This is a genomic window from Limnohabitans sp. 2KL-51, from assembly GCF_003063645.1.
GTDB lineage: Bacteria > Pseudomonadota > Gammaproteobacteria > Burkholderiales > Burkholderiaceae_C > Limnohabitans_A.
In genome coordinates, this window is sequence record NZ_NESJ01000021.1 from 1 (window position 1) to 57671 (window position 57671).

The following is a 57671-nucleotide window of genomic DNA, read 5'->3' on the forward strand; positions in this document are numbered from 1 at the left end:
TCGGCCGACTTTGTGCTGGACAACCTGGTGTTTGCCGAAGCTGCGCCACCGAACACGCTTGGCACCGCCGGTCCCACCGCCAACCCCGACACGCTGAGCTACACCGCAGGCGCTCTGGACGCGCTGGACAGCAACGACACCATCACCACCACCAGCACCGGCCTGCAAGCCACACTGGCCGCAGGCGGCATGGTCGACGGTGGCGCGGGTGTGGACACGCTCAAGCTGGCCGCAGGCACCACGCTCAATCTGGACGCGCTGAACGGCAACCAGACCGTCAGGCCTATCCAGGAAGTGGAAATCTTCCAGATGCAAGGCACGTCGAGCCTGACCTTGTCGGCCAACGATGTCTTGTCCTTGGGCGGCAGCAACGCCAGCACCATGGCGGGTTACACCTTCACCAGCACCACCGGCGGCACGGCTTCGGCCAGCAGCACCGGCAAGGTGCAGATGGTCATCACCGGCACGGCCAGCGACACGCTGGTACTGGACCCGTTGATGAAAGACGGCGTGACCACCAACAGTGTGGAAGGCAACACGGCCTTGGCGGGCAGTTGGGCCGATATGGGCACCACCGTCATTGGCGGCGTGACCTACAAGGTCTACAACCACAGCACCACGCAAGCGCAGGTGCTGACCACGATCAGCGCCACAGTGCACAGCAACGACATCGCTTTCAGCAGCATGACCAAGGACAGCGGCGTCACGGCCGATGCCAGCATCAACAGCAACTGGATCACCAACGACACCTCGGCCGGGCGTTTGATCTCGGGCACGGTGGCCACACCACTGGCCGCAGGTGATGTGGTCAAGGTCTACGCCAACGGCACCTTGATTGGCAACGCCACGGTCAACGCCGCAGGCACGGCCTGGGAGATCACCGACACCGCAGGCTACAACGCCAGCTGGGTGTACAGCGCCAACATCGTCTCGGCCTCGGGCACAAGTTCCACGGCCTACCAGCCGGTCAACGCCGACCTGAGCGAAGCCGCCCCGGTGATCACCGGTGTGTTCGACACCGCCAGCAGCACGGTAGCGATTGCCAACAACGGCACGACCACCAAAGCACTGAGCTCTGTGAAGGGCACGGGTGTGGCGGGGGACACCATCTACCTGTACGACAACACTTACACCACACTGGTCGGCTCTGCGGTGGTGGACGGCTCGGGCAACTGGTCGGTCACGTCGCTCACGGGCACATTCAATGGCAGCAACACCTTTGCCGCCAGGCAGATGGACGCACAGGGCAATCAGAGTGCTTTGTCCAACCAGTGGACCGTGAATGCGCCTACGGCCAATACATTCAATGGCAGTTTTGATGCGGGTAACACCGGCTTCACAACTGAAGTGCCGATGTACACCAGCTCGGGTTCAACCAACACCCAGATGATCAACCTGATCGCTCAGGGTAACCGTCAGAACGTGGTCGACGATCCTGGCAACTTCAACCGCTCCGGTGTCGCCAACCCCACACCGGGGGCACTGTCGGGCTTGACGGCCGCACAGGCTTGGACCAACGGCACATGGCGACAAAACATCTACAGCGCCGCAGACGTTAACCAGCAGGAATACCAAGCTGTCAGAACATTCACTGACCTTGCCAGCGGCAAGATGCTGGTGGGCAGTGTCGAGGCCGTGGCCGGTAGCAGTGCCACCAACACCGTCGATCTCTGGGTCGCCAATGTCGACGTGGTACAAGGCAAGTCCTACACCTTCAGCTTTGACTACTGGAATAGTTATGCCCAGACTAATACGGCGAATGCTTACGGTGCCAACTTCATGGATGTCAAGATCGATGGATTGACTGCGGCCAGCACCAAGGCCTCTAGTGCGGGTCAAATCTTCGTGACCTATGTGGCGACACGAACAGGCTCGGTCAAATTGAGTTTGGAAAGCTGGAACACGACCAACGGTGGCGATTACATGCTGGACAACATGGCCTTTGGTGAAGCGGCACCCGCCAACACCCTCGGCACAGCAGGCCCCACCGCCAACCCAGACAACCTGACCTACACCGCAGGTGTGCTCGACGCGCTGGGCAGCAACGACACCATCACCACCACCAGCACCGGCCTGCAAGCCACACTGGCCGCAGGCGGCATGGTTGACGGCGGCGCGGGTGTGGACACGCTCAAGCTGGCACCAGGCACCACGCTGAATCTGGACGCGCTGAACGGCAACCAGACCGTCAGGCCTATCCAGGAAGTGGAAATCTTCCAGATGCAAGGCACGTCGAGCCTGACCTTGTCGGCCAACGATGTCTTGTCTTTGGGCGGCAGCAACGCCAGCACCATGGCGGGTTACACCTTCACCAGCACCACCGGCGGCACGGCTTCGGCCAGCAGCACGGGCAAGGTGCAGATGGTCATCACCGGCACAGCCAGCGACACGCTGGTACTGGACCCGTTGATGAAAGATGGCGTGACCACCAACGGCCTTCAGGGCAACACCGGCCTGGATGGACAGTGGGATGACATGGGCACCACCGTCATTGGCGGCGTGACGTACAAGGTCTACAACCACAGCACCACACAAGCGCAGGTGCTGACGACCATCGCCCCGACGGTGCGCAGCAACGACATTGCTTTCAGCAGCATGACCAAGGACAGCGGCGTCACGGCCGATGCCACCATCAACAGCAACTGGATCACCAACGACACCTCGGCCGGGCGTTTGATCTCGGGCACCGTGGCCACGCCACTGGCCGCAGGTGATGTGGTCAAGGTCTACGCCAACGGCACCTTGATTGGCAACGCCACAGTCAACGCCGCAGGCACGGCCTGGGAGATCACCGACACCGCAGGCTACAACGCCAGCTGGGTGTACAGCGCCAACATCGTCTCGGCCTCGGGCACCAGCACCACGGCTTACCAGCCGGTCAATGCAGACCTGACAGAAGCAGCGCCGGTGATCACCGGGGTGTTCGACACCGCCAGCAGCACCACCATTGCCAACAACGGCACCACCACCAACGCCCTGAGCACCGTCAAGGGCACGGGCGTGGCCGGGGACACCATCTATCTGTACGACAACAGCATCAACACCTTGGTGGGTTCAGCTGTGGTGGATGGCAGTGGCAATTGGGCCGTGCCGATCACCCAGCCTCTGACCTACAGCAGCAACACCTTCAGTGCCAAGCAAGTCGACGCGCAAGGCAACCAGAGTGTGCTGTCCAATCTCTGGACTGTGACTGCGCCTGCAGCCAACGTGTTAGACAACGGTGATTTCTCGAATGGCAATACAGGCTTCACGTCGACGGCCAGCTACAACACAAGTTTGACGTTTGCCAATTCCAATGTAGCCGAGAACCGTTACAACATCACAAGCAACACCTCTCCGTTGGAAGTGCAAGCAACGAACATCACGCAAACCGGAACAACATCCGGCATCGCTTGGTCCAGAAAATACACCAATTCAACAACGTCAACCAACCCAGATGGCGCCTTCACCGGCAACACCATGATTTTCCAGTTGGACGGCGGCGGTGTTCAAACACTGTGGTCCGAAAACGTCAACGTGGTAGCCGGGCAGGACTACACCTTTAAATTCGATTACTACCATGGTGTCTTGAACCAACAGTCCCTGGTGGCCATGATCGACGGCACATCGATTGCGTTCACACCCGGCGGTTCGCTGGATGCGGGCCATTTCACGGCCACTTTCCGCGCCACCACAACCAAGAGCATCAATTTGGCTTTGACGGCGGGCAGCAACGCCGTCACCACAGCAGGGCCGGTGGGCTTGGATAACTTTGTCTTCAGCAACGCCACGGCTGCGGTGACCGATGGCTCCTTGGTTGCAGGTGGCACTGGATTGGCCACCCCGTCGCCCGACAGCCTGAGCTATATGAGCGGAAACTTGGATACCCTGGCAGGTAACGACACCATTACCGCCACCAGCACCGGTCTGCAAGCCACGCTGGCTGCGGGCGGTATGGTCAACGGCGGTGCGGGTGTGGACACGTTCAAGCTGCTGGCAGGCACCACGCTGGACTTGACGGCCATCACCGACACGCAAACCGTCAAGCCGATCGAGCAGATCGAAGTGTTTGAGCTGCTGGGCAGCTCCTCAATGATCATGTCGGCCAACGACGTGCTGTCTTTGGGTGGTGCCAACGCGTCGACCATGTCGGCCTACAGCTTCGCGTCCACCACGCAAACGGCCACCGCCAGCGGCGTGCAGGCCACCGGCTCGACCAGCAGCACCGGCAAGGTGCAATTTGTGGTGAACGGCACCACCACAGATGCGGTGGCTTTGGACGGTCTGAACCTGGATGGTGTGACAACCAACGGCACCGTGGGCAATACGGGTCTGGCTGGGCAGTGGGACTACAAAGGCACCACCGACATCACCGTGGGCAGCGTGACCACTACCTACCGTGTGTACAACCACAGCACCACGGCAGCCCAGGTTTTGATCGACAGCGATGTGAGCTCGGGCACCAGCGGCAATGCGGTGGCCGTCACCAACGTGAAGGCCACGGGAACCACCACCAAGGTTCTGATGGAGACTTTTGACAACCTGCCTTACAACAGCACCGACTCGATGTGGGACTTCACGACGGCCAACGGCATTCAGTTCCAATCACAGGTTGGCGGCACGGTCTTGCCCAATTTCACACAGTTGAATGGTCAACTTGTCATCAACAACGCCATCTTGCCTACCAATTCAACAAGTCAGTGGGCGGTCATGCCATTGAATGGCACGATCACCAACGCAACGTTTGACTACAACGGCATCAACAATGCCACGACCAGCGGTACGGCGGTGGTGCGCCTTCTCAACAATTCTGCGGTTGCTGCGGGGCCATTCAACTTGGCCAACAACGCATTGGCAAGCGCTCCTGGCGTCTTTAATCAAACCGGAACGTTTGACGAGATCAGCTTCCAAAACATGCCCAAGGACCAATATGCCATCGACAACCTGAAGTTGACGATGACCGGTGTTGCCGAAACCGTGGACCTGGCCAATGGCAGCGGCACTCGTCACACAACAGGCGTGGTCTCCGGCACTTTGGCGAAGGCCCTGTCGTCCGGCCAGTATGTCGAGGTGTTCAGCAACGGTGTCAGCTTGGGGCAGGCCACGGTCAAAGGCACCACCTGGTCCTATGCCGACACGATTGCCACCGCTGGCGAGAACTACACCGCCAAGATCATGAGCAGCAGCGCGACCGAAGTGGCCGCATCGGTGGGCTATGCCATCAACCAGGCTTCTGGCGCTGTGCCACGCCTGACCATCACCAATGATGCCTCCGAAGCAGTGTCTGCAGGCAAGACGGTGAACTACACCTTCCGCTTTGACCAAGCGGTGACGGGCTTTACAGCCAGCGACGTGACCGTGACCAATGGCGGCTCGGTGAGCGGATTGACCCAACTCGATGCACAAACTTGGGTGATGTCGGTCAACACGCCCAGCACGGGTGCTGGCACCACCACGGTGGCTGTGGCCGATGGCAGCTACAACGCCACAGCCAACAACGCAGCGGGCCTTGGCGCTACCGATTCGCAGCCTTTTGATGCCAGCTTGATTCCGTTCAGGTTTGATGGCTACAAGGGCACCAACAAAGGCACTGCCGCGATTGACCCCTTGGTCACTGGCCCCGGTGACGATTGGGTGACTGCTGTGGGCATCCAGAACACGGGTATTGAGAACATCAACACGGGTGCGGGTGCCGACACGATCCAGATCATGGGCAACAACGTGACCAAGTTGGCCTTGGCCTCTGGCTTTGCCACCTTTGATGGTGGTGACGGCATCGACAGGCTGGGCTTTTACAACGGCGGTGCTGCGGCAGCCAACATCACGTTGGATTTGACCAACGTCAATGTGGCAGCCCACTTGCACAGCTTTGAGACGGTCGACATGACTCAAAACGGTGCTGGTGGCGCAGGCACGCTCAAGATCGATCGCAACGCGATCATCAATCTGTCGGACATCCTGGACAACCCCGCCACCAGCGGGGTGGATGAAAGCCAGATGCTGGTGGTGAACGGCAAGGCGGGCGACACCGTTCAATTGGTTGGCGGTATCAACTGGACGACGGTGACCACTGGTATTTCAGGCGCAACCCTGGCCGCCACCTACGGCGCAGGCTACGCCTTCGCAGCCGCCGACACCTACAGAGAAATGTCCTACAACGGCGCCACCCTCTTCATCGACGAGGCCATGACACGGACCAACATGTAATTGTCATCCCGGGCTTGACCCGGGATCCATGTCTTCAAGTGCGCTGCGCGTGGCATGAGAGTGGACCCTGGTTCGAGGGCCGGGGTGATAGTCATTTGTCAATCTCGGGCTTGACCTTTGGGGCCGTGACGGATGGCTGTGCATCCCTGAATCTCATAGAATCATTAAATGCATCCTGCCATCGCACAGCACACGTCTGAAATTTCAAGCATCTGTCGGCGCTTTCACATCAAGCGTCTGGAGGTGTTTGGTTCAGCTGCGCGTGCCAGTGATTTCAATCCTGAAACCAGCGATGCAGATTTTCTGGTGGAGTTCACGACCGATGCCGACCATGGCCTGCAGACGTTCTTTGGTGCCAAGGCGGCCCTTGAGAGCGTGTTGGGGCGCGGTGTCGATCTGATCGAATCTGGCGCCGTTAAAAACCCTTTCGTGCTGGCATCGATCAATGCGCACAAAGAGCCTGTCTATGCAGCGTGACCCGCGCGCTTTTTTGTGGGATGTGCGCGAGTCAGCCTTGGCTATTCAGGCATTCACTTCCTGAATGGATGCTGGGCAATACATACAAGATGCATTGTTCCAGGCGGCGGTAGAGCGTAAATTCGAAATCATTGGCGAAGCACTTAACCAACTGGCGAAGACAGCCCCAGTGATGGCGGCAAGAATTCCAGAGTTGCCGCAGATCGTCGCCTTCAGAAATCAATTGATCCATGGCTATGCAACGGTGAACGCTTCAACGGTCTGGTCAGTGATTCAAATCTCTTTGCAACCCTTGCTGAGCACAGCAAATCTCCTGCTGGCTGAACTCGACCCCGCCTGAGTCCACACCACCGTCACCTAAAGTGCGCTGCGCGTGTCATTAGAGGAATGGCCCCCGGCTCGGGGGCCGGGGTGACAAGTGGTGTTTTGTCATCCCGGCCCCTCTTCATGTCACCCCGGCCTCTTTTCATGTCACCCCGGCCTCCGAGCCGGGGTCCATCTTCAATCCCCGTCTCCACACCTACCGCGCAACACGCTCAGCTATGAGGCTTTGTTGTATAGTGCATGAGCATTGTTTGCATCACTTCGGAGGCCCTCATGAGCCGGTACAGCTTGAAAGACAGAATGGTTCGTTCCATTGCTTTGCGCAAAGGAGAAGTGGTCATGCGTGTCGATTTTGAGCGCATGGGCAGCCCCAGTCAGATCAGCCGCGTGCTCAAGCAGCTGGTGGCCGATGGGAAGATTGTGCGTTTGGGTTATGGCACTTATGCCAAGGCTCGGCCTAGCAGGCTATCGGGCAAGCCTGTGCCGCGTGTGACGTTGGCCGAATTGGCTCAAGAAACGCTCCAAAAATTGGAAGTACCTGCGACTTTGGGTCGCGCCCAACGCGCGTATGCTGAAGGTCGGACCACGCAAATTCCGGTGCGCACCACATTTGATACGGGGGATCGCCGCATCACACGCAAGATCACAGTCGGTATCAGCACGGTGCGTTATGAAAACAATTACAGCGCAAGAGCATAAGCAAATTGAGGATGTTATTGGCGAGGGCTTGACGCCGCTTGCCGAGGCGATTCTCGAAAAAGACCTGCTACTGACCCAGGCGCTTCGCCATATCGCCAGCACGGACACGGATGGCGTGGGCTTGGTGTTTTGTGGCGGGACATGCCTTTCCAAAGCACACAGATTGATAGAGCGGATGTCTGAAGATGTCGATTTCAAGCTGGTGGTGCCCGAGGGGCTGTCCCGAACGGACCCTCTGTATGTCATCCCGGCCTCCGAGCCGGGATCCACGTCTTCATCTGCGCTTCGCGAAGGCTAAAGCATGGACCCCGCATCCAGTGCGGGGTGACATAAAGAGAGTGCGGGGTGACAAGTGCGCTTCGCGTGTCATGAGAGTGGACCCCGGCTCGGGGGCCGGGGTGACAGTGGTGGTTTGCCCTCCCGGCCTCTCTGAAATGTCATCCCGGCCTCTCACTTGTCATCCCGGCCCCCCAAATGTCACCCCGGACTCGATCCGGGGTCCATCCCCATCCCCAACCCCGGCAAAGCCCACACCTCACAAGGGTGTGGGTTTTTTTGTTGTAGCCTGTCCCCAGGCGTTTTGTTAAACTTGAAATATATGTATTGAATATGCATAATCATGACGAGCAGTTTGAATTTGATCCGGTCAAAGCCAAGCTCAATCAAAAAAAGCATGGCGTCAGCTTTGCGCATGCTGAACAAGCTTTACGCGATGAATTTGGTTTGACAATGGATGATCCGGATGCTCAAGGTGAGCAAAGATTTTTGACTTTGGGTATGGATGCATTAGGCCGTGTGCTGGTGGTGTGCCACACCCAACGTGAGGACCGCAGACGTTTGATTTCTGCGCGAAAAGCAAGTCCCAATGAGGCAAGGAACTACCATGCGTAAAGAATATGATTTCAAAGCGGCAAAACGGGGCGCAGTGTTGCCTTCACCCGGTAAGACGCGGATCACGATCATGCTGGACGATGACGTGTTGGAGGCATTTCGAGCGAAGGCTGAAGCCTCCGGTCATGGTTATCAGACACTGATCAACGATGCCCTCAGAAACGCCATCGATCCCGAAGCTGCACCGGTGTCTCTTCGTGCTTTGCGCAGCTTGCTTGACGAGCGTTTTGCCTTGGCTGCATAAGGTTTGCTGTAGTAGCCCACTCTGTGGGCAAGTCTTTTCCCGTCATCGCGCGCCCCCTCTCTCGTCATTGCGAGCGAAGTGCGGCAATCCATGTCTTCGGTAGGGCGCAAGCCCCTTATCAACTTGTCGATTTAAGGAGTAAACATGGAACAGCGTTTGAAGAATGGTGGCAAAGCCGGTTCGGTCACGGTTTCGACTGCCTTACTCAATCAGAAGCTCGCTACCTTGCGCGTTCCGAGAATGCTGACGCCATCAGAGATCGAGTTGCTGCAGAAGAGCAAGCGTGAAATCGCGGAGCGGTTCCGCGCTGCCCATGCCTGATATCCTGATTGCCCATTCAAGAGCCGCTGTCATGCGGCTTTTTTATTTGGCGCGCCTGGCATGGGCGCACTCTTTGAGGTGCAACTTCAGCTCGTTTGCCGGGGTGACAGTGGTGGTTTGTCATCACGAGCTTTTTAGATGAGATCCGTGCCCTCTGAAATGTCATCCCGGGTGTTTTTATCGTCCCGGGCTCGACCCGGGATCCATGTCTTCAAGTGCGCTGCGCGTGTCATGAGAGTGGACCCCGGCTCGGGGGCCGGGGTGACAGTGGTGGTATGTCATCCCGGGCTCTTTAAATGTCATCCTGGGCTTGACCCGAGATACATACCTCAAGACACCGTTTGGTAGTACAGGTTTTGCGGATGGCGGGCCTGGGCGAAGAAGACCCAGCGCTCGGCCAAGAGGCCGACAAACTGCAGCAGCACGGCGCCCAGCCAGACCAGCGCCGACTGCGTGCTGAGCAGGGTCAACAACAACAAGGGCAGCGCAAACGCCAGCAGCTGAAACACCCAGGGCATGCGGCGCACGGTGCGGGCTGTGGCACCGTGAAAAAACTCGCGGGTGTTGAAAGACCCGGCCGACATGCCCATGGATTTTTGCACCAGTTGCGGCTGGTGGATGCCGGTGGCCGATTGCAGGCTTGACAGGGGGGACAGGCGGGCGTTGCGGCGCAAAGCCTGACGGCGCAGAAACCAGGCCAGCAAGGTGCTGCCCAGCACCCAGGGCTGCAGCCAGGCCAACAGCTCGGTTTGCCCCGTGGCACTGGCCAGGGCGCACAGCAGCACGCTGCCCGAACTCATGCCCAGCAGGGTGAAGTTGATCACCGTGAGCGGGTGCGCCCACTCTTGCAAAAAGCGCAGGCAAGCGTAGATCATGGCGGTGCACACCCACAGCGCCAGCGTGACCACCACCACCGCCGCAGACAGTGCCTGCAAGGCAAGGGGGGATGCGCCCAAGTACAAACCCAGCCACCACAGGGCCACCAACCCCATGAGCAAGGGCAGCACGATGACTTCGCGCGACATCCACGAGGTGCGCCACATGGCCGCCGCCCGCCAGGCACGGGTTTTTTGACCCAAATGAAAGAACGAGGCCAACAGACCACCGACCAGCAGCACTTCGGCCACGCCGATGGCCATGAGGGCAAAGCCCGTGTCCAGGGGCATCAGCCAGCTGGCCACGGCCAGCGCCAGCAGCAGGCCCTGGGCCGTGCCGGACAGGGTGGTGAACAAAAGAATGGACCAGGCAGGACGCATGAAGACCTCAATGTGGTGAAGTTTTGCCCGCAGGGCTTGGCAGGGGCGTCACCGCTGCCGGGGTGACGCGGCGCGGCAGGTACTGGTTGGCCGGGCGGGTGTTCCATTCGGGCATCAGGGCATAACCACCCCGCTCGCGGATGGCCTGACTGACTTCGCTGTTCGGGTCTTTCACGTCGCCAAACAGGCGGGCGTTGGTCGGGCAGGCTTGGACGCAGGCGGGCTTGCGGTCGGCTTCGGGCAGCAGAGGGTTGTGGATGCGGTCCACGCACAGGGTGCACTTGGTCATGACGCCGCTGGCTTCGTCAAATTCACGCGCACCATAGGGGCAGGCCCAGGCGCAGTATTTGCAGCCGATGCATTTGTCGGCATCGACCAACACAATGCCATCCGCCTCACGCTTGTAGCTCGCGCCCGTGGGGCAGACCGGCACGCAGGGCGGGTCTTCGCAGTGCAGGCAGCTTTTGGGAAAGTGCACCGTGTCGGTGTTCGGAAAGCTGCCCGCTTCGTAGGTCTGCACCCGGTTGAAAAAGGTGCCGGTGGGCTCGGCCGCATAGGGGTTGACGTCGCTCAGCGGCCCGGCCATGCCCGAGGTGTTCCACTGTTTGCAGGCCGTCACGCAGGCGTGGCAGCCCACGCACACGTTGAGGTCAATCACCAGCGCCAGCTGGCGCGCCAGTGTGGGGGTCTCGGTGTCCACGGCTTGCGCCGCGCCACCGCCACCGGGCTCCATCAGATGGGGACTGACAGGGGAAGGTGCATGGCCTTGCACAAGGTCTTTGAGCCACTGGATCATGGTTTGGATTTCCCTGCAAAAAATCGCATCACTTGGGCAACACCACCGCGCACACCCGGCACGGGCCGCATGGTCTCCACCTGCGGAAAACTCTGGGCCGCCTCTTCAGGCTCGGCCGGTCGAATGCGCACCCGCACGTCGTACCAGCCCGCCTGGCCGGTGATGGGGTCGGAGTTGCTGACCTTCGCACCGGCTGGCGCGCCCGTGCCTTGGGGAAGCGGCAATTCTTCCGAGATCAGGTGGTTGAGCAAAAAGCCTTTGCGCGCTTCGTCCGAGCCGGGTGCCAGATGCCAAGCGCCATCGCCTTTGCCAATCGCGTTCCAGGTCCAGACGGTGCCCGGCTCCACGGCTTCGCTGTAGCGCAGCATGCAGCGCACCTGGCCCCAATGGCTCTCCACCCAGGCCCAGCCGCCGTCGGCCACGCCCGCCGCCTGCGCGGTGCTGGGGTGCACATGCAGGTAGTTGTGGCTGTGGATTTGCCGCAGCCAGGCGTTTTGCGAGTCCCACGAGTGGTACATGGCCATGGGCCGCTGCGTGATGGCGTTGAGCGGGAAGGCCTTCAGGTCAATGGCCGCGTCTTCGAGCGGGGCATACCAAAACGGCAAGGGGTCGAAATAGGTGTTGATGCGCGCGCGCAGATGCTCGGGCGGCTGACGCCCTTTTGTTTTGCCTTGCGCGGCCAGGCGAAAGGACTGCAGGGTGTCGGAATAAATCGCCAGTTGCACCGGGTCGTTGCGCTGACGCCAGCCTTTGTCTTTGGCAAAGTCCAGGTAGTCGCGGTTCCAGTTGCGCATGAAGTGCATGTTCTCGGGCAGGGTGTACTGAAACACGCAGTTGTTTTGTGCATAGGCCTCCCACTGTTTGGGGTTGGGCGCACCGCGCAGGTGCTGGTCGCCGTTTTCGCCGCGCCAGCCCATCAAAAAGCCAATGCCCGGCTGGGCTTCGAAGTTCACGATGAAGTCGGTATAGCCCTTGAACTTGCGCCCGCCTTCGGGTGTGGTGAAGGCCGGAAATTTCAGGCGCGAAGCCAGCTCCACCAGCACCTCCTGAAAGGGCTTGCATTCGCCCAGGGGCTGCAGCACCGGCACGCGCACCGAGTCCACCGGGCCGTCGAACTCCGAAATCGGCCGGTCCAGCATGCTCATGGTGTCGTGCCGCTCCAGGTAAGTGGTGTCGGGCAGCACCAAGTCGGCAAAGGCCACGGTCTCGCTTTGGAATGCGTCACACACCACCAAAAACGGGATCATGTACTCGCCCTGCGCGTCCTTGCGGTTGAGCGATTCGCGCACGGCCATGGTGTTCATGCTGCTGTTCCACGCCATGTTGGCCATGAACAGCATCAAAGTGTCAATGCGGTAGGGGTCGCCCTTGACCGCGTTGGTGATGACGTTGTGCATCATGCCGTGGGCCGACAGCGGGTGTTCCCAAGAAAACGCATGGTCAATGCGCATCGGCGTGCCGTCTGCGTGGATGGCCAACTCTTCGGGGCTGGCCGGAAAGCCCAGCGGCGCGGCGTTCAGCGGCGTGTTGGGTTTGACCATGTCCGGGTCGTTGAAGACCCGGTAGTTGGGCACGATGTGGCGCGGGTAAGGCGCTTTGTGCCGAAAGCCTCCGGGCGCGTCGATGGTGCCCAACAGACTCATGAGCACCGCCAGCGAACGCACCGTTTGAAAGCCATTGGAGTGCGCCGCCAAACCGCGCATGGCGTGAAAGGCCAGCGGACGCCCCTGGGTGGTGGGGTGTTTTTTGCCCCAGGCATCGGTCCAGGGAATGGGCAGCTCAAAGGCCTGCGTGAGGGCGGCGTGGCCCAACTCTTGCGCCAGCAGGCGAATGCGATCTGCCGCTATGCCGGTGATGGCCTGCGCCCATTCAGGCGTGCAGCTGAGCACGCGCTGGCGCAGCAAGGCAAAGGCGGGCACCACCCGCGTGCCGTCGGCCAGGGTGTAGTGGCCTTCGGGCGGTGCGTCCAGCGCCGGGTCGCAGCCCTCGGCAATGCCCTCGGGGTAGGCATTCAGGATGCGGCCGCTGGTGCGGTCAAACACCAGTTTGTTGTGCGGGTTGCGGCCGTCACCGGGCGGGCCTTTGGCCGGGTCGGGGTCAAAGGCAAAAAGACCTTCGCGCTCGCCCTCGTCCAGCACCACCAGTTGGGGCGCGTTGGTGAAGCGCTTCAGAAATGCATGGTCCAGCGTGTCGGTGCGAACCAGCTCGTGCAGCAAGGCCATGAGCAGCGCGCCGTCAGTGCCGGGCTTGATGGGAATCCACTCATCGGCGATGGCCGAGTAACCCGTGCGCACTGGGTTGATGGAGATGAAGCGACCGCCTGCGCGCTTGAACTTGGACAGCGCGGTTTTCATGGGGTTGCTGTGGTGGTCTTCGGCCGTACCCAGCATCACAAACAGTTTGGAGCGCTCCAGGTCCGGTCCGCCAAACTCCCAAAAGCTGCCGCCCACGCTGTAGATCATGCCGGCCGCCATGTTGACCGAGCAAAAGCCGCCATGCGCGGCGTAGTTGGGCGTGCCGAACTGGCGGGCAAACAGCCCGGTGAGCGCCTGCATCTGGTCGCGCCCGGTGAACAGCGCAAACTTCTTGGGGTCGGTGTTTCGGATGTGCGCCAGACGTTCGCTCAGGATGTCAAAGGCGCGTTCCCAGGATATGGGCTCAAACTCGCCCGCACCACGTTCGCTGCCCGGTTTGCGCAGCAGCGGCTGCGTCAGGCGTGCGGGCGAGTACTGCTTCATGATGCCCGCCGAGCCCTTGGCGCAGATCACCCCCTGGTTGAGTGGGTGGTCCGGGTTGCCGTCGATGTAGCGCACCTCGGGGCCTTTGTCGCCCTCGACCAAATGCACCCGAATGCCGCAGCGGCAGGCGCACATGTAGCAGGTGGTGCATTTGACGGTGGTTTGCGCCGTGGGGTTGGGCTCGGCCAAAGGGTCTTGCAAGGGCAACCCGGAAGACTCAGAAAACAAGGACTTGAACACAGGGTTTCCTTCGGTTCAGTGTGTACGTCTGGCCAAGGTGGCCAACGCAACAGAAGCAATACGAGCCAACAACGAGTCAGCACGCGAGGTCAGCACAATGGGCACTTTCGCCCCCAGCACCAACCCAGCGCATTCGCCACCACCCACATAAACAAAACTTTTATAGAGCATGTTGCCGGCATTGAGGTCGGGCATCAGCATCAAGTCTGCGTCGCCAGCAATTTGGCTATTCATGCCTTTGATGGCGGCGGCTTTGGAAGAAAACGCATTGTCAAATCCAAAAGGACCCTCAACCTGCGCCCCAGGCCACAAACCGGCCCGAGACAAGGCCACCAGTTCCTGCGCATCCAGCGTGGCAGGAATGGCCGGGTTGACGGACTCCACAGCAGACACAATCGCCACCTTCGGTTCGGCAATCTCCAGGGCTTGCAGCAAAGCCACTGCATTTCCCAACACATCGCGTTTGGTTTTCAGGTCAGGGGAGATATTGACAACGCAATCGGCCAAGGCCAACAGTTTGTGATAGCGCGGCAAATCAAATAAAAAAGCATGACTGATGCGGGCCTCTGTGCGCAAGCCATGATCTCTGCTCACCACCGCCGACATCAGTTCATCGGTATGCAAAGCGCCTTTCATCAGCGCTGTCAGGCGACCCTCGTGCACCCCTTGCACCGCAAGCGCTGCAGCAGCTGCAGGCTCTGGCGCATGGGTGTAGACACATTCAAAGGCCGACATATCGACCCCCGCAAGCTCGGCCGCGCGCTCCATGTCCTTGCGCGGGCCAATCAGCACGGGGCGTGCCACACGCTGCCGTGCGATCGCATCAGCCGCTTGCATGGCCAAGGCGTCGCAGGGGTAGACCAAGCCCAGCGGGGGTAAAGCTGCTGCCGCACGTGCTTGGGCCCGTTCAATCAAACCCCACAAACGTGGGTACAGGGCTGAGGGTGCCCCGAGGTTCATGGACGGACTCAACATGCCAAGCTCAGCAAGGTTTAGACGTAGTCCTTGTACTTGTCCAAAAAGCGGATCGGCTTGGCCAGTGCATCGCGGCGGAAGGGGTCGCCCAACTCACGGTTGCACATGATCTCGATCACGCAGGTCTTGCGCTGGTTCATCTGCAGATCGATGGCTTTCTTGAGCGCAGGGCCCACGTCTTCGAGGCGGTCCACCACGATGCCTTCGGCCCCCATGGCCTGGGCGATGCCCGCAAAGCTCTCGCTTTCGAGTTCACCCGCCACAAAGCGGCGGTTGTAGAAGTCCACCTGGTTTTTCTTTTCTGCGCCCCACTGGCGGTTGTGAAAGACCACCGCTGTGACCGGAATGTCGTGGCGCACGGCCGTCATGACCTCGACCATGCTCATGCCCCAAGCGCCGTCACCGGCATAGGCCACGGCGGGACGGTCGGGCGCGGCGCACTTGGCACCGATCATGGTAGGCAGCGAGTAGCCGCAGTTGCCAAAGCTCATGGGCGCAAAAAAGCTGCGGGGTTCGTCAAAACGCAGGTAGCTGTTGGCCACGGCGTTGATGTTGCCGATGTCGGTGGACACCATGACGCGTGGCGGCATGGCCTTTTCCAGTTCGCGCAGCACCTGGCGTGGCGACAGGTACGTGCCGCCCGTGGGGGTGCGCTCGCCTTTGGCCTCTTCCACCATGTCCAGGCTGAAGGGGTCTTTTTCGTGGGTCCAGGCGTCGAGTTCCTTTTCCCAGGCGTCTTTTTCGGCCTGGATTTTGGCGGCGCGCTCGGCCTTGTTGGCGTCACAGGCCAAGGTGCGGGCCGACAGGCGCTTGAGCAGTTCAATGGCCACCGCCTTGGCGTCGCCGTGGATGCCCACGGTGATTTTTTTGACCAGTCCCAGATTGGTGTGGTCGGCTTCGACCTGGATGATCTTGGCGTCTTTGGGCCAGTAGTCCATGCCGTGCTGGGGCAAGGTGCCAAATGGCCCCATGCGCGAGCCCAGCGCCACCACCACGTCGGCCTGGGCGATCAACTTCATGGCCGCCTTGGAGCCTTGGTAGCCCAATGGGCCTGCCCACAGCGGGTGGCTGGCCGGGAAAGAGTCGTTGCGCAAATAGCCGTTGGCCACGGGGGAGCCCAGGCGCTCGGCCAGGGCCACGCATTCCTTGACCGCGTCACCCATGACCACACCGCCACCCGACAAAATGACCGGGAACTTGGCGTTGGCCAACAGCTCCACGGCGGCGTTCAGGCTGTTTTCGCCGCCCGCGCCACGTTCCACGCGCATGGGCTGGGGAATTTCGCAGTTGATTTCGCCGTAGAAATAGTCGCGCGGAATGTTCAGCTGGGTGGGGCCCATTTCCGAGATGGCGCGGTCAAAGCAGCGCGCGGTGAACTCGGCCATGCGTTTGGGGTTGTTCACATGGCCTTGGTATTTGGTGAATTCCTGAAACATGGGCAGCTGCTGCGCCTCTTGAAAGCCACCCAAGCCCATGCCCATGGTGCCGGTTTCGGGGGTGATCATGACCACCGGGCTGTGCGCCCAATAGGCCGCCGCAATGGCGGTGACGCAGTTGCTGATGCCCGGGCCGTTTTGGCCAATGACCACGCCATGGCGGCCGCTCACACGGGAATAACCATCGGCCATGTGCGCCCCGCCCTGCTCGTGCACCACCGGAATCAATCGGATGCCTGCGGGGGCAAAAATGTCCATGGCGTCCATGAAGGCCGAGCCCATGATGCCGAACATGTCGGTCACGCCGTTGGCGACCATGGTTTCCACAAAAGCCTCGGAGGGCGTCATTTTCTGCACGCCACTGGCCACGGTGCGTTTGTCGGTTTTGGGGGTGCTCATGGACTGCTCCTGAAAAAATGGGGGGATAACAAAGATTCGAAACCTGAGGGTCCAAAATCCGAAACTGAATGTGACTATAGACAGCCGCCCCCCACAAATCAATCGAAATTTCACTTATCGATGTGATTTGTTCCATTTTTCGGGTTTTCCACTATGATGCAGCGATGCCACTTGCCTCCGTCCCCCTGCCCGCATCGGCCCCCACTGAGATCAATGGGGACACGCCCACCTTGCGCCTGTTTGCCTTGCTGGAGGTGATCGCCAGCAAAAGCAGCTATTTTTCGCTGCAAAACCTGGCCGACGAAACCGGCCTGCCCAAAGCCACCTTGCACCGCATGCTGCAGCAACTCGAAAGCGCGCATTTGCTGGAGCGCACCGCCGACGCCCGTCTTTACGGCACAGGCAACCGGCTGCGCAAACTGGCAGAAAACCTGCTCATCAACGACACCGCGCACGGCGCACGCCACGCCGTGCTGCGCCATCTGGTCAACGAAGTGGGCGAGAGTTGCAACCTGACGGCCCTGAGCGGCAGCGAGGTGATTTACCTGGACCGGGTGGAGACCTCGGCCCCCTTGCGCTTTTACCTGCACCCGGGCTCGAGGGTGCCCGTGCATTGCTCGGCCAGCGGCAAGGTGTTTTTGTCGCAAATGAGCCCCGCCCAGCGCCTGCGCCTGCTGGCCCATGCGCCGCTGGACGCCTACACACCCAAAACCCTGACCGACATGGCTGCGCTGGAGCAAGAGGTCAAGCAGGTCAAGCGCCAGGGCTTTGCGCTGGACAACGAAGAATTTTTGCCCGGCCTGATGTGCGTGGCGGTGCTGGTGCCCTCGGCGCAGGGCGCATCCAACCTGTGTGTGGCGGTGCAGGCCCCGGTGCTGCGCCTGACGCCCGAGCGCTGCCTGCAACTCTTGCCCGCCCTGCAGCGCGCAGCCCAAGCCATCAGCGCCATTGAAACCGAGGCCATGCCATGAACATCCCTCCTGATATGCACCACGAGCAGCACCGCCTGGACGTGCGCAACGTCTTTGGCATCGACAGCCCTCTCAAAGTCAGCGCCTTTCGCGAACGCTCCGAGCATGTGCCCGACATCGACCCGGATTACCGCTTCAACCGCGAAGTCACGCTGGCCCTGCTGGCCGGTTTTGAACACAACCGCCGGGTCATGCTGCAAGGCCTGCACGGCACGGGCAAGTCCACCCACATTGAACAAGTGGCCGCCCGGCTGAACTGGCCCTGCGTGCGCATCAACCTGGACGGGCACCTGAGCCGCCTCGATTTGGTGGGGCGCGATGCGGTGGTCTTGCGCGACGGCCAGCAGGTGACCGAGTTCCAGCCGGGCATCGTGCCCTGGGCGCTGCAACGGCCGGTGGCGCTGATTTTTGACGAGTACGACGCAGGGCGTCCCGAGATCATGTTCGTGATCCAGCGCCTGCTGGAGCGAGACGGGCAATTCACCCTGCTCGACCAGAACCAGGTGCTCAAACCGCACCCGCAGTTTCGCCTGTTTGCCACCAGCAACACCGTGGGTCTGGGCAACCTCAATGGTCTGTACCACGGCGCACAGCAGCTCAACCAGGCGCAGATGGACCGCTGGAACATTGTGGCCACGCTGAACCACCTGCCGCCCGAGCAAGAGATGGCCATCGTGCGCGCCCGCGTGCCCAGCATGCGCGACGAGGCCCGCCAGGCACAGCTGCAAGCCATGGTGCAGTTTGCCAACCTCACGCGTCAGGGCTTCAAGGTGGGCGATCTGTCCACCCTCATGTCGCCGCGCAGCCTGATCAGCTGGGCCGAAAACCTGGACATTTTTGGTGACCTGCAAGTGGCGCTGCACCTGAGCTTCATCAACAAGGGCGACGAGTCCGAGCGCCCGGTGCTGGGGGAATACTTTCAGCGCTGCTTTGACCAGGAACTGGGCACGCCATGAGCGAGCCGGGTTTGGCGGCTGTGCTTGGCGCGGGCGCGGGCGCGGGTGCAGACCATGTCGGCCCGAGCGAACAAGCCCTGCTGCGCCAGCAACACGCGCTAGACGATTTGTGTGCGGCCAGCGCCCGCGCCCTGAGCGCGGAGCCCCAGCTGCACTACCGCCAACGCCGCCTGTACCGCAACAATCTGCGCCTGCCCGACTTTGCTCCCCACCTGCACCCGGTGCATGGCCAGGACGACTGGCGCTCGTTTCGCGCCGCCAGCGATGGCGCGGCGCTGCGTCTGCGCCATTCCGATGCAGCGCTTCACAGAGCGCTGTGCGAGCGCCAAACATTGATGCCACTGGAGCGCTTGATCGTGGAAATGCTGGAGCAAATCCGCGTCGAGTCGCAGGCCAGCGCACTGGGCCTGCCCGGTGCAGCGCACAACTTGCGCCACCGTTTCGAGGTCTGGGCCGTGGCGCTGGGCCAGTCGGACCTGGCCGAAACCGTGCAAGGCCTCACGCTGCTGACGGTGGCCCTGATCTGCCGCGCAAGGGTGATGGGCGAGGCCGTGCCCGAGGCACTGATGGACCTGATCGAGTCCACCCGCTTTGCCTTGTCCGAAGTCATTGGCCACGATGTGCGCGGCCTGCGCCTGACGCGCCACGACCAGGCCCTTTATGGCGAGCACGCCCTGAACATTGCCCGCAACGTCGCCCAGCACACGGTGGCAGGCCAGGCGCAGCCCCCGGCCACCCGCATCAACCCGTTACAACCCAGCCGCGAGCGGCTGTCGCTGTGGATCGACTTTGAAGGCGGCGAGGACAAGGACGAGGCCATCGCAGCACCAGGCCGCAGCCTGAGCCCGGACGAGGTGTTGCGCGGTTACACCGTCTTCACCACCGCCTATGACCGCACGGTGCAGGCGGCGGATTTGGTGCGTGCGGCCGAGCGGCAAGCCCTGCGCCTGCAGCTGGACGAACGCATTGCCCAGCAAGGCGTGGCCTTGCAGCCGCTGGTGCGCCAGCTCAAGGCGCTGCTGAGCCCGCCGCGCTGGCAGGACCTGGAGAACGGCCAAGACGAAGGTCGCATCGACGGCAGCCGCCTGTCGCAGCTGGTGGCCAACCCTTTGCAGCGGCAGCTGTTTGTGCGCGAACGCCAACGCCCAGTGCCCGATGCGGCGGTGTGCTTTTTGATCGACTGCTCGGGCAGCATGAAGTCGCAGCGCGAGCCGATTGCCTTGCTGGTGGACGTGATGAGCCGGGCGCTGGACCTGGCGGGCGTGCCCTGCGAGGTGTTGGGTTTTACCACCGGTGCCTGGAGCGGTGGCCGCGCCCTGCGCGACTGGCGTCGCGCCGGTCAGCCGCCCGCACCGGGCCGCCTGAACGAGCGCTGCCACATCATTTTTAAGCCCGCCGAAAAAGCCTGGCGCTTGGCCCGGCGCGACATCGCGGCCCTGCTCAAACCCGATCTGTACCGCGAATGCCTGGACGGCGAAGCCCTACTGTGGGCCGAGCAACGTTTGCTGGCGCAAAGCGCCTCTCGCCGCATCTTGCTGGTCATCTCGGACGGCTGCCCCAGCGACAGTGCCTCGGCTCAAACCAACGACCCCTTGTATCTGGAGCAACACCTGCTGGCCGTGACCGAACGCATCGAACGCAGCGGCCGCGTTGAGTTGACCGCTCTAGGCGTGGGTCTGGACATGAGCGGCTTTTACCGCCACAGCGACATGCTGGACCTGGCCGACCTGCAAGGCCAGCGGGTGTTCACTCAAATTCTGGGGGCATTGCGCCCACGACGAAGATGAACATGGGGTCCCTATTCTCGTTGCCAGAAAACGCCAACGCCATCAGCCTGCTGCTGAGCAGCGGGGTGGTGCTGTTTGCCGGTTTTGTGCGGGGGCTGACAGGCTTTGGCTTTTCGGCCCTGTGCGTGAGCTGCCTGTCGGTGTTCTTGCCGCCTGCACAGGTGGTGCCCGCGCTGTTTGTGCTCGAAATTCTGGCCAGCCTCAGCCTGCTCAAAACCTGCTGGCCCGATGTGCATTGGTCCTGGCTGCGCGCGCTGATTCTGGGCAATGTGGTGTTCATTCCGCTGGGTGTGCTAACCCAGCAAAGCCTGCCCGCCGACACCCTGCGCCTGCTGATTGCGGGGATCATCGGGGTGATCGCCCTGGCGCAGCTGCAGGGCCTGCGGCCCCAAGGCCCGCCCGGCAAAGCCCTGCAATGGGGCACCAGCATGGTCAGTGGCTGGCTCAATGGGCTGGCGGCCATTGGCGGCATTGCGGTGGCCATGGTGTTCAACCAGACCCGCCTGGCCCCGGCGGTGATGCGCGCCAGCCTGGTGGTGTTGTTCCTGTTCACCGATCTGTTCGCCCTGCTGTGTCTGTTCGGCATGAGCAGCCTTGGCATCGTGCCTGCGAGCATGCAGGACATCACCGGCCCCACCGCGTTTTGGTCCGCCGCCTGGCTGCCCGCCATGCTGCTGGGCATCTGGCTGGGGCATAGGCAAAGTGACAGGATATCGCCCGAACGTTTTCGGCGGGGGGTGCAAATTCTGTTGGTGCTGATCGCCTTGCTGATGGGCCTGCGGGTGGTGACTGCCTGATCCACCGGCGTGCGGTGCACGCCCATCGCACCCGCCATGGCGGTGTTCAGCGCTCACCTCAAGATTCAATGCTTGCAGCTTGTGGCATTTGCTGAGCCACAAATGAACGGAATACCGACATCACCGGCAACTCGGTGCGCCCGGCCAATGTGATCAGTGCCAGACGCGCACCCCCCAGAAACGGCGGGTCCATGTCCAAAGCGACCAGCGACCCATCGGCCAAGCCCTGGCGCGCCGCACCCACGATCCCCAGATAAATCGCATCGGTTTGACTGACCACGTCCATCAAACTGGCGATCTCCTCGCACTGCAAGGTGGTCAGCTGCGCCGGGTTCGCCCGGGGGCCATAGTGGTTCACCAGCAAGCGGGCCACCTCTTGCGACAAAGGTGTGGAGGCCAAGGGGTAATCCAGCAGCGCTTCAAACGGCACCGGCCCGGGGTGACGCTGCAAGATCGGGTGGCCTTGGCGGCACACAAAACCGGCGGGCATCTCGACCACATGCGTCATGTTCAGGTCGGGCGCAACCGCCACCCGGCGCACATCGACCACCAGCGCATCCAGTTCGCGCTCACGCAACTGCACCAGTTGCAGTTCGGTCGGGCCGCGCGACACGCTCACCTGCACCGTTGGATGGTGTTCGGCCATGTAACGCAGCCAAGGGGTCATCAGCATGGCACCGGGGCCCGAGCCCAGACCCACCCGCAAACTGCCCAAGCCGCCTTGCTGCAGCAAGGCAGCGCCTTGTTTGAGCTCTTGGGCCTCGTGCACGATGCGCCGCGCCCGCTCCAACACGGAGCGGCCCAGGGGTGTGAGCTCGTTTTTTTTGCCCACACGGTCGACCAAGAGACCACCCAGGTCTTCCTCCAGCGCCTGAATGCTTCGGCTCAGAGCGGACTGGGTGATGTGCAGTTTTTCTGCCGCACGGCTGAAGGAGCCGGTATCGGCCAGCGCCAGCCAGTGTTCAAGGTGTCTGAGGTTCATGCATTCATTTTACGAATGATTATCAGGAAAATAAGTCATTGGACACATTGATCTGTCATTTCTACGATTTGGACATGGTCATTTCAACCATGCATCAACCCAAGCTTCAGGAGACACCATGAACTTCAAAACCCTCATCACCAGCCTGGCCGTGGCCGCCAGCGCTTTCGGCCCTGCCCTGGCGCAAACCTATCCCGCCAAAACCATCAACCTGATCGTGCCCTACCCGGCCGGCGGCCCTTCCGACTTTTTTGCGCGCAAAGTGCAACCCGATGCCGCAGCCAAACTGGGCCAGACCATGATCATCGACAACATCGGTGGTGCCGGTGGTGCGATCGGCATGGCCAAGCTGGTCAACGCACCGGCCGACGGCTACACCTTGAGCCTGGGCAGCCCCATGGAGCTTGTGCTGGCCCCCATGGCGATTCAGGGCGTCAAGTACAAATCTGAAGATTTCAAACTGGTCGCGCAATTTGCCACCACCACGACCATCTTGGCCGTGCGCAACTCGCTCAACGTGAAGACCGTGGACGATCTGCTGGCACTGGCCCACAAGAACACCAACAAGCCCCTGAGCTATGGCAGTGTGGGTCCGGGCTCGTTGTACCACCTGGTGGGCGAGAAGTTCTCGCAGTTGACCAAGGTGGAGATGCTGCATGTGCCCTACAAAGGCATTGCGCCCCTGCTCACCGACTTGATGGGTGGCCAGATCGACATGGCCTTCCTGCCCATGGCCGGCTCCATTCCGCAGACCCTCATCGACGGCAAAATTCAGGGCTTGGCCGTGACCGCCAAGACCCCGCACGCGCTGTTCAAGCAATTCCCGGCCATGGCCGCCATGAAAGGGCTGGAACCCATGGAATTTGACATCTGGGCCGGTGTGCAGGTGCACAAAAACACCCCGGACGCCGTGGTCAACACGCTGAACAAGGCCTTCTATGCGGCCGTTGAAGTGCCTGAAACACGCAAAGCCCTGGAAGCCAGCGGCAACGTGGTCCTGCCTTCGCGCACGCCCGCCGAGCTGGCCCGCATTTACCTTGGCGACATCGAGCGCTACCGCTCCATTGCCAAATCGATTAATCTGCAGGCTCAATAAGCCACTTTCCAAATGAGGTCCTGCCATGAACGCCCCCAGCGAAGCTTTTCTGCACGACAAACTGCACGCCCTTGATGCCCTAGCGGATGAATTCATTGCGGTGCGCCGCGACATTCACAAGCACCCCGAGATGGGCTACAAGGAGTACCGCACCAGCGACCTGGTGGCCGAGCAATTGAGCGCCTGGGGCTACCAAGTGACACGCGGTCTGGGCGGCACCGGTCTGGTCGGTCAAATCAAAAAGGGCTCGGGCAACCGCGCCATTGGTATTCGCGCCGACATGGACGCCCTGCCGATTGACGAGGCCACCGGCCTGGCTTATGCCAGCTGCAACGTGGGCATCATGCACGCCTGCGGCCATGACGGGCACACCGCCATGCTGTTGGCGGCGGCCAAACACATCGCGCAAAAAGGTGTGTTCTCGGGCACTGTCAATCTGATTTTTCAGCCCGCAGAGGAAGGCTTGGGCGGGGCCAAAAAGATGATGGAAGACGGTCTGTTCAAGCAGTTTCCGTGCGATGCCATCTTTGCCATGCACAACATGCCCACCCACCCGCAAGGCCACCTGGTCTTGCGCGACGGCTCGGCCATGGCGTCCTCTGACAACGTCACCATCACCTTGCACGGCAAAGGTGGGCACGGCGCCATGCCGCATGTGGCCGCTGACCCTGTTGTGGCGGGCTCGGCCATCGTCATGGGCTTGCAAAGCATCGTGGCCCGCAACATCGACCCGCAACAAATGGCCATCATCACGGTCGGCGCGTTCAATGCAGGCGTGGCCAACAACGTGATCCCGCAGACCGCAACGCTGCGCTTGAGCGTGCGCTCGCTGGACCGCGATGTTCGCATCCTGCTGGAGAAACGCATCACCGAGCTGGTTCACGCCCAAGCCCAGAGCTATGGGGTCAGCGCCGACATCGACTACCAACGCGGTTACCCCGTGCTGGTGAACCACTTGGCCGAGACCGACTTCGCCCGCGATGTGGCCGAAGAACTGGTGGGGGCTGACAAGGTGGTGCGCCAAGGTCGCGCCCTGACGGGCAGCGAAGACTTTGCCTTCATGCTCGAAGAGGTGCCAGGCAGTTACTTGCTCATCGGCAATGGCGATGGCACGGGCGACGGCCACGGCGCCTGCATGGTGCACAACCCCGGCTACGACTTCAACGACCAGAACGTGGCCGTGGGTTCGGCCTATTGGTCCTTGCTGGTGGAGCGCTTTTTGCCTGCCTAGGGGTGAGCACCCCCGGTCGGGCCGTGGAGCCCGGCCTACAGATCTGAATTGATCTGGCCTCACGGGCCATGACCTTCTTGAGTTGCTCTGCCAAGCAGTGCCTTTTTCTGGGTAGGAGCCCACCCCTGTGGGCGATGGTTTTAAAGGGCATGTGTCGAGCCCAACACGGACGGTGTGGGCTCTTACACAAAGCCTATTGCATAAGGCTGGATGGTCCCCATACCCAGTCGGCGTCACAGCCAAGACGGGTCTGAGACAATCGGGGCTGAATATGTCTGACCTCATCCAAACCGTTTTGATTTACGCCCTGCCGGTGATATTTGCGATCACCTTGCACGAGGCCGCCCACGGCTATGCCGCGCTGCGTCTGGGCGACAACACCGCGTCCATGCTGGGGCGCGTCACGCTCAACCCTTTTCCGCACATTGACCCGCTGGGCACCATCTTGTTGCCCCTGCTGCTGTACTTCAGCACCAGTGGCGCTTTTTTGTTCGGATACGCCAAACCCGTGCCGGTACGCTTTGACCAGTTGCGCCACCCCAAACGCGACATGGTCTGGGTGGCACTGGCCGGGCCGGGTGCCAACCTGGTACAGGCATTGATCTGGGGCGTGTTGTTTTATGTGCTGACAGGCAACGGCATCAACGAACGGTTTTTCATCGAGATGTGCAAAGCCGGCATCCTCACCAATGTGGTTATGTTTGCCTTCAACCTTTTTCCGCTGCCACCACTCGACGGCGGGCGCATCCTGGTGGGCGTGCTGCCCTGGCGCCAGGCGGTGCTGGTGTCCCGTGTTGAGCCTTGGGGCTTTTTCATCGTGATGGCGCTGGTCCTCACCGGTCTCATCAGTGCCTGGTGGATGCAGCCCCTGATGGGCCTGACCTTTGACTTTCTGAAACTCATCCTCAGCCCGCTGGCCACTTTGTTGCGCTGACTTCGGTTGCGCTGATTTACTTTTTTTGGCTTATGTTCTTGACCCTATGACTTCCCCCTCCCGCACCCGCGTCCTTACCGGCATCACCACCACCGGCACCCCCCACCTGGGCAACTACGTGGGTGCGATTCGCCCCACTGTGCAAGCCAGCCGCGACCTGAGCACCGATGGTTTTTACTTCCTGGCCGACTACCATGCCCTCATCAAGTGCGACGAGCCCGGCCGCATCCAGCGCTCCACCCTGGAGATCGCAGCCAGCTGGATCGCCTCAGGCCTGGACCCAGACAAAGTCACCTTCTACCGCCAGTCGGACATTCCTGAAATTCCCGAACTCACTTGGCTGCTGACCTGCGTCACAGGCAAAGGTGTGCTCAACCGCGCCCACGCCTACAAAGCAGCGGTAGACAAGAACAACGCCGCGGGCCACGACCCGGACAGCGACGTGACGGCGGGCTTGTTCATGTACCCGGTGCTGATGGGGGCGGATATATTGATGTTCAAGGCGCACAAAGTGCCCGTGGGCCGTGACCAGATCCAGCACATCGAGATGGCGCGCGACATGGCGTCCAGCTTCAACCATTTGTATGGCGAGCATTTCGTGCTGCCGGAGGCCGTGATCGAAGAATCGGTGGCCCTGCTGCCGGGGCTGGACGGCCGCAAGATGAGCAAGAGCTACGACAACACCATCCCGCTGTTTGCGCCCGCTGCGCAAATGCGCAAACAAATCGCAGGCATCGTCACCGATTCCAAAGCACCGGGCGAGCCCAAGGCCACTGAAGGCTCGGCGCTGTTCCAGATTTACCAGGCCTTTGCCAATGCCAACGAGACCGCCGCCATGGTTCGTGCCTATGCCGAGGGCATCGGCTGGGGGGATGCCAAGCAAATGCTGTTCGAGCGCATCGACCGAGAAATCGCGCCCAAGCGCGAGCACTACCAAAGCCTGATCGACAACCCCGCGCAAATGGACAAAATTTTGCTGGCGGGGGCTGACAAAGCCCGCCAATTGGCCACGCCCTTCATGCGCGAATTGCGCCATGCCGTGGGCCTGCGGGCCTTGTCATCGGGCAGTACTGCTGCAGCGGCCAAAGAAGCCAAAACATCCCTGCCCAGCTTCAAGCAATACCGTGAAAAAGACGGTCAGTTCTATTTCAAGCTGGTGGATGCAAAAGGTCAGGTCTTGCTGCAAAGCCTGGGATTTGCCTCGCCTAAGGAAGCTGGACAAACCATCGCCCGTTTGAATTCAGAAGGGCCGGACGCACTGGCCGACCTGAAGCCCATTCTTGAATTCGACCCCCAAACTGCGAGTTCTTTGAGCGAAGTTTTGATGTTGTTGAAAGCCCACACCATGGCCAACCAAAAATGATTTTGCTGTTTTCAACAAAAAAGATGGCAAAATTATCGTCAAACTGATATTCTTGTACTTTAAGTTTAGCGCGGAGATTAAAATATGACCGTTTATGTCATTGACGACCACCCCCTGATGCGTGATGCATTGACCATGTTGCTGCATCGTGTCAAACCAGGCCTGAAAATCATCCCAATTCACAAGTTGAATGTTGTGGAATCTACGGTTGAAAAAAACGGTCCCCCAGAACTGTTTTGCCTTGATCTTCAACTGCCAGACACCCTGGGCATGTCCGGCGTGCAGGTGCTCAAAGCCAAGTTCCCTGACATCCCTTTGGTGGTTGTCACCAGCTCCAGCGCCAGCGAATACGAAGCGCGTTGCCTCGAGGCAGGCGCCGATGCCTTCATCGAAAAATCCAACAGCCCTGCTCTGATCATTGCTGCTTTGCGCAGTCTTCTGGTGAGCGAAGAGCAAGCAGCGATTGAAGATGCCGCTACGCCCGCCGGCCCGACCAAACTGTCCAAACGCCAAAAGCAGCTGATCCTGATGCTGGACCAAGGTCTGTCCAACCGCGACATCGCAGACAAACTGGAGATCAGTGAGCACACCGTGAAGGTGCACTTCTGGCGCTTGTTCCGCCGCTTGGGCGTCAACAGCCGCACACAAGCGCTGCACTTTGCCCGCACCAACGGCTGGCTGGGTATTTGATTCGACAGCATGCCTGTCGTCTCGATCACCTTGCTGCCGGGCTACGCACCGGACACACAGCACCGCATGGTCAACCGCGTGGCCCAGGCCGTGCGGTCCGTGATCGACACACCGGAGGCGGGCACCACAGTCTTTGTCAACGAGGTCAGCACCTATCGCCGTGACGGCAAGGTGTTCAGCGGTGGCCGTGCCGCGCACCCGGTGGCTTCAGAGGTGGTGCAGTCTTTTTTGCAAGCCCTGCAAGAACGCGACCTTCAAAAAGCCCAAAGTTTTTTGCACACCAACTTTGGCATGTGTTTCCCAGGCGGGGTGAAGATGCACACCTTGCCCGAGATGATCAACTGGGCGAAACAGCGTTACAGCGCCATCCACAAGAACTACGAGCAATTTGAAGAGAGTTGGCAAGGCGATGTCACCGTGGTGTTTTGCCACGGCACCTTGCAGGGCACCTGGCTCCATGGTGCGCCTTTTGAAGGCATCCGTTTCATCGACCGGATGGAAGTGCGCGATGGCCTGATCACACGCCAAGATGTATGGAACGACTTGGCAGAACACCGCCAAGCCTGAGCCCACACTCAATCCTTCTTTTTGTTTTTGTCTTTGTCCCGATTGATGATGTCGGGCGTAACGGCATCGACGACATTGACCACCGTCTTGACCCCGTAAATCACTGTCGACGCGGCGACATCCGCAATGGCCAACACCGTACAGCCTTGCATCAAAGGCATGGCCAAAAAGGCAGCGATCAGGATACGGGCTCTCATCATTTTTTGCATGTCGAATTCAAATAGGTTGCGCGTGAGCGGTTTCACCATCGCACGATGGCGCGGTTGCCTCTCAGAAAAAACCACAGGGGATGTCGTTCGGGTCCATTCGGCGCCAGAAAATTCTTCGCTACAAACTGTCTCCATCAAGGCTGGAAACACAGTTCTGAACCTGGGTGTTCTGTACATCATTCTAAAGGTCGATCCTTTTGAACCGAGTGCCCTTACCCTCCATCTGCCGACATCGGCTTACATGGTGAGTTGTCGGCACTCAATCCAAAGAAAAAAATGAGTTCTGGCGATGGCTTGCAGGGCGTGCTCCACGCCCATCGCCCACAGGGGTGAGCTCTCACAAAAAAGCCATTCTTTTGGTATTTTTCAAGGCTTCATCGGGCCGAGTCAATAGCACCGGCTAAGTGCCTGCTGCCACCAAGACGCGCGAGCACTTGGGCACCAGGCTAGTTACTTGTATTTTTCAAGTATCGGCCTCAACCCTATACTGAGAGCATGAACCAAGCCAGCCACGCACAACTTGAGCCAGGGATGCGCATCGGCGGCTCACTGGTCTTCGATTTGCAACTGTCTTGGCGCGGCCTGCGCATCAACACGATGTGTCATGCGCTGTCCACAGCGCAAGGGCGCGAGTCCTTCAAGTCTGACGAAGAAGCTTTCATGCAGCGCTTTGCTTTGACAGAGGCCGAGCGAGTGCTGGTGCGTGCGCGCGACTTTTCAGGCCTGCTAGAGGCTGGCGGAAATATTTACTACCTGATCAAGCTCGGCGCAGTGACAGGGCATGGCCTTTACCGCATGGGGGCCAGTATGCGCGGTGAGACCTACGAAGCGTTTTTGGCAACCCGCAACGTCCCGGGGAGCGTCTGATGGCACGCATCGTCGCCGGCATCGGCACCTCACATGTGCCATCCATTGGGGGCGCTTACGACCGCGGTCAAACTGAAACACCAGCGTGGAAGCCTTTGTTCGACGCTTATATCCCCGTGCGTCAATGGCTGAAAGCATTGCAACCGGATGTGTGCATCATGGTCTACAACGACCATGGCGCCGATTTCTTCTTCGACCGTTACCCCACGTTCGCTGTGGGTTGTGCTGACCATTACGCCATTGCTGACGAAGGCTTTGGCACGCGGGCACTTCCGACGATCCGTGGGGATGTGGCGTTCTCTCAGCACCTTTGTCAGTCTTTGGTGTACGACGAGTTCGACCTGACCATCTGCCAGCAAATGGCCGTCGAGCATGGTTTTTTGGTACCCATGCATTTGTGCTTTGATCCCTCAGACACGGGCTGGCCTGTGGCTTCGGTGCCGATCGCAGTCAATGTGCTGCAACACCCCTTGCCCACAGCGCGCCGTTGCTGGCGACTGGGACAAGCCATCCGACGTGCCGTTGACAGCTACCCCGCAGACATCAAGGTCGCCATCATTGGCACAGGCGGGATGTCGCATCAACTGAGCGGCCCCCACTTCGGCCAGATGCATGCGGACAACGATCAGGATTTCCTGGACCGGATTGAACAGGACCCCGAAAGCCTGACCCACATCACACACCAAGAGTTAATGAATCGCTTTGGTGTGGAAGGGATCGAGCTCATCATGTGGCTGGTCATGCGCGGCGCCCTGTCCCCTACGGCTCGCAAAATTCATCGCCATTACTATGCGCCTATGACGACCGGCATGGGGATGATCACCCTTGAGGAACAAAAGTGATACGGACACAAGTTGGCATCATTGGCGCTGGCCCTGCGGGGCTGATGCTTTCTCACTTGCTGCATCTGGAGGGCATCGAGTCGGTCATCATTGAACGCTCGCAAAAAGACCATGTGCGCGCCCGTCTTCGCGCCGGGGTGCTCGAGCAGGGTACTGTGGAGATGATGCGCGAGGTCGGCCTGGGCGAACGCATGGACCGACTCGCGCTTGAACAACACGCGCTGGATTTTCGCTTCAACAACCGCTCTCACAGGCTGGACTTTCACGAGGCATCAGGCGGTAAAAGCGCCTGGGTCTATCCACAGCACGAAGTGGTGGCCGATTTGATGCGAGTCCGCGAAGAGGCAGGTGCCCAGATTTTCTATGACGCACCCGTGACGCATATCGAAGGCCTGGAAGGCAGCCGACCCGTCATCCATTTCGAGTCCGAAGGCCAACCACTCGAATTGTCATGCGATTTCGTGGTCGGATGCGACGGCTTTCGGGGCATCAGCCGCAGCGCCATCCCTGACGACAAGCAGCGGCTTTATGACCGTGTTTACCCCTTTGGATGGCTGGGCATTTTGGCTGACGCCCCCCCGGCCATCCAAGACATCACCTGGGGTTGCCATCCCGATGGTTTCGCCATGATGAGCATCCGCACGCCCGAGGTCACCCGCTTGTATTTGCAGTGCGAACCTGACGACAGCCCCGACAACTGGTCAGACGATCGCATCTGGGCGGCATTGCACAAGCGGCTCGATGTCGATGGGCAGCCCCCCATCAACGAAGGTCGCATCACGCAAAAAGCCGTCACCGCCATGCGCAGCTTCATCTGCGAACCCATGCGCTTTGGCCGCCTGTTCCTCGCTGGCGATGCTGCCCACATCGTTCCGCCCACAGGCGCCAAGGGTTTGAATGCTGCGATGGCGGACATCAAGGTGCTGGGACGCTCGCTGGTGGAACACTACAAACGCCAAGATCAGCGCTGGCTAGACCGCTACGCCGACACTTGCCTCGAACGCATGTGGTTGGTCCAGCGGTTCTCGGCAGGCCTTTGCACGATGGTCCACCAATTTCCGGGGCAAAGCGCCTTCGAACGCGGGATGCAACTGGCAGATCTGAACTACATGACCGGTACTCGGGAGGGGCGTGCAGAGTTCGCGCACAACTTCACGGGTCTGCCCGTTCTCGCCTGACGGGTTTCACCCGCGGGGTCTGCATGCACTGCCAGCTTTGCGCGCCATACTGGCCTGGCACTTGGTGCAGTACCTGGTCAGGAGTCCAAAGCCAAAGCCCCGCATGGTGCGTGTCTGATCTTGCAAGGCCAAGTCACTTGAAATTTGGATCGACTTGATGGTTCTACGGCATGGAAGCACCCATGCTCACGATGACAAATCTGATGGAGCCGTTCCCGGCCCACGGGTCTATGCAAGAGACGATATTCTTGCAGCCAGAGCGCCATTGAAAGCCGTCAAAGTCTTTCCGCTATTTACTCGGTCCTCTCTGAGATCACCACCATCACGCGCGTCCCAGCGACAGTCACTAGCACTTGCATAGGAAAAGCACCTGTTGGTACGGCTTGGGCATCGAAACGTAAAGTGCTCGCATCAAAACTCAACCATGCCGGCAAAGGTGATCCATCGGACAGGCTTGCCTGGGGGTCCACGGTTTGGGACCCTTGTTGAGCTAACGCCTGAATCGCTTCTGGCAACGCGAAACTGAAGCCTAAGCCTACGGTTGATGACCCCTTCGGCAGTGACACAGCAGCCATCATTGTTGTGCTGGCAGACGAAGCGCTCAACAGGTCGACGGTGACGCCCGCACTGTGACTGCCAGATGCTGCCAAACTTTTAGCGCTGCCAGTACTCGATGAATTGGTCGTGCTGGAGGCACTCGAAACGGCCACATTACTGGGCACCAGGGCATTTAGAGCCAAAGGTTCAGGCATCGTGGGGGTGTCCAAAGCGGTCACCACTTGTCCTTGACCCGTTTTTGAAGCATTTTGTGACACGGCAGCCTGTGCTGCTTTGTCAGCTGCTGCTTTATCCGCTACCGCTTTGTCAGATGCTGCTTTATCCGCTGCTGCTTTGTCTGCCGCCGCTTTGTCTGCTGCCGCTTTGTCTGCTGCCGCTTTGTCTGCTGCCGCTTTGTCTGCCGCCGCTTTGTCTGCCGCCGCTTTGTCTGCCGCCGCTTTGTCTGCCGCCGCTTTGTCTGCTGCCGCTTTGTCTGCTGCCGCTTTGTCAACTGCTGCTTTATCCGCTGCCGCTTTGTCAGCTGCTGCTTTATCCGCTGCCGCTTTGTCTGCCGCCGCTTTGTCTGCCGCCGCTTTGTCTGCCGCCGCCTTGTCTGCCGCCGCTTTGTCTGCCGCCGCTTTGTCTGCCGCCGCTTTGTCTGCTGCCGCTTTGTCAACTGCTGCTTTATCCGCTGCCGCTTTGTCAGCCGCCGCTTTGTCCGCTGCCGCTTTGTCAGCCGCTGCTTTGTCTGCCGCCGCTTTGTCTGCCGCCGCTTGGGCCGCAGCGGCCGCAGCGGCAGCTGAACCACCTGCGTTTTCCCCAACTATCGTAGAGTTAGCGGCAATCACAGTAACGCCATTGGCAAGAATATTCCCAACATTGTTCAATAAGATATCGCCTGTGCCTGCGTTGAATGCACTGCCGTCGACTACGGTCAGCGCGCCACTCTGAGTGATGTTGCCGTTCCCGCTGCTGGCAGTCAGGGCACCACCCACCGTGCTGGTGCCCAGGTTGAGGTCGCCCGCGCTGTTAAGGGTGAGATGGCCGGTGGTGGTCACCGTGCCGAGCGTCATGCTGTTGACGTCGTTCAGCACCACATCTTTCCCGCCCAGAACATTGACTGTCCCGACAAAGTCATTCGCCTTGTCCAGCGTGATGTCATCGCCCGCTTTGAGATCGGTCGGACCTGCGGTCACCGTCAAGGTGCTGCTTGCGCCCTGGTTGATGTCACCCAAGGTGGCTTGCATGTCCAGGCTGGCCACATTGACCACGCCGTCAAGCGTGATGTCCGTAGCCGCAGTGACATCCAGCTTGCCCGTTGTGGTGACATTGCCCAGCGTCATGCTGTTGACGTCGTTCAGCGTGACGTCGTTGCCGCCCAGCACATTCACCGTGCCGATAAAGTCATTCGCTTTGTCCAAGGTGATGTCATCACCCGCCTTCAGATCAGTTGGCCCCGCGCTCACCGTCAAGGTGCCTGCCGTCTGAGTGATGTCACCAGCGGTGGCTTCCAGGTCTAGGCTGGCGACATTCACTGCTCCATTGAGCGTAATGTCCGTAGCCGCAGTGACATCCAGCTTGCCCGATGTGGTGACATTGCCCAGTGTCATGCTGTTGACGTCGTTCAGCACCACATCTTTACCGCCCAGAACATTGACTGTCCCGACAAAGTCATTCGCCTTGTCCAGCGTGATGTCATCGCCCGCCTTCAGGTCGGTCGGGCCTGCGTTCACAGCCAAGGTGCTGCTTGCGCCCTGGGTAATGTCACCGGCAGTGGCCTGCAGGTCCAGGCTGGTTACATTGACCACGCCATTGAGGGCGATGTCAGTCCCGGCCGTCACATCCAATTTGCCGGTGATGTTCACACCGCCTAGCGTGATGCTGTTGATGTCGTTCAGCGTGACGGCATCGGCACCGCTCACATTGACTGCACCATTGAAGTCGTTGGCCTTGTCCAGCGTGATGTCATCGCCCGCCTTCAGGTCAGTCGGGCCTGCGCTCACCGTCAGGGTGCTGCTTGCGCCTTGGGTGATGTCACCGGCCGTAGCTTGCAAGTCCAGGCTGGCCACATTGACCACGCCATTGAGCGCGATGTCAGTCCCAGCCGTCACATCCAGTTTGCCGGTGATGTCCACACCGCCCAGCGTGATGCTGTTGACGTCGTTCAGCGTGACGTCTTTACCGCCCAGCACATTGACTGTGCCTACAAAGTCATTCGCCTTGTCCAGCGTGATTTCGTCACCCGCCTTCAGGTCGGTCGGGCCTGCGTTCACAGCCAAGGTGCTGCTTGCGCCCTGGGTAATGTCACCGGCAGTGGCCTGCAGGTCCAGGCTGGTTACATTGACCACGCCATTGAGGGCGATGTCAGTCCCGGCCGTCACATCCAATTTGCCTGTGATGTTCACACCGCCCAGCGTGATGCTGTTGATGTCGTTCAGCGTGACGTCTTTACCGCCCAGCACATTGACTGTGCCTACAAAGTCGTTCGCTTTGTCCAGCGTGATGTCGTCACCCGCCTTCAGATCAGTTGGCCCCGCGCTCACCGTCAAGGTGCCTGCCGTCTGAGTGATGTCACCAGCGGTGGCTTCCAGGTCTAGGCTGGCGACATTCACTGCTCCATTGAGCGTAATGTCCGTAGCCGCAGTGACATCCAGCTTGCCCGATGTGGTGACATTGCCCAGTGTCATGCTGTTGACGTCGTTCAGCACCACATCTTTACCGCCCAGAACATTGACTGTCCCGACAAAGTCATTCGCCTTGTCCAGCGTGATGTCATCGCCCGCCTTCAGGTCAGTCGGGCCTGCGCTCACCGTCAGGGTGCTGCTTGCGCCTTGGGTGATGTCACCGGCCGTAGCTTGCAAGTCCAGGCTGGCCACATTGACCACGCCATTGAGCGCGATGTCAGTCCCAGCCGTCACATCCAGTTTGCCGGTGATGTCCACACCGCCCAGCGTGATGCTGTTGACGTCGTTCAGCGTGACGTCTTTACCGCCCAGCACATTGACTGTGCCTACAAAGTCATTCGCCTTGTCCAGCGTGATGTCATCGCCCGCCTTCAGGTCGGTCGGGCCTGCGTTCACAGCCAAGGTGCTGCTTGCGCCCTGGGTAATGTCACCGGCAGTGGCCTGCAAGTCCAGGCTGGCCACATTGACCACGCCATTGAGCGCGATGTCAGTCCCGGCCGTCACATCCAATTTGCCTGTGATGTTCACACCGCCCAGCGTGATGCTGTTGACGTCGTTCAGCGTGACGTCTTTACCGCCCAGCACATTGACTGTGCCTACAAAGTCGTTCGCTTTGTCCAGCGTGATGTCATCGCCCGCCTTCAGGTCAGTCGGGCCTGCGCTCACCGTCAGGGTGCTGCTTGCGCCTTGGGTGATGTCACCGGCCGTGGCCTGCAAGTCCAAGCTGGCGACGTTGACCACGCCATTGAGCGCGATGTCAGTCCCGGCCGTCACATCCAGTTTGCCGGTGATGTTCACACCGCCCAGCGTGATGCTGTTGACGTCATTCAGCGTGACGTCTTTACCGCCCAGCACGTTGACTGAACCATTGAAGTCGTTGGCCCCATCGAGCACGATATCGGCCCCAGCACCGGCTGTCGCGGCACTTAATGTGGCGCCCCCCCCGGAGAAGATGGCAGTTCCCGCGCTTTGGGCGATACCACCATTGATGCTGGTGATTTGCGTAGTCCCAGTGGTATTGAGGTTACCGATCGTCAAGCCCCCAGCTGTATCGGTGATGCTGGTATTGCCCCCCACGGTCATGGTGCCTGCTGTGGCCTGGCTGAAATCCTGGGTCACGGTGAGGTTGCCCGTGACGCTCAGGCTGCCATTCGTCTGTGTGAGGGTGGCCAGTGTGATCGGACCGGTACTTGTAAGAACGCCACCGCTTTGGATATAAGCGTCGAGCGTGACACCGCCAGCACCCACATTCAGCGTGCCAGCCGATTGGCTGAGCGAAGCGTTGGCCCCCGACAAACTGTCGACCTGGACTGGACCGCTTTGCGCCGGCGCTACCACCGTGCTGCCAAAGCTGACATTAACCCCAGACGGAATCACCACCTGGGCCACATTTGACAGGTCGGGCACGGCGCCGCCCGCCCAGTTCGCTGGGTCAAACCAGTTGCCCGAAACACCACCCACCCAGGTCACCGCGTTCAAACGGGTGATGTTGGCCGTGGTGCTGGCACCAGTAGCCACGCTGTAATTGGCTGCATCGGCCCCTGAAAGACTTACGCCACCCACAGTAACCGCCTTACCTTGACCCACATTTTTGTCGGCGAATATGGCGCTGCGAGTGATGGTGAAAACATCACCACTCACTCGCGTGTCGCTGGTGGTCACCGTCGCGCTGGCACTGCCGTCATAGACCCGATCAACCCCAGCAAAGTTCACCAGCAGGGGGCGGGCCGTGATCTGCCCATCGTTGCCGCTGAAGCTGCCGCCACCTGTCAGGTGGTAGTTACCCGCATCGGCGCCGGCCAAGCCCAGGCCCGACAGGGTGTAGGCGATGTTGCTGCCGACATTGCGGCTGCCAAAGGCGCCCAGACCATTGACCGTCACCACATCGTTCGTCTCCAGCGTAGTCAGCCCCAGCGTGACACCCGACATGCTGGTGGTGCCGTCATACACCTTGGAGACGCCGGTGGCCGATGCAGTGAGCCCTTTGGTGACCACCTGGTGCGAACCTACCACCGTCACGGTGTTGCTGAAATTGGCACTGTTCTCCGTGACCAACCCCGCCACCCCCAACTGGTAGCTGCCTACCTTGAGCTTGCCCGCTGTGCCAAAGTCGCCCGCCACAGTTTGCGGCGCCACCGTCAAGCCCGCCGTACCCGATGCGCCGTCGTTGACGCTGACCAGGTTGCTGTTGTCGATGCTCACGCTCGAGCCCGCTACACCGCCAGAGCCCAGGGTGTAGACCGTGCCGGCGGACTCGTATTGGACGCTGGCCAGGGCATAGGCCGTGGCTGTGCCATAGGTGTTGCTGACGGGCGTGATCCGCACCAACAACTGGTTCGAAGGCACGATGGTGTAGTCGCCTGCGGTATAGCTGATGGCGTAGTTCGACGATGTCAGGCCGCTGGCTTGCAACGCGCTGGTGTACTTGTTTGCCAGCACATCGGACGATGCATTCGGTCGGTTGACGCTGGCCGTGCCGGTGAGCACGGCCGCTGTCTCACCATTCACAAATGCGCTGAAACTCACGCCCTCAAAATTAAGCGCATCAGACTGCGTCAAAAACCGCGCATCGTTGTTAGCCCGAACCGTCAGCGCGGCTGGCGTGATGGTGCCGCTGCCATTGGTCCATGACAGGTTGTAGTTCCCGGCATCGGCACCCGACAGCGCCACGGTACCCTGGTTGATGGCCAACGCCGTGACTGCGCCAGACACCACACCCCCTACCCGTTCCACGTTGGCACTGGCAAAGGCGGCGTTTCCGGTGACGCTGACCGTATCGCCCGCGATCACGCCGGTCAGACTGCCCGCGCCTGCGCTCACATAGCCCGTGACGCCGGTTGGCATGCGGGTGGTGCCGTCATAGGTCTTGACCACACCTGTCTCGCCGCTGAGCGAGAGGCTGGCTTGAGTGACGTCAGCAGTCAGGCCGGCTTGCTGCACCAGCGCGTAGTTGGCCGCGTCCGTGCCACTGATCGTGTTGCCGGTGACGGTGACGGCCTTGCCGGCGCCCACGTTCTTGTAGGCGAAGGTGCCGATTGCGGTGCCGCCCAGGATGATGGCGTCGCCGGCCAACGCGGTGACTGCTGCTGCACCACCCAGGGTAGCGCTGGTCGTGGCGTCGTAGGTCTTATTGGAGGCAGTCAGACCCGTGACGCTCAGGCTGGCCTGAGTGACGTCTGCGCTCAAACCAGTTTGCTGTACCAGCGCGTAGTTGGCCGCGTCCGTGCCACTGATCGTGTTGCCGGTGACGGTGACGGTCTTGCCGGTGCCCACGTTCTTGTTGGAGAAGGTGCCGATTGCGGTGCCGCCCAGGGTGACGGTATCGCCACTGAATGCGGAGATCGCGGCGGTACCACCCAGGGTAGCCGCAGTCGTGGCGTCGTAGGTCTTGTTCGAAGCGGTCAGACCCGTGACGCGCAGGATGGCCTGAGTGACGTTGGCCGAGAGACCTGCTTGCTGGCTCAATGCATAGTTACCCAGCGTCGCATCGGCTCCCGTCAACGCCAGACCGGTGACTGTTATCGGTTTGCCAGAGCCCACGTGGCGGTCGCCAAAACTGGCGCTGGCCGTGCCCGCCAGACTGACCGTGTCGCCGCTGTGGGGCGCGCCGTCGCTGGCCGTGCCAGTGCCGGCGGCCTGCGCACTTTTTAAGGCTGGCGTGCCGGACAGCGCCGCTGTGGCCGTGCCGTCGTACACCTTACCCAGCGCAGACAGGCCCGCGACGGTGAGCGTTTTGGCCGTGATGCTGGCCGTCGTGGTGACCGCGTTAAGGGTGTAATTGCCCGCATGGGTGCCGCTCAATTGCAGACCGCTGATGGTCACCGTCTTGGCGCTGCCCGCATTCTTGTCGGCAAAGCTTGCGCTGGCGGTACCCGACAGGGCGACCACGTCGCCGGCGATGGTCTTGCCGTCGCTGCTGCTGGCACTGCCATCGGTCAAGGTGGCGGTGCCCGACAGGCTGGCGGCGACCGTGGCGTTGTAGACCTTGTCGGCCGCCGTCAGGCCGGAGACGTTCAGGGTCTTGGCCGTGATGGTCAAACCCGTGCGCGACACATTGGCCAGCGTGTAGTTGGCCGCCAGGCCGGTGCCATCCGTCAGGCCAAAACTCACCGTCGCTGTGCGACCGGTACCAGCCGCCGCAGTGTTGTAAGCGGCGGTGGGCGTGATCGTCAGGCTTTCGCCACTGACCAGCCCCGCGACCGTACCCGTGGTGCTGACCGGTGCCGTGGTCGTGCCGTCATAGACCTTGCCGGCCACCACGGTTCCGCTGATGCTCAAGGTTTTGGTCGAAATCGTCGCCGAATGCGTGGTGTCAGCCAACGAATAGTTGTTGGCCACCCCACCGCCCGCCCCATCGGCCAGGGTGTAGCTGGCGGTGACGCTGCGGCTGCCCGCGTTGGCGCTGTCAAAGCTGCCGGTGGCGCTGCTGGCGCTGACGGTTTCGCTGCCAACAAAGCCCGAGAGCGTGCCCGCAGTGACCGTGGCGTTGGTTGTTCCATCGTAGGTTTTTTCGGCGGCACTGCTGCCGGTGACCGTCAGCGCCTTGGGGTCGATCGTGCCATTGGTGCCGCTCAGGCTGCTGCCACTGGCCAGCGCGTAGTTGCCTGCATCGGCCCCCTGCAGGCTCAGGCCGGTCAAGGTAAAGCTCTTGTTGCCACTGCCGACGTTGCGTTCGTCAAAACCACCACCACTGGCGGACACGGTGACCACATCGCCGCTGACCAGCCCCGTGTCTGGCACCAGAATGGCGGATTCGTCGAGCACCTGTCCCAGAGCAATATTCAGGTTGTTAACGCTGGTGGTGCGGTCATACACCTTCTTGATGCCCGCACTCAGATCCACCGCCACCGGTCGCGGTGTGATGCTGCCCGCCACGCTCAGCGTATTCACATCGAGCACATAGTCGCTGGCGGCCGAAGAAATCGTGCCCGTGACGCCCGTGATGGACAGGCCGCTGGCCGTGAACGTGGTGGCTCCTGCCACAGTGGCCTCATTGAAGCTGCGCCCGGTCTGCGTCACGGCAACGGCGGTGTCGCCATCGACCAGGCCCTGCACCGTGTAGGTGGGCGAGTAACTGGTGAAGGTGCTCAACTTGTCATAGACCTTGCTGACTTGGGTTTCCTCCAGGCTCACGGTCAGCGTGGCCGGGCTGAGGGTGACCGTGTTGCTGGCGTGGGCGGTGAGCGTATTGACCGCGCCCGAAACCACGCCCGTGCTGGCGCCTGGCAGGCTGTAATTGCTGGTCTTGGAAGTTTCTTCGTTCGTCAGCGTGATGGTGCGCACAAAGTTATCCACCGTGCTGGCGTCGCCATCCGGCCCGGCCACGCGCGCGCTGCTGCTGGTCACTGCCGAAATCGTCAACACTTCGCCCTGCACCAAATTGCCCAGCGTGAACACGCCAAAATCTTGTTCCACCGATTCATCACCGTCTTCGTTGGTCTGGGTGACGGTGCGTGTGCCAAGGAGGGTGGTCGCGTCGTAGACCTTGGTCGCGGTCAGCGTCAGCGGGCGCGGCGTGATCACGCCATCCGTGCCGGTGATGGTGCCGCTGGTCAGGCTGTAGTTGTCCTTGTCGGCCCCGCCCAAAGAAATGTCGGCCAGCGTGTAGCTGCGGCCAGTGCCGGCATCGGCGCTGTTGAAGGTGCCGCCCACGCCGACGATCTTGATGTCGTCACTGCCAACTTTGCCCGTGGTGGATGTGGCTGCCGCCGCAGCCACCACAGCACCTTCCACGCCATCGGTGCCGTCATAGACCTTGACCGGGTTGGCGTTGGCCGCTGCGCTGATGCTGCGGCGGCTGATGTCACCCGACACGAAAGCCGATGCCAAATCCACCGTGTAGTCCGAGCTGACCGAACCCACCGCGCTGCCCGTGACGCTGCCCAGGGTGACGCTGCTCAGCCCGATCTGGTTGGCATCGGCGACATTCTTGCTGTTGTAGGCTGCGGTATTGACGGTCACGGGCGCCGACTCACCGGTCAAGAACCCACTGAGGCTGATCGTGGCACTGAAGCTTGCGTCTGCTGCGGTCGTGCCGTCATACACCTTGCTGGTGCCCGTGGCGCTGATGCTGCTGATGATCAATTCCTTGCTCTGGATGGTCACGCTGTTGTCAGCAGTGGCCGCCACCAGAGCGGGCTGGCTGTAGTTGCTGAGCAGAAACGGGCCCTTGTCGGCCAGGCTCAGCGCGCTGACGAAATTGTCCGAGGTGGCGAGGTTCGCATCCGGCCCGGCCACCCGCGCGCTGCCCAGCGTCACGCCGCTGATGGTCAAGCCTTCGCCGCTTGCCAGGTTGGTGAGCGTGGTCTGCGCGGCGCTGGCGCTGGCCTGACCGTCGTATTCTTTGGTCACGCTCACGCCCAGGGCGCGCGCCGTCAGGGTGGCATTATTCTGGGTCGCATCGTACGCAGACAGGCTCGGCAACTGGTAATTGCTGGCCAAGCCCGTGCCATCTTGCAGCGTCACGTTGGTGACGTATTTGTTGGCCGTCGCCACATTGCGGTCATTCACCTTGGCGGCGCTGTAAGTCAGGGTCTCGCTGTTGTACAGGTTACCCAAGCTCAGGTCGCTACCGGTCAAGGTGGGCGTTCCGTCATAGACCCGATTCGCACTGAGTGTCAGAGTGCGCGGTGTGATGGTCAGGCGCCCGCCTATGGCCAGCAACTGCCCGGGGGTGTTGTGGTTGCTGGTGTTGGGCAAGGTGTGCGGAGTGCTCACACTGCCGGTGATGCCGTAAGTGCCGACATTCACGCCAGCACTGCTCAAGGAAAAGTTCACTGCTTTGCCCGCATCGCCAGCCAGGTTCCAGTTGAACTCGCTGCTGCCTTGGGTCAGGCTGACCTCGGTGTTGGCGTTGTTGTAGTAACGCACCTGTGCCACGTCGTAGCTGGCGGGGTTGCCATAGACCGCACTGGCCGTGCCGACGCGCACGATCAGCGTGTTGTGGTCCACGATGTAGTAATTGCCTGCCGTGATGTTGGCGCTCGGCAGTTCGTAGTTGCCTGTGGTCAGGTTGATGGTGCCCGCCAAAGCGCCGGTATAGGTATTGAGTGCATCGGCCAACCCACCATTGGCACCCATGCCGGTGCGCGTAATCGCGCTGGTGGCAGAAATATTGGCCACCGACTCCCCGCGCACAAAGCCATTGAACGTGGCGCCGGCGTAGCCCGCGTTGTCGGCCAGGCCGACAAACTTGGCATCGTCGTTGATCACGGCGGTCAAGGCCTTGGGCGTGACGGTGGTGGCCCCGGTCTGGTCGTAGCTCAGTGCATAGCCCAGTTTGGAGACCGCATCGGTCGACAGTGCCATGTCATAGCCCACCACAGCGCTGCCGCTGCGCAACACATCGTAGTAGCCCGAGGCATTGCGGGCGGCGGCGTTGCCATTGTTCAAGAGCGTGACGGTGGGCAGTTTGCCCATGCTTTGCGCGACCGTGTCGCCATTTTCCATGCCGGTGGCACCCACGTCCAAAAAGGGCTCGGTCCCATAGACCACCGACTCATTGACGCCTTTGAGCACAAGTGTGGGCTGCTGGCGGTAGATGGCAAATGCGCCTGCGCCCAAGGGCGACAAGTAGCCGGTGGTCAGTTCATCACTGGCATAGCGAAAGCGCCCGCTGCCGCTGCCCAGCAGCGCAGCCAACCCCGTGCTGCCAGACACACTGCCGGTATACAGCGTGGCACGCCCCCCGCTGCCTACGGTGACGGTCTTGCCCGTGGCCACGGTGATGTTGCCGCCGCTGCCGTCATAAAACGCGCTGCCCTCTGCCACGGCTTTGGTTTTACCAGCGTTCAAAATGACAGCCTCCACATCGGTGCTGCTGGTGTTGATGTTCTCGGCAATGGCCAGATCACCGGCCAGGGTTTCGATGCGCACTTTGCCACTGGCATAAATACCAGTCGGGTTGACGCTGCCGATGGTCAGGCCATTGGCGTCGACATAGTCGATGCTGCGCACCCGCACATCGCTGGTGCCCGCTGCCAACGTGCCAACGTTGTTACTGGTATTGGTGAGCGTGAAACGGCCAGTGCCTAGCAAGCCCAAACCATCGGCGGTCAACACCCCTGCACTCGCCTGCGTCACTTCGCCTGTGGCCTGCAACACGATGCGATTTTTACTGCTGTCCGCATTGCGGTTAGAGGTTAAAGCCTGGTTGATCGTGATGTTGCTGCCATAAGCCGCGATGGGGCCCTTGATGTCTGCCGCGGCGAGAAAAACAATGATGTCGTTGTGGCCCGCCTTAGCCAAGGTCAGCCCGCCGACATCGGCCAGATTTTGGATGGTGATGTTGGACATGCCCGCACCACCCACAAAATGACCGCCTGTCAAAGTGCCATTCCACAGGAACGGCAACCAGAAACTGCTGCCACTGGGTTTGAAGGTCAGGGTACCCGTGGTGTTGAGGGTCATGGCTTTGGTGGCAGAAAAGCTCGTGCGGTCTGCAATGATGCTGATGCCAGAGCCGGCACCGGCGGTCACGCGGTTGGCCACACTGGTGCCGCTGCCGAAGCTGCTGCCTAAATGACCGTACAAAGCCTGTAGCGTGATGTCGGAGTTGCCTGCCGTGCCCGTGGTGGTCAGGCTGACGTTGTTGTCCAGTGCCACCGCAAAATAAGAGGCACCGGCATGCCCCGTTATGGTCATGGCGTCCACCGACGTCAGGCTGGCACCGCTGAGCAATTGCACCCCATGGTGGTCGAAGCCCATGGACGACAGGTTGCGCCCATCCAGGTTCAAGCTGCCACCCGCGCTCACCGTGCCCGCCAGCTTCAAGCCCGCGTTGCCGTTGGTCATGGCGTAAGCAGTCAGACTGACATCGCCGCCGGCAGTGAGTGTGGTGCTCAAGGCCAACCCCTCGTTGCTGCTGGTCTTGGTGCCGCCACGCGCTGCAATCGTGATATTGCCTTGGTTGGCCGCAGTGGACGAAGCCACCAAAGCCCCGCCGGTCCAGTTCACTCCCTGGCCGTTGAAGTTCACGCCCCGGCCGAGGTCGGCATCGAGAAGGATGCTGCCTGCCGTGCTGGTCAGGCTGGCGCTGCTCTGGTTGCGGATTTGCCCACCGTAAAGGGAAATATCGCCGCCGATGCTCAGGCTGCTGTTGACCGAGACCATTTTGGTGTTGGTGTCCTTGCCAATCACCAGGCCGCCGAGCGTGGCAGCGTTTTGAATGGTCAGGCCGCGCGTACCGGTCACACCAGCGGTGTTGACGCCCACCCAATTGGCGCCAGTCAGTGCGCCTTGCACATTGAAGGTATGGCCAAAGTTATCGTCCCACGGGCGGATGGTGAACACACCGGTGGTGTTGACCGTCGTTCGCGAGGTACTGGTGTAGACACCCCCGAAGTCGATGCGGTTGCCGACAAAGGTGACATCGCCACTGCCGGTGTTGATGGCCAGGTTGCCAATGGTGGTGTTGATGTCCCAGCGGTAGCTGCTGTTGACATTGGTCTTGCCGGCCACATAAAAGTCACCCCCGCCGGTGTTGAAAGTGCCGCGCAAATCGGCCGAGATGAAGTCGTAACCGGCGCCTGCGGCGCCATCACCCACCGTCAAGCCGTTCCACTGCACAGCATTGCGACCCCCGCCCATCCAGATATGGCCACCATTGCTGCTGAAGGTGTTGGCACCTGAAGTGCTGACGCCGCCCTTGGTGTCAGCGTTGTCGTCGGCCCACACCACCAGATTCAGCTTACCCGTGCCAGCACCGCTGGCGGTGATGTTATTTTTAAGGTCGATCCGTCCCGGCGCGCGCAACGTCAGCGTCGCATCACCACCACCGGTTTTGCTGATGACGTTGCTGATCGTGATGCTGGGCGCAAATTCCTGCAGCGCGCGCAGGCTGATGTCGCCATTGCCGGTCATGGTCAGCGGAGACGACACCGTAACCCTGCGTCCATACGCCGTGACCGGGCCCGCCACTGTCACCGCATTGCTGGCACTGCCGTTGCTGCCGTTGATGTTGACATCCGCCGCCTTGTTGGTGGGCTTGCCAATCGTCAGGCTGGCCATAGTCTGACCGTTCTGGTTCCAGTTGAACCAGCTTGTGTACACGTTCTGCCTAAACGAATCGGCAAACGATGTCCACGTTACATCGCCGCTGGTGCCGACATTGGCCTGACCGGTAAAGCTGTAACGGTCAAAGCGGATGTTCAGATCGCCGTTCTTGGCAAAGCTGCTGTAGGCAGCATCGGCGGAGCTGACCCAATATTGGGTGTCCGCATTGACCATGTAAAGCCCGGCGCCAGAACCGCCGGCACGGGTGGAGCCCAGCAAGTTCAGCGGCCCGCCGTTGGTGATCAGGCTGGTAGGCTGGCGCATGACCAAGGACCATTCGTTGCCGTAGCCATCCAGCGTGATGCCACCGCCTGTGCCGCTGGCCACTACAGTGGCTGTGCCGCATGCACATTCATTCAAACCAATGCCATAGTTGTAAATACTACCCAAGCTGGTGTTTTTACCGATGACGGTGATGGCGTCCGCACCCGCAAAGGCTGATCGGAAGTCGGTATTGCCGTACACCGTAACGCCCTGCTTGACCGACCCGGAGCCACTGGAACGGGAGATGCCCTCGATATAGATCTTGCCGCTGCCAGCATCTGCGACAAATGCACCGCCTGAGCCCCAAATACCCACCCCAAAGGCCCCAGTATCTGTAGCCACGGCACCAGACCAACTGCGCCCGCGCAGGCTGATGTTGCCGCCGCCGGAGCGGATGTAAAGGCCGTTGTCGACCCGAATGCCTTCGGCGCGGTTTGAGTCCACTCCCGAGGCATAGCCGGTGCCGGCTGCATTGCCACCGCCCAGGGTCACGTTGCCACCACCGGTCAGCGCCGTGCTCTTGGTGCTGCCGCTGGCAATGGCGCGGGTGTCAATGGTCAGACCGTTGTAAATGTCGATATTGCCAAAACCGTTGCCATCGCTGTCAGCAGCCAGGACCACGTCACCGGCATTGGTGCTGAGGGTCTTGGCGACGGTGTCGCCGTAAATGTAGTTGCTCGCGATCAGTCGAATCTTGGCGCCGGCCTGGGTGCTGGTCAGGTTGTCCTTGAGCCACACAATGCCGCCATACACCGTGATCGGACCGGCTGCCGTGATCGGCGCTGAAAGGGTGACAGTTTTATTCTCGGTGGGCTTGCCGATCGCGACGCTGCTGTGTCCGGTGCCGAGGTCCCAGTTGTCGGTCAGCGCAAAGTTTTTGGCTGAGGTCGCACCACTTGAAGAAAAACTCAGCGCGCCGGCGCCTATGACTTTGACCGAACCCAAAGTGGTGGTGGCGCCAAGGTTTTGAATTGAATCGGCCTCCATGGTGATATTGCCGGTGGAGCTGCTGGCCAGATCGTTCGCTGCGCCGATGCGGATGCTGCCGGCCACGGCAGCAGGCGTAAAACGCATGGCGTTATTGTTGGTGGCCACGCTGCGCGAGCTCTGAAACCCTTGCAGGTAAATATCACCACTGCCAGAGACCACCTCCAACCTGCCCGTGGTGGCGTCAACCTGGAACTGCAGACCGGAAGAGTCGGCACGCGTGGCACTCGAACTTCCCTTCAGCGTGATGCCGCCGCTGGTGGTTTTGACCAGCATCTTGTCGCTGCCTTTTGCGTTCAGGTAGAGGCCGACCTGCCAACCGCTGCTGCCCGTGCTCTGGACACTGGCATCCAACAGAATATTGCCGCTGTTGCTCAGCAGGGCCACGCTGTAGCCAGTGCCTAAGCCCGTGGTCTGGTTGCCGTCGCCGCCGGTAGCACTCACGATGGCCAGTCCGCCGCCGTACAGAGAGTTGGCCGTGGTCGTGCCATAGAGCTTGATGTCGCCACTGTCGCTGCTGAGGGTGACCTTCTTGTTGATGTCGGTGGCAAACACTGTGCCACCCGGGCTGTTGCTGGCACTGGCGGTGCCGCGCAGGGTCACGATGCCGCTGGTGGTGGTGATGGCACTGCTGTTGCTCACCTCAAGCCCGGCGCCCGCGCTGTAGCTGCCCAGGATGTCGCCCACCAGCGTGACGCTGCCCGAGGTGGTGGTGATGCTGCTGCTGTCTACCAGCAGGCCAATGCCTGTGGCCGTGGTGCTGGCCAAGTTCGACTGACCAAAGGCGTAGAAGTGGCCCGCACCGGTGCTGATCTGTGCGTTTTGAATTTGCAACCCCACCGTACCGGTGGCGGTGGCCTGGGCGGCGGTGTTGCCCACGGCCAGCCCGTTCCAGACAGCGGCGGTCGCACCGCCGCCCAGCCAGATGTGGCCACCGTTGGTGGTGATGCTCCCGCCATTGATGGCGATGGTGCCCGCCAAGTTGGTGGCGGACAGGAAACGGGTGCGCAGCACCAAGTTCAAACGGCCCGAGCTGGAGCTGATGCTGGGCGCCGTCAGGGTGATGCCGTGGGCAACGTCATTGCCCGCCCGCAAGCTGAGCGTGGCATCGCCCCCGGCAGTTTTGGCCAATGTGACGCCGCTGCTCCAAGTGATGTTGCCCACCACGTCGTTGAGCACGCTGGTGCCAGTATTGAGGGTGGTGGCGTAGCTGTTGGCCACTGTTTGCGAGATGGTGGTGTCAGACGGGTCCAGATACCAAAGGCCACCCTGACCGCCGTAGCCAACATCGGCCCCGGCGTTGACGCGGGCCCCCTCGACATTGAGCGTGTCGCCCGAGGTTTCGACCCGCCCGCCGTCGCCGCCTTGCGTGCCGCCACGGGCGGTGAGGCTGCCCGCCACGGTGGTGACGGTGCCCGCGCGCGTGGCATCGCTCCACAGCACCACGGTGCCGCCCTGGCCTTGCACGGTGGCGCTGGCTTCGATGCGGGCGTCAGCAGCCAGCGTGACGGTGCTGGCTTGGGGCAGCGCCTGCGCCCAGACACGGGTGTCGGCATGGGCGCCACCTTGCCAGTCACCCCCCACCAGCACCTTGCCGCCTCCGGTGGTGCCGCTGGCGTCGATGCGGGTGTTGTCCAAGAGTTCAATGTGGTCGCCCAGCAGGATGCTGACACCGCCCTGGCCGCTGCGCCCGCGGGTGCTCAGCGTGCTGTTGCCCATGATCGCCAGGCGGCCCTGACCTGGCGCATCGGGCAAGGGCTGCGGGTGGTCTGGCTGCGAAGGCGCCTGGGCCTGGGCCTGGGCCTGGGCCTGGGCCTGGGCCTGGGCCTGCAACAGGATCTGGCCGCCCTGAGCGCCGCTGGCGTCCAGCGTGGCGTTGTTCAGCTCGATGTCGCCTCGCGCGGCGATGTTGATTTGGCCGCCCTGTGAGGCTGTGCCGATCGCGGTGCCGATCGCGGGGCCAGCAGTCACGGCGTTAGCCGAGTCGGAGCGGTCTTGTGTGGCCGACACATCGACCCGGCCTTGCAGCTGCACGCTGCCCGTGGCTTGAATCTCCAGGCGGCCGCCCTGAGCGGGCGCGCTCAGATCGATGTTGCCTTTGGCCGCTTGCGTGAAGTGCGTGGCTTGCACGCGCAAGCTGCCTGCGCTGAGTGGGCCTGCGGCGCTGTCGATGCCGATGGCCGCGATGCTGCCGCTGTTGACCACTTCGGGCGCGCTGATCTCAATGCGGCCAGCCGGGCCACTGTCGGCAGCGGTGTTGCCCGCGTTGGTGGCACTGGTGGCGTTAGCCGAGATAGCGCCGGAGTTATCTATCCGCTTGCTGGCCGACAAGATGATGCGGCCGCCTTGCTGCTGCAGGCCATGGGCCTCGATGCGGCCGCTGTTTTTGATCAGACCGCCCACCAGGCGGTCCATGGACTGCGCGCTGATGATGATCAAGCCGCCCGGCGCTTGCACCGCATGGCGGTTGTCGACCAGGGTGGCAATCTGGCTGGCTTCTACGCGGATGTTGGTCAGGCGGTTGCTGGCGTCAAATTGCAGCTCCACCGCTTCGCCAGCGGCCAGGGCCACGGTGCCCATCTGCGCGATGATGGCGCCTTGGTTGCGCACCTCGGGGGCCAGCAGGGCGATGTAGCCGCCCAGGTGGGCCTTGAGCTCGCCGTCGTTGACCACACTGGCGGTGCTGCCCTTGCGTTCATAACGGTGCTTACCCGCCATGAAGTCGGCATCGCTGATGCTTTGGGTCGAGGCCACAAGGCCCGCTACGTCCACCCTGGCGTCTTTGCCAAAGTAAACGCCCACCGGGTTGGTCAACACCACCTGGCCATTGGCGCTGATGCGGCCAAAAATTTGGCTGGGGTCTGAAGTCATGACCCGGTTGAGCATGATGCTGCTGGCCCCCGGCTGCTGGAACTGCACTTGGGCGTCCTTGCCGACATTGAAGGTCTGCCATTGGATGGCGGCGCGCTCGCTGGTCTGCTGAATGACCATGTTGGCACCGCTTTGTCCGATGCTGGCCTGCCCCGCGCTGACTTTGCCACCGGTGGGCAAGGCTGTGGTGGGCGGTGCGGTTTGCGCGTGCGCAGTCAGCCCACCCACCAGGCTGGCCACCACCGCGGCCAATTTGACACCCGAGCACGACTTGCCTTTGGCCGAAACGCCTTCGGCTGCGGCCACAAAGGCTTGTTTGCTGGCGTTCCAGATGCTGCAAAAATTTTTGTCCATATTCAGGCCATATCAGGGGCTTTGGCGTTGCTGTTGTTGCTCGCCGGTTTGTCTTGTTTTTCGAGGGTGGCTTGGCTGCGTTCGAGCAGGGGCACAAGGTTGCGCAGCGACAGCATCTGGACATGCAAGGTGGATGCAAAAACAAAGGTGCGCATGGACCGCCTGTGATCAAAAAGGGAGGCTGGCGGTGAACCACCAGCGGTTGATCTTGAGCGTTCCGTCGCTGTCGGCTCCATTGGATGTAGGTGCGGGATGTCTGCCGTCGCGGCGTGACCAGATCAGTTTCGCGTTGCGGCCTTTAGGGCCTTGCCAGTTGGCGCTCAGGCCGTGACCACGCAAAGCGAGTCGGCTGATGGGGTCGCTCAGGGTGGTGGGCAAACTCACCACCCGCCCATGGTCCACAAAGGCGCTGAGCACCCAATCTGGCGGCAGACGCCAGCGCCACTCGGCCGACATCGTTTGACCGCGCTCACCGCCCAGTTCGCTCACCGGGTAGGCGCGCACCGAGCTGGCGCCGCCAATGAAGAATTTTTCAGACGAGTCGAGCACTTGCCCCGCCTGCTGGCCTTGCAGGCTGAGCAGCAACGAAAGGTTGTCCGTGATCGTTTGTTGACGACTGAGGCTGTAGCCCAGCTTGCGGTAAGCACGCTCCAGCGTGTCGAACTGGCTGTGCGCCTGCATGGCCGTCAAATGTCCCCAGAGCATTTGCAGTGAAGCGCTGTTGGCACCGCCACCGCCCCAATCGTCAAAGCGGTTGGCCGACAGGGCCAGACGCAAGCTGTCAGTTTCGTAGTCGGACGCACTTTTAGGATCGGCCGGACTGCTGTTGCGGTTGGTGCTGGAGAAGCCCTTCTTTTCGAGTCCACCCGAAAAATACAGATTTTGCAAACGGGATCGCACCAGTGGGTAGTTCCAGTCGAGGCCAAGGCTGCTGGAGCGCCCCTGGATTTGCAATGCCAAGATGCTTTCGGAGCCCTCAACCAACTTGTATTGCATGTTGCTGGCGCTCACGCCCAAGCGCAAGCCGTTGTGGCCGTAGGGCACGGTGTGGGCCAAGCGGACATAGTCGATGCCTCGGGTATGCAAGGTGTTGAGGCTGAGCAAGTCCCCCCTGCCCGCCAGACTGTTGATGTTCAGATTGGCCGTCAGGCGCTGGCTACCGGTCGAGCGCGCGCCGGTGTTGTCCAGGCCGATATCGCCATACACAAAAGGCTCGTCTGTGGTTTGCACAGACAGATCGATGTCGCCTTCAGCCCGTCCTGACAACAGCGTACCTGCCACGCTCACACCGGGCAGATCGTCAAGCAGCAACAAGGCGCGGTCAAGGGCGTTGGCGGCCAGCGGCATGCCCGTGGCTTGCTGTCGTTGCACAAAGGCCAATACTTCGCTGCGCTTCAGGCGTGCAGAAGACTCCCCTTCGAAGCGCACACCGCCGAAGCGCGCTTCCAACACGTGCAAGGTGATCGTCCCCTCGCTGATGTCCTGTTCCGGCAAATAGGTGCGCACGATCCAGCCCGCCTCGCGATAGGCGGCGGTCACTGCGTCCGCCGCGCTTTGCAGTCCTTCAAAACCAAGATCGCGACCGACGAATGCATTCAAGGTGGCGCGTAATTGCTCGGAACTGAGCAGGGTGTTGCCTTCCAGGCGAAAGGCTTTGACCTGCACAGTCATGCCCACCGGTGGCTTGATCTCGGGTGGCGGCGCGGCGCGCTGCGGTGGCGCTGCGGGTGGCAAGGTGTGCGCGCGTGACGGCTCTATCTGTTGGCGGATGCTGCCGGCATCGGGCAAGGCTTGAGCCCAAGCGTGCAAGCCTGCCACCCCGGCCACAGCCAGCACGATAGAAAACCAACGCCTTGGGATCATGAATTCATCACGCATATTCATAAGGAACATAGGTCTTGGATGCTTGTGACGCCCTCTCGGGCTTGAGATTTCAAAGTATGTGAAAATTAGTTTTTTTTAATAGATTAATCACGTGCATTCACCAAAACTAACCAAAACCCAAGTCTGGGCGGCAGTGCCATACAGTCTCTGATGAGTTTTGGCATGCGGTGCCAAGGATGTGGCACGAGGCGTTAGCCAAGCGACACTTCATGACGCCTGCACCCTATTTGCTTGGACTCCCCCATGCCTTTGTTTTTCACCCGCTTGTGCTTGTCGCTTTGCACTTTCTTGCTGCTGGTTGGCGGGGCGTTCGCCGACGAATCTGCCTCTCATCCGCTGGTTAAATCGCGCCAATGGCGCATGGACAAAACCGGGCTCGATACGTTGCAAGATGCTCAAAAGGCCAGCGACTGGCAGGATCTGCCCGAATGGAACAGCTGGGGTTTTGGCACCGAGACGATCTGGGTGAAGCTGCAACTGAAGGCGGCCGAACAAGACGTGCAAATGCCCTGGGTGGTGCGCGTGCGCCCACCTTTTTTGGACTATGTGACGCTTTACGACCCCGCCACCGGCCGGGTCACGCGCACGGGTGACGCCTTGCCGCCCATCGGCGAAGACTCGGCTTCGATTAATTTCATGATGCAGGTGCCAGCCCTGCCGCACGAGCGCACGGTCTATGTGCAAATGCGCAGCACCAGCGCCCGCACGCTGCATGTGGAGGTGATGCCGTATGGCCAGACCCAGCAATTGAACCGTTTGCAGGAATGGGCTATGGGCTTTTTGATAGCGTCGTCCGCCATATTTGCGATTTGGGCTTTTATTCAGTGGTGGGGTACCCGCGAAAAGGTCATTGGCGCTTTTGCCTTGAAACAGCTGTTTGCCACCGTCTGGGCTTTTTTCATCATGGGCTTTGGACGCGTGGTGATTGGCCCATGGCTACCCGAGGGCGTGCTTACCACCCTGGCATCAATGCTGTTTATCGCCATGATCAGCACTTCACTTTGGTTTTTCAGCACGCTGATCGAAGGCTATAGACCTGTCCGACTGGCATGGAGAGCCACTCTGGGGGTGCCGCTCGCGGTGGCCACCTTGCCGCTGCTGCATGTGCTCGGGTACACCCACCTGATGCTGGCAATTGCCAATATCGGCGTACTGACAGGTTTGGCAGTTTCGCTCGTGGCACTTTTAACTGCGGCTCCCAAGCGCGCCCAACAGCCTATTCCACTGGCCGTTTTGCTGATCTATTTGGTGACCTACAGCTCGATCAATTCAATGCCCGGTCTGATTTACCTGGGCTGGATTGAGCCTCATCGGATGGTGTTGTTTGCCAGCTTGGCCCATATCGTTTTAGACGGCGTTGTCATGTTTCTCATTTTGCAGATCCGAGCTCAGGCGCTAGGAAAAGAAAAAATGCTGATTAGCTTGGCCCTGGAACGCAGCCAGCAACAAGCGGAAAGCGAAAAACGACATCGCGAAGAACAAAGCCAGCTCTTTGCCATGCTGGCACATGAAATGAAAACCCCGCTGGCCACGCTGCGCTTGTGGATGGACATGGGTCAGCTCAAGCCCGAGATCATGCAGCGCACCATTACCGACATGAATCAGGTGATTGAGCGCTGCGTGCACACGGGGCAGTTGGCAGATCATGGGCTGCAAGCTGACTGGCAAAGCCTGGATCCGATCGCGCTCACACAGGTGTGCGTGCAAAGTTGTCGCCTTTCGGAGCAGGTAGATCTGTTGCTACCCGACAAGAGCGGTCTCTTGCAAACCGATGCACAGATGTTGACGATCGTGCTGGGGAATCTGCTGGACAACGCTTGCAAATACGGTGCGCCCGGTAGTCGCATCCAGATCAGCCTGCGCAGCGCACAGGAAAAAGGGCAAACGGGTTGGTTGTGGCAGGTGAGCAACGCGTCTGGGCCAGCGGGTCTACCCCATGCCGAGCGCTTATTCGAAAAATACTACCGCAGCCCCCAGGCTCGCAGGCAATCCGGGTCAGGTTTGGGTCTGTTTTTAGTAAAAGGCTTGCTGGATTTGATGCAGGGGCGTATTGCTTACGAGACACAACTTGACCGTGCCGTCTTCACCATCTGGTTGCCACATAAGCCCTCTTGATGTTAGCTATGGTGGGGGATCGGATTGTAAATGTTGCAATATCAACAAAACTACCCCCCAAAAAGCTGAACCATAACCCCATGCAACACAGCGCCCTCAAGATATTGGTGGTCGAAGACAACGATGCGCTACGAGAAGCGATGCTGGCATTTTTGCAGCAGCAAGGGCATTATGTGCGCGGCGTCCCCATGGCGGAAGACATTGATGATGTGACCGGCGGCTTTATTCCCGACGTGTATGTGATTGATCTGAATCTGCCCGATGAAGATGGCTTAAGCCTGACTCTCAGACTGCGGGCGGCGCAACCCAATGTCGGTATCGTGATCACAACAGCGCGTGCGCAGATTGGTGACAAGGTGCTGGGCTACGAAAGTGGCGCAGACCTGTACTTGACCAAGCCCGTGGACTCGCGGGAGTTGATGGCAGGCGTGAGCGCTTTGGGAAAAAGGTTACGCACCCTGGGGCAAAATCATCTCGCTTTACTGCTCGACCTAGATCGGATGCAACTGAGTGGACCCGACGGCAAGGTGGAGCTAACAGCCAGTGATGTGCTGGTGCTGAGTGCATTCGTGCGCGCACCCGGTAAAAAACTCGAACGTTGGCAAATGGCCGAAATCTTGGGTGGCAACGAAGCGGCACCCACGCAAGCCTCGACCATGGAAATGCGCATCACCCGTTTGCGAAAAAAACTAGCGGCCGTTGGTGCGCCGTCACCAAACATCAAGTCTTTGCATAAGGTGGGCTATGCCCTGTGCGTTCCAGTCGTTATGCAATAAAGAAAATCCACCCTCTCTGCTGCGGATCCACCTGCGTGACAGGCCAACGGTGCCGGACAAGCTGAGAGATTGGGCGTGTTGTGGGGTGCTGACTTTTCCGAAGGTTTCGCCGATGTTTGACGACAATTACCTTGGCTGGTGTGTCAGGATAATTGACGTCAACCACCTGGGGTTGCCATCCCGATGGTTTCGCCATGATGAGCATCCGCACGCCCGAGGTCACCCGCTTGTATTTGCAGTGCGAACCTGACGACAGCCCCGACAACTGGTCAGACGATCGCATCTGGGCGGCATTGCACAAGCGGCTCGATGTCGATGGGCAGCCCCCCATCAACGAAGGTCGCATCACGCAAAAAGCCGTCACCGCCATGCGCAGCTTCATCTGCGAACCCATGCGCTTTGGCCGCCTGTTCCTCGCTGGCGATGCTGCCCACATCGTTCCGCCCACAGGCGCCAAGGGTTTGAATGCTGCGATGGCGGACATCAAGGTGCTGGGACGCTCGCTGGTGGAACACTACAAACGCCAAGATCAGCGCTGGCTAGACCGCTACGCCGACACTTGCCTCGAACGCATGTGGTTGGTCCAGCGGTTCTCAGCTGGCCTTTGCACGATGGTCCACCAATTTCCGGGGCAAAGCGCCTTCGAACGCGGGATGCAACTGGCAGATCTGAACTACATGACCGGTACTCGGGAGGGGCGTGCAGAGTTCGCGCACAACTTCACGGGTCTGCCCGTTCTCGCCTGATGGGTTTCACCCGCTGGGTCTGTATGCCCCAAAGCGAGCAGAGGGGCCACTGAGAAAAGCATCAGCCCCGCTTCAGCTTGTCGGTGACAGCTTATTGCAGTCCAATGCATCAAGTGCACGCCACGTTGTGGCGTTGTGCCAGTCGCATCCAAGCAGTTCAAGTAAGATGGCTTTGGGGACAGCCAATCATCAAAAAGACCGCTGCAGATTGCTTTCCCAAACCATGAAAGAAATCACACATGTTGGTACGCCTTCTATATGTCAGCCAGCCTGTAGGACCGATTACCACGACGGTCACGACATCGATCTTAATGAAATCTCATACCCATAACAAAAAGGCAAATATCACCGGTATTTTGTGTCAAGGTGCAGGCTTATGGCTGCAGGCGTTAGAGGGTGAAAGAAGTCAAGTCAACCGTCTTTACTCTCGGATCATGGGGGACCGCCAGCACCAAAATATCGAGATGTTGTCGATGAACGAAATTAAGCATCGACAATTTGAGCAATGGTCCATGGCACTTGTTCATCTGGACAAAGATGATCCGATGGTCAAGATGGCGCATCCAGAATTTGATCCTTACTCAGCCTCAGCAGAGGACGCCATGGCATTGCTTGATGCACTCATCAAATCAAGCAGCCCAATCACCATCATGGATGCGTGACTTTGAAACAAGTCACGCTGTGTGCTCCCTTTGCAACGGCATTCATGCCCGAATTTGGCAGCGTTCTCACCCTTCTAATCAAAAGTAATGCACCACGGAACGTTAACAGGCGTAACTTAAGATTGGATCAAAGACTTATCAAACAGAAAAAACCAATCGCTGAACTTGTGATTTGAATCGGTTTTTAACTGATTGCTTTGGCGATCAATTGATGGAGGCGGGTCAGTCCTACGCCTGAATTTCTGCTGACCTGATTTACTTCAGTTTTTTGTGCAAGCGAATAAACGCGAACATCCCCATCAAGCTGGCCATCAAGATCATGACCCATTCGGACAACGTTGGTATGGGCGCCGTTGAAGTTACCGGAGCGGCGAAAGTGAACAAAGAGTTCGCCGTATTTGTGCCACCCGGTGTGGTGACCAGAACGCTAGCGGCTCCAGCACTACCTGCTGGCGTGGTGCATGTGGCTGAAGTGCTGCTGATCACGCTGAATGCCGAACAGGCTACACCGCCTACCGTAATGCCCGTTGCCCCGGTCAAATTAGTGCCCGTGATGGTGATGGATGAGCCGCCAAGGGTTGAGCCAGAGCTTGGATTGACGGCTGTGACCGTTGGTAGATCTAAAGAGATAAAAAGGCCACCGACTGTCGCGGCATAGATGGTGGAGCCGCTGACAAAAACGCCTCTAGTATCGCCATGGGTAAACCCATTGGCTGAGGTCATTATGGTAAAGGAAGCGCCACCATTTGTAGAAATACTCAGCCTACCCGCTGGTGCAGCGTAAACGTTCGTGCCATTAGCAAAAACGCCCCAAATCATATTGCCGCCAAGCCCATCGGCTGTGGTTCTGTTGGTGAAGGAAACGCCACCATTTGTGGAAATACTCAGCCCGCCCCATGTTGCAGCGTAAACGGTCGTGCCGCTAGCAAAAACGCCATTAACTTCATTTCTTCCAAGCCCATGGGTTGTGGTTCTGTTGGTGAAGGTGGTGCCACCATCTGTAGAAATACTCAGCCCACCATTAGTTGCAGCGTAAACGGTCGTACCGCTAGCAAAAACGCCATTAACAGTACTGCTGCCAAGCCCATTGGTTGTGGTTCTGTTGGTGAAGGTGGTGCCCCCATTTGTGGAAATACTCAACCCACTATCTGTTGCAGCGTAAACGGTCGTGCCGCTGGCAAAAACGCCCCAAACACTATTGCTGCCAAGCCCATGGGTTGTGGTTCTGTTGGTGAAGGTGGTGCCACCATCTGTAGAAATACTCAGCCCACCATTAGTTGCAGCGTAAACGGTCGTACCGCTAGCAAAAACGCCATAAACAGCACTGCTGCCAAGCCCATGGGTTGTGGTTCTGTTGGTGAAGGAATCGCCACCATTTGTAGAAATACTCAGCCCATTATTAGTCGCAGCGTAAACGGTCGTGCCGCTAGCAAAAACGCCATTAACAGCATGGCTGCCAAGCCCATTGGCTGGTGTTTTTTGGGCGAAGATTTGCGCATGAGCCGCCGTTGAGCAAACGACCATTGCCAAAATGGCCATCAGTCGTTGGATTGAAGCTTTGAATGCAGGTAGAAATACTTTTTCGAAAGATAGGCGTTTTTGCATTATTTCGTACTCAATTAAATAATCTAAAAAATTTATAAATCAACAAAAATAGAAGTCAAAAAATCATAATGATTTTATTAAATCTTGTAAAGTCTTGACAAAAAACGTCAAAGTCATGCTACATGCTTGGCGGCCAGTGTTTCTTGTATGGCCCCTTGTCCAAACTCTTAGGCGATTTGGAATTTGTACCGTGTTGCACCTCGTTCTTGAATCCGCCATTCATGCGGCCGTTCAAGGTCGAAAAATCGAAGTTCCAATGCTGAAGTGAATATGTCTTCCAAGGGGCGATACTTGGGCTCATGCGGTTCAAACGCCTATCTCTTTGAGCTTCTCCTATGAACATCATCACGAACAGCTATGCCAAAGGAAAAACCCACATGCGGTACTTGGTGGCCTTAAGTTTTTTGCTGACCTTTAGTCTCCAAGCGTCGGCGCAAGACGTGCAGCCTGCTCCGCCTGAGCAACTGTCGCTCGACATTCGTGAGGCTATCGTGCGGGTGCCCGTGACGGTTAAAGATGCGTTCAACAAAGAAATCTCCGGAGACGTGCTGGTCACAACGTTTCGCCCCCAAGGCCCAGGGCCGTTTCCGCTGGTGGTGATGAACCATGGCCGTGATTCAGCCACCCGAGCCCAAGCCCCACGGCAGCGATACGAGCCCATCGCCCGATTTTTTATTCGAA

Annotated in this window: 37 protein-coding genes (1 of these 37 running past the window's edge); 26 read left to right on the forward strand and 11 right to left on the reverse strand. The window is 60.1% G+C overall.

Going from position 1 to position 57671, the window contains the following annotated elements:
• Positions 1-12 precede the first annotated feature (12 nt).
• From B9Z49_RS21840 to B9Z49_RS21845, 8 genes are all read left to right on the forward strand, one after another.
• Positions 13-6186 carry a hypothetical protein gene (locus tag B9Z49_RS21840; protein WP_233254705.1) on the forward strand — a complete coding sequence of 2058 codons (6174 nt, stop codon included), beginning with the start codon at positions 13-15 and terminating at the stop codon, positions 6184-6186.
• A 168-nt stretch (positions 6187-6354) separates the two neighbouring features.
• On the forward strand, positions 6355-6663 hold the full coding sequence (locus B9Z49_RS18270; RefSeq protein WP_108354876.1) for a nucleotidyltransferase family protein: 309 nt from the start codon (positions 6355-6357) through the stop codon (positions 6661-6663).
• Between the two features lie 64 nt (positions 6664-6727).
• Positions 6728-7003, forward strand: a complete 276-nt coding sequence (locus tag B9Z49_RS18275) for a DUF86 domain-containing protein (protein ID WP_108354877.1) — start codon at positions 6728-6730, stop codon at positions 7001-7003.
• Positions 7004-7260: 257 nt separating this feature from the next.
• A complete protein-coding gene (locus tag B9Z49_RS18280; RefSeq protein WP_108354915.1) occupies positions 7261-7686 on the forward strand; it encodes a DUF6088 family protein in 426 nt (141 codons plus the stop codon).
• Positions 7658-7984 (forward strand): nucleotidyl transferase AbiEii/AbiGii toxin family protein, encoded by a 327-nt coding sequence (locus B9Z49_RS18285; RefSeq protein WP_108354878.1) that lies wholly within the window; start codon positions 7658-7660, stop codon positions 7982-7984. Before B9Z49_RS18280 ends, B9Z49_RS18285 begins: the two co-directional genes overlap by 29 nt.
• Before the next feature lie 311 nt (positions 7985-8295).
• The gene (locus tag B9Z49_RS18290; RefSeq protein WP_108354879.1) at positions 8296-8577 is read left to right on the forward strand and encodes a BrnT family toxin; all 282 of its coding nucleotides are present in this window, start codon (positions 8296-8298) and stop codon (positions 8575-8577) included.
• On the forward strand, positions 8570-8821 hold the full coding sequence (locus B9Z49_RS18295; protein WP_108354880.1) for a BrnA antitoxin family protein: 252 nt from the start codon (positions 8570-8572) through the stop codon (positions 8819-8821). Before B9Z49_RS18290 ends, B9Z49_RS18295 begins: the two co-directional genes overlap by 8 nt.
• 144 nt (positions 8822-8965) lie before the next feature.
• A complete protein-coding gene (locus B9Z49_RS21845; protein WP_158273532.1) occupies positions 8966-9142 on the forward strand; it encodes a hypothetical protein in 177 nt (58 codons plus the stop codon).
• A gap of 329 nt (positions 9143-9471) precedes the next feature.
• Here the strand turns inward: B9Z49_RS21845 and B9Z49_RS18300 are convergent, their stop codons facing one another.
• The 5 genes from B9Z49_RS18300 to xsc are packed head-to-tail and all read right to left on the reverse strand — an operon-like array spanning position 9472 to position 16982.
• Positions 9472-10398 carry a DmsC/YnfH family molybdoenzyme membrane anchor subunit gene (locus tag B9Z49_RS18300; RefSeq protein WP_108354881.1) on the reverse strand — a complete coding sequence of 309 codons (927 nt, stop codon included), beginning with the start codon at positions 10396-10398 and terminating at the stop codon, positions 9472-9474.
• Between the two features lie 7 nt (positions 10399-10405).
• Complete coding sequence (locus tag B9Z49_RS18305; protein ID WP_199225108.1) at positions 10406-11131, reverse strand: 4Fe-4S dicluster domain-containing protein; 726 nt, start codon at positions 11129-11131, stop codon at positions 10406-10408.
• Positions 11132-11190: 59 nt separating this feature from the next.
• Positions 11191-14139 (reverse strand): molybdopterin oxidoreductase family protein, encoded by a 2949-nt coding sequence (locus tag B9Z49_RS18310; RefSeq protein WP_369913781.1) that lies wholly within the window; start codon positions 14137-14139, stop codon positions 11191-11193.
• Positions 14140-14187: 48 nt separating this feature from the next.
• Positions 14188-15132 (reverse strand): bifunctional enoyl-CoA hydratase/phosphate acetyltransferase, encoded by a 945-nt coding sequence (locus B9Z49_RS18315; protein WP_108354883.1) that lies wholly within the window; start codon positions 15130-15132, stop codon positions 14188-14190.
• Positions 15133-15164: 32 nt separating this feature from the next.
• Positions 15165-16982, reverse strand: coding sequence for a sulfoacetaldehyde acetyltransferase (xsc, locus tag B9Z49_RS18320; RefSeq protein ID WP_108354884.1), 1818 nt, complete (start codon positions 16980-16982; stop codon positions 15165-15167).
• A 164-nt stretch (positions 16983-17146) separates the two neighbouring features.
• Between xsc and B9Z49_RS18325 the strand changes: the two genes are divergently transcribed.
• From B9Z49_RS18325 to B9Z49_RS18340, 4 genes are read left to right on the forward strand one after another with little or no spacing between them, the layout of a single operon-like run.
• Entirely contained in the window at positions 17147-17953 is an 807-nt protein-coding gene (locus B9Z49_RS18325; RefSeq protein ID WP_108354885.1) for an IclR family transcriptional regulator, read from the forward strand.
• Positions 17950-18909, forward strand: coding sequence for an AAA family ATPase (locus B9Z49_RS18330; RefSeq protein ID WP_199225105.1), 960 nt, complete (start codon positions 17950-17952; stop codon positions 18907-18909). The genes B9Z49_RS18325 and B9Z49_RS18330 overlap by 4 nt, the downstream gene beginning before the upstream one ends.
• A complete protein-coding gene (locus B9Z49_RS18335; protein WP_108354887.1) occupies positions 18906-20696 on the forward strand; it encodes a cobalt chelatase in 1791 nt (596 codons plus the stop codon). Before B9Z49_RS18330 ends, B9Z49_RS18335 begins: the two co-directional genes overlap by 4 nt.
• Positions 20697-20698: 2 nt before the next feature.
• Positions 20699-21493 carry a sulfite exporter TauE/SafE family protein gene (locus tag B9Z49_RS18340; RefSeq protein WP_158273533.1) on the forward strand — a complete coding sequence of 265 codons (795 nt, stop codon included), beginning with the start codon at positions 20699-20701 and terminating at the stop codon, positions 21491-21493.
• Between the two features lie 58 nt (positions 21494-21551).
• Here the strand turns inward: B9Z49_RS18340 and B9Z49_RS18345 are convergent, their stop codons facing one another.
• Entirely contained in the window at positions 21552-22475 is a 924-nt protein-coding gene (locus tag B9Z49_RS18345; protein WP_108354889.1) for a LysR family transcriptional regulator, read from the reverse strand.
• Positions 22476-22593: 118 nt separating this feature from the next.
• Here B9Z49_RS18345 and B9Z49_RS18350 point away from each other — a divergent pair, with 118 nt between their 5' ends.
• From B9Z49_RS18350 to B9Z49_RS18375, 6 genes are all read left to right on the forward strand, one after another.
• Positions 22594-23571 (forward strand): tripartite tricarboxylate transporter substrate binding protein, encoded by a 978-nt coding sequence (locus B9Z49_RS18350; RefSeq protein WP_108354890.1) that lies wholly within the window; start codon positions 22594-22596, stop codon positions 23569-23571.
• Between the two features lie 25 nt (positions 23572-23596).
• Positions 23597-24802, forward strand: coding sequence for a M20 aminoacylase family protein (locus B9Z49_RS18355; protein WP_108354891.1), 1206 nt, complete (start codon positions 23597-23599; stop codon positions 24800-24802).
• Positions 24803-25073: 271 nt separating this feature from the next.
• Positions 25074-25736 (forward strand): site-2 protease family protein, encoded by a 663-nt coding sequence (locus tag B9Z49_RS18360; RefSeq protein WP_369913780.1) that lies wholly within the window; start codon positions 25074-25076, stop codon positions 25734-25736.
• A 46-nt stretch (positions 25737-25782) separates the two neighbouring features.
• Positions 25783-27099 carry a tryptophan--tRNA ligase gene (locus B9Z49_RS18365; RefSeq protein WP_108354892.1) on the forward strand — a complete coding sequence of 439 codons (1317 nt, stop codon included), beginning with the start codon at positions 25783-25785 and terminating at the stop codon, positions 27097-27099.
• An 84-nt stretch (positions 27100-27183) separates the two neighbouring features.
• Positions 27184-27789 (forward strand): response regulator transcription factor, encoded by a 606-nt coding sequence (locus B9Z49_RS18370; protein WP_108354893.1) that lies wholly within the window; start codon positions 27184-27186, stop codon positions 27787-27789.
• A gap of 9 nt (positions 27790-27798) precedes the next feature.
• The gene (locus B9Z49_RS18375) at positions 27799-28356 is read left to right on the forward strand and encodes a tautomerase (RefSeq protein ID WP_108354894.1); all 558 of its coding nucleotides are present in this window, start codon (positions 27799-27801) and stop codon (positions 28354-28356) included.
• A gap of 8 nt (positions 28357-28364) precedes the next feature.
• On the opposite strand, the gene B9Z49_RS22080 is transcribed toward B9Z49_RS18375, so the two are convergent.
• Positions 28365-28715, reverse strand: a complete 351-nt coding sequence (locus B9Z49_RS22080; protein WP_199225106.1) for a hypothetical protein — start codon at positions 28713-28715, stop codon at positions 28365-28367.
• Between the two features lie 345 nt (positions 28716-29060).
• Here B9Z49_RS22080 and B9Z49_RS18385 point away from each other — a divergent pair, with 345 nt between their 5' ends.
• Genes B9Z49_RS18385 through B9Z49_RS18395 form a run of 3 tightly spaced genes read left to right on the forward strand, consistent with a single transcriptional unit; the run spans position 29061 to position 31452 of the window.
• On the forward strand, positions 29061-29432 hold the full coding sequence (locus B9Z49_RS18385; protein WP_199225107.1) for a hypothetical protein: 372 nt from the start codon (positions 29061-29063) through the stop codon (positions 29430-29432).
• Positions 29432-30274, forward strand: coding sequence for a class III extradiol dioxygenase family protein (locus B9Z49_RS18390; protein WP_108354895.1), 843 nt, complete (start codon positions 29432-29434; stop codon positions 30272-30274). Before B9Z49_RS18385 ends, B9Z49_RS18390 begins: the two co-directional genes overlap by 1 nt.
• Positions 30271-31452: a 4-hydroxybenzoate 3-monooxygenase gene (locus B9Z49_RS18395; RefSeq protein ID WP_233254706.1), complete on the forward strand. Its 1182-nt coding sequence runs from the start codon at positions 30271-30273 to the stop codon at positions 31450-31452. The genes B9Z49_RS18390 and B9Z49_RS18395 overlap by 4 nt, the downstream gene beginning before the upstream one ends.
• A 293-nt stretch (positions 31453-31745) precedes the next feature.
• Here the strand turns inward: B9Z49_RS18395 and B9Z49_RS18400 are convergent, their stop codons facing one another.
• Genes B9Z49_RS18400 through B9Z49_RS18405 form a run of 3 tightly spaced genes read right to left on the reverse strand, consistent with a single transcriptional unit; the run spans position 31746 to position 51086 of the window.
• Positions 31746-49202, reverse strand: a complete 17457-nt coding sequence (locus B9Z49_RS18400; protein WP_108354896.1) for a YDG domain-containing protein — start codon at positions 49200-49202, stop codon at positions 31746-31748.
• 2 nt (positions 49203-49204) lie between these two features.
• Positions 49205-49357: a hypothetical protein gene (locus tag B9Z49_RS21850; protein ID WP_158273534.1), complete on the reverse strand. Its 153-nt coding sequence runs from the start codon at positions 49355-49357 to the stop codon at positions 49205-49207.
• Positions 49358-49370: 13 nt separating this feature from the next.
• On the reverse strand, positions 49371-51086 hold the full coding sequence (locus tag B9Z49_RS18405; RefSeq protein ID WP_158273535.1) for a ShlB/FhaC/HecB family hemolysin secretion/activation protein: 1716 nt from the start codon (positions 51084-51086) through the stop codon (positions 49371-49373).
• Positions 51087-51329: 243 nt separating this feature from the next.
• Here B9Z49_RS18405 and B9Z49_RS18410 point away from each other — a divergent pair, with 243 nt between their 5' ends.
• The 4 genes from B9Z49_RS18410 to B9Z49_RS18425 all read left to right on the forward strand — a co-directional run bounded on the left by B9Z49_RS18410 (position 51330) and on the right by B9Z49_RS18425 (position 55385).
• Positions 51330-53201, forward strand: coding sequence for an ATP-binding protein (locus tag B9Z49_RS18410; RefSeq protein WP_108354898.1), 1872 nt, complete (start codon positions 51330-51332; stop codon positions 53199-53201).
• The gene (locus B9Z49_RS18415) at positions 53201-53977 is read left to right on the forward strand and encodes a response regulator transcription factor (RefSeq protein WP_108354899.1); all 777 of its coding nucleotides are present in this window, start codon (positions 53201-53203) and stop codon (positions 53975-53977) included. The genes B9Z49_RS18410 and B9Z49_RS18415 overlap by 1 nt, the downstream gene beginning before the upstream one ends.
• 152 nt (positions 53978-54129) lie before the next feature.
• Complete coding sequence (locus B9Z49_RS18420; protein ID WP_233254707.1) at positions 54130-54723, forward strand: FAD-dependent monooxygenase; 594 nt, start codon at positions 54130-54132, stop codon at positions 54721-54723.
• 239 nt (positions 54724-54962) lie between these two features.
• The gene (locus B9Z49_RS18425) at positions 54963-55385 is read left to right on the forward strand and encodes a BLUF domain-containing protein (protein WP_108354900.1); all 423 of its coding nucleotides are present in this window, start codon (positions 54963-54965) and stop codon (positions 55383-55385) included.
• Positions 55386-55640: 255 nt separating this feature from the next.
• Here B9Z49_RS18425 and B9Z49_RS18430 read toward each other — a convergent pair whose 3' ends face one another.
• Positions 55641-56990, reverse strand: a complete 1350-nt coding sequence (locus tag B9Z49_RS18430) for an IPTL-CTERM sorting domain-containing protein (RefSeq protein WP_108354921.1) — start codon at positions 56988-56990, stop codon at positions 55641-55643.
• Positions 56991-57430: 440 nt separating this feature from the next.
• Here B9Z49_RS18430 and B9Z49_RS18435 point away from each other — a divergent pair, with 440 nt between their 5' ends.
• Positions 57431-57671, forward strand: partial view of a S9 family peptidase gene (locus B9Z49_RS18435; protein WP_233254708.1) — the 5' portion only. It continues 857 nt past the right edge of the window; 241 of the gene's 1098 nt are visible here — the first part of the coding sequence; the start codon lies at positions 57431-57433; its stop codon lies off the right edge, out of view.

Excerpts from the sequence above, each read along its gene's own strand:
- B9Z49_RS18365 (WP_108354892.1), top strand. The coding sequence starts at position 25,783 with ATGACTTCCCCCTCCCGCACCCGCGTCCTTACCGGCATCACCACCACC.
- B9Z49_RS18375 (WP_108354894.1), top strand. The coding sequence starts at position 27,799 with ATGCCTGTCGTCTCGATCACCTTGCTGCCGGGCTACGCACCGGACACA.
- B9Z49_RS18335 (WP_108354887.1), top strand. The coding sequence starts at position 18,906 with ATGAGCGAGCCGGGTTTGGCGGCTGTGCTTGGCGCGGGCGCGGGCGCG.
- B9Z49_RS18300 (WP_108354881.1), bottom strand. The coding sequence starts at position 10,398 with ATGCGTCCTGCCTGGTCCATTCTTTTGTTCACCACCCTGTCCGGCACG.
- B9Z49_RS21850 (WP_158273534.1), bottom strand. The coding sequence starts at position 49,357 with ATGCGCACCTTTGTTTTTGCATCCACCTTGCATGTCCAGATGCTGTCG.
- B9Z49_RS18270 (WP_108354876.1), top strand. The coding sequence starts at position 6,355 with ATGCATCCTGCCATCGCACAGCACACGTCTGAAATTTCAAGCATCTGT.
- B9Z49_RS18415 (WP_108354899.1), top strand. The coding sequence starts at position 53,201 with ATGTTAGCTATGGTGGGGGATCGGATTGTAAATGTTGCAATATCAACA.
- B9Z49_RS18385 (WP_199225107.1), top strand. The coding sequence starts at position 29,061 with ATGAACCAAGCCAGCCACGCACAACTTGAGCCAGGGATGCGCATCGGC.
- B9Z49_RS18390 (WP_108354895.1), top strand. The coding sequence starts at position 29,432 with ATGGCACGCATCGTCGCCGGCATCGGCACCTCACATGTGCCATCCATT.
- B9Z49_RS18295 (WP_108354880.1), top strand. The coding sequence starts at position 8,570 with ATGCGTAAAGAATATGATTTCAAAGCGGCAAAACGGGGCGCAGTGTTG.
- B9Z49_RS18370 (WP_108354893.1), top strand. The coding sequence starts at position 27,184 with ATGACCGTTTATGTCATTGACGACCACCCCCTGATGCGTGATGCATTG.
- B9Z49_RS18345 (WP_108354889.1), bottom strand. The coding sequence starts at position 22,475 with ATGAACCTCAGACACCTTGAACACTGGCTGGCGCTGGCCGATACCGGC.
- B9Z49_RS18355 (WP_108354891.1), top strand. The coding sequence starts at position 23,597 with ATGAACGCCCCCAGCGAAGCTTTTCTGCACGACAAACTGCACGCCCTT.
- B9Z49_RS18330 (WP_199225105.1), top strand. The coding sequence starts at position 17,950 with ATGAACATCCCTCCTGATATGCACCACGAGCAGCACCGCCTGGACGTG.
- B9Z49_RS18325 (WP_108354885.1), top strand. The coding sequence starts at position 17,147 with ATGCCACTTGCCTCCGTCCCCCTGCCCGCATCGGCCCCCACTGAGATC.
- B9Z49_RS18340 (WP_158273533.1), top strand. The coding sequence starts at position 20,699 with ATGGGGTCCCTATTCTCGTTGCCAGAAAACGCCAACGCCATCAGCCTG.
- B9Z49_RS18285 (WP_108354878.1), top strand. The coding sequence starts at position 7,658 with ATGAAAACAATTACAGCGCAAGAGCATAAGCAAATTGAGGATGTTATT.
- B9Z49_RS18405 (WP_158273535.1), bottom strand. The coding sequence starts at position 51,086 with ATGAATATGCGTGATGAATTCATGATCCCAAGGCGTTGGTTTTCTATC.
- B9Z49_RS18275 (WP_108354877.1), top strand. The coding sequence starts at position 6,728 with ATGGATGCTGGGCAATACATACAAGATGCATTGTTCCAGGCGGCGGTA.
- B9Z49_RS18305 (WP_199225108.1), bottom strand. The coding sequence starts at position 11,131 with ATGGAGCCCGGTGGCGGTGGCGCGGCGCAAGCCGTGGACACCGAGACC.
- B9Z49_RS18360 (WP_369913780.1), top strand. The coding sequence starts at position 25,074 with ATGTCTGACCTCATCCAAACCGTTTTGATTTACGCCCTGCCGGTGATA.
- B9Z49_RS18290 (WP_108354879.1), top strand. The coding sequence starts at position 8,296 with ATGCATAATCATGACGAGCAGTTTGAATTTGATCCGGTCAAAGCCAAG.
- B9Z49_RS18410 (WP_108354898.1), top strand. The coding sequence starts at position 51,330 with ATGCCTTTGTTTTTCACCCGCTTGTGCTTGTCGCTTTGCACTTTCTTG.
- B9Z49_RS18400 (WP_108354896.1), bottom strand. The coding sequence starts at position 49,202 with ATGGACAAAAATTTTTGCAGCATCTGGAACGCCAGCAAACAAGCCTTT.
- B9Z49_RS18350 (WP_108354890.1), top strand. The coding sequence starts at position 22,594 with ATGAACTTCAAAACCCTCATCACCAGCCTGGCCGTGGCCGCCAGCGCT.
- B9Z49_RS18425 (WP_108354900.1), top strand. The coding sequence starts at position 54,963 with ATGTTGGTACGCCTTCTATATGTCAGCCAGCCTGTAGGACCGATTACC.
- B9Z49_RS18430 (WP_108354921.1), bottom strand. The coding sequence starts at position 56,990 with ATGCAAAAACGCCTATCTTTCGAAAAAGTATTTCTACCTGCATTCAAA.
- B9Z49_RS21845 (WP_158273532.1), top strand. The coding sequence starts at position 8,966 with ATGGAACAGCGTTTGAAGAATGGTGGCAAAGCCGGTTCGGTCACGGTT.
- B9Z49_RS18280 (WP_108354915.1), top strand. The coding sequence starts at position 7,261 with ATGAGCCGGTACAGCTTGAAAGACAGAATGGTTCGTTCCATTGCTTTG.
- B9Z49_RS18315 (WP_108354883.1), bottom strand. The coding sequence starts at position 15,132 with ATGAACCTCGGGGCACCCTCAGCCCTGTACCCACGTTTGTGGGGTTTG.
- xsc (WP_108354884.1), bottom strand. The coding sequence starts at position 16,982 with ATGAGCACCCCCAAAACCGACAAACGCACCGTGGCCAGTGGCGTGCAG.